43 protein-coding genes (1 of these 43 running past the window's edge) are annotated in these 57671 nt (G+C 40.6%); 14 read left to right on the top strand and 29 right to left on the bottom strand.

Annotated elements, in window-relative coordinates; all coding sequences use genetic code 11:
- Together L1264_RS11570 and L1264_RS11565 are read right to left on the bottom strand one after the other, a co-directional pair.
- On the bottom strand, positions 1-635 hold the 5' portion of the coding sequence (locus tag L1264_RS11570) for a BamA/TamA family outer membrane protein (RefSeq protein WP_235382681.1). Its footprint begins 532 nt before the window's first position; the window shows 635 of its 1167 coding nt (coding positions 1-635); it begins with the start codon at positions 633-635; the stop codon falls past the left edge of the window.
- Positions 636-670: 35 nt separating this feature from the next.
- Complete coding sequence (locus tag L1264_RS11565; RefSeq protein ID WP_199527818.1) at positions 671-1462, bottom strand: hypothetical protein; 792 nt, start codon at positions 1460-1462, stop codon at positions 671-673.
- A 357-nt stretch (positions 1463-1819) separates the two neighbouring features.
- On the opposite strand from L1264_RS11565, the gene L1264_RS11560 reads away from it, so the two are divergent.
- A complete protein-coding gene (locus L1264_RS11560; RefSeq protein WP_135926884.1) occupies positions 1820-3316 on the top strand; it encodes an arylsulfatase in 1497 nt (498 codons plus the stop codon).
- A 55-nt stretch (positions 3317-3371) separates the two neighbouring features.
- Here L1264_RS11560 and L1264_RS11555 read toward each other — a convergent pair whose 3' ends face one another.
- From L1264_RS11555 to L1264_RS11540, 4 genes are all read right to left on the bottom strand, one after another.
- Complete coding sequence (locus tag L1264_RS11555) at positions 3372-5612, bottom strand: tetratricopeptide repeat protein (protein WP_235404023.1); 2241 nt, start codon at positions 5610-5612, stop codon at positions 3372-3374.
- Positions 5613-5735: 123 nt separating this feature from the next.
- Complete coding sequence (locus L1264_RS11550) at positions 5736-6962, bottom strand: threonine/serine ThrE exporter family protein (RefSeq protein ID WP_138557799.1); 1227 nt, start codon at positions 6960-6962, stop codon at positions 5736-5738.
- A 149-nt stretch (positions 6963-7111) separates the two neighbouring features.
- The gene (locus tag L1264_RS11545; protein ID WP_199527817.1) at positions 7112-8332 is read right to left on the bottom strand and encodes a glycosyltransferase; all 1221 of its coding nucleotides are present in this window, start codon (positions 8330-8332) and stop codon (positions 7112-7114) included.
- Complete coding sequence (locus L1264_RS11540) at positions 8329-9336, bottom strand: LacI family DNA-binding transcriptional regulator (RefSeq protein ID WP_199527816.1); 1008 nt, start codon at positions 9334-9336, stop codon at positions 8329-8331. Before L1264_RS11540 ends, L1264_RS11545 begins: the two co-directional genes overlap by 4 nt.
- A gap of 161 nt (positions 9337-9497) precedes the next feature.
- On the opposite strand from L1264_RS11540, the gene L1264_RS11535 reads away from it, so the two are divergent.
- Together L1264_RS11535 and L1264_RS11530 are read left to right on the top strand one after the other, a co-directional pair.
- Positions 9498-11951, top strand: a complete 2454-nt coding sequence (locus tag L1264_RS11535; protein ID WP_199527815.1) for a S9 family peptidase — start codon at positions 9498-9500, stop codon at positions 11949-11951.
- Between the two features lie 211 nt (positions 11952-12162).
- Positions 12163-12780 carry a LysE family translocator gene (locus L1264_RS11530; protein WP_199527824.1) on the top strand — a complete coding sequence of 206 codons (618 nt, stop codon included), beginning with the start codon at positions 12163-12165 and terminating at the stop codon, positions 12778-12780.
- Positions 12781-12831: 51 nt separating this feature from the next.
- On the opposite strand, the gene L1264_RS11525 is transcribed toward L1264_RS11530, so the two are convergent.
- Entirely contained in the window at positions 12832-13740 is a 909-nt protein-coding gene (locus tag L1264_RS11525) for a LysR family transcriptional regulator (RefSeq protein ID WP_199527814.1), read from the bottom strand.
- Between the two features lie 118 nt (positions 13741-13858).
- On the opposite strand from L1264_RS11525, the gene L1264_RS11520 reads away from it, so the two are divergent.
- Together L1264_RS11520 and L1264_RS11515 are read left to right on the top strand one after the other, a co-directional pair.
- On the top strand, positions 13859-15835 hold the full coding sequence (locus tag L1264_RS11520; RefSeq protein ID WP_199527813.1) for a ligand-gated channel protein: 1977 nt from the start codon (positions 13859-13861) through the stop codon (positions 15833-15835).
- A gap of 222 nt (positions 15836-16057) precedes the next feature.
- Positions 16058-18238 carry an extracellular catalytic domain type 1 short-chain-length polyhydroxyalkanoate depolymerase gene (locus tag L1264_RS11515; RefSeq protein ID WP_199527812.1) on the top strand — a complete coding sequence of 727 codons (2181 nt, stop codon included), beginning with the start codon at positions 16058-16060 and terminating at the stop codon, positions 18236-18238.
- Positions 18239-18284: 46 nt separating this feature from the next.
- Here the strand turns inward: L1264_RS11515 and L1264_RS11510 are convergent, their stop codons facing one another.
- The 4 genes from L1264_RS11510 to L1264_RS11495 all read right to left on the bottom strand — a co-directional run bounded on the left by L1264_RS11510 (position 18285) and on the right by L1264_RS11495 (position 25287).
- Positions 18285-20363, bottom strand: coding sequence for a TonB-dependent siderophore receptor (locus L1264_RS11510; protein ID WP_199527811.1), 2079 nt, complete (start codon positions 20361-20363; stop codon positions 18285-18287).
- A 441-nt stretch (positions 20364-20804) separates the two neighbouring features.
- On the bottom strand, positions 20805-22451 hold the full coding sequence (locus tag L1264_RS11505) for a hypothetical protein (protein ID WP_199527810.1): 1647 nt from the start codon (positions 22449-22451) through the stop codon (positions 20805-20807).
- A 167-nt stretch (positions 22452-22618) separates the two neighbouring features.
- Positions 22619-23503: an EamA family transporter gene (locus L1264_RS11500; protein ID WP_138557788.1), complete on the bottom strand. Its 885-nt coding sequence runs from the start codon at positions 23501-23503 to the stop codon at positions 22619-22621.
- 212 nt (positions 23504-23715) lie between these two features.
- Positions 23716-25287, bottom strand: coding sequence for a methyl-accepting chemotaxis protein (locus tag L1264_RS11495; RefSeq protein ID WP_138557787.1), 1572 nt, complete (start codon positions 25285-25287; stop codon positions 23716-23718).
- A 289-nt stretch (positions 25288-25576) separates the two neighbouring features.
- Between L1264_RS11495 and L1264_RS11490 the strand changes: the two genes are divergently transcribed.
- Positions 25577-26932, top strand: coding sequence for a flagellin N-terminal helical domain-containing protein (locus L1264_RS11490; protein ID WP_199527809.1), 1356 nt, complete (start codon positions 25577-25579; stop codon positions 26930-26932).
- A 16-nt stretch (positions 26933-26948) separates the two neighbouring features.
- On the opposite strand, the gene L1264_RS11485 is transcribed toward L1264_RS11490, so the two are convergent.
- From L1264_RS11485 to L1264_RS11455, 7 genes are all read right to left on the bottom strand, one after another.
- Complete coding sequence (locus L1264_RS11485) at positions 26949-27938, bottom strand: Gfo/Idh/MocA family protein (RefSeq protein ID WP_199527808.1); 990 nt, start codon at positions 27936-27938, stop codon at positions 26949-26951.
- Positions 27939-27940: 2 nt separating this feature from the next.
- A complete protein-coding gene (locus L1264_RS11480) occupies positions 27941-28741 on the bottom strand; it encodes a class I SAM-dependent methyltransferase (protein ID WP_199527807.1) in 801 nt (266 codons plus the stop codon).
- A gap of 4 nt (positions 28742-28745) precedes the next feature.
- Positions 28746-29117 (bottom strand): hypothetical protein, encoded by a 372-nt coding sequence (locus L1264_RS11475; protein ID WP_135926903.1) that lies wholly within the window; start codon positions 29115-29117, stop codon positions 28746-28748.
- Positions 29118-29171: 54 nt separating this feature from the next.
- The gene (locus L1264_RS11470; protein WP_199527806.1) at positions 29172-29591 is read right to left on the bottom strand and encodes a DUF3429 domain-containing protein; all 420 of its coding nucleotides are present in this window, start codon (positions 29589-29591) and stop codon (positions 29172-29174) included.
- Between the two features lie 81 nt (positions 29592-29672).
- Positions 29673-31208, bottom strand: coding sequence for an AMP-binding protein (locus L1264_RS11465; protein ID WP_199527805.1), 1536 nt, complete (start codon positions 31206-31208; stop codon positions 29673-29675).
- Between the two features lie 9 nt (positions 31209-31217).
- Positions 31218-31898: a hypothetical protein gene (locus tag L1264_RS11460; protein ID WP_199527804.1), complete on the bottom strand. Its 681-nt coding sequence runs from the start codon at positions 31896-31898 to the stop codon at positions 31218-31220.
- A 103-nt stretch (positions 31899-32001) separates the two neighbouring features.
- The gene (locus L1264_RS11455) at positions 32002-33015 is read right to left on the bottom strand and encodes an AraC family transcriptional regulator (RefSeq protein WP_135926907.1); all 1014 of its coding nucleotides are present in this window, start codon (positions 33013-33015) and stop codon (positions 32002-32004) included.
- A gap of 148 nt (positions 33016-33163) precedes the next feature.
- On the opposite strand from L1264_RS11455, the gene L1264_RS11450 reads away from it, so the two are divergent.
- The 4 genes from L1264_RS11450 to ahpF all read left to right on the top strand — a co-directional run bounded on the left by L1264_RS11450 (position 33164) and on the right by ahpF (position 37231).
- Positions 33164-34165 (top strand): NAD-dependent epimerase/dehydratase family protein, encoded by a 1002-nt coding sequence (locus L1264_RS11450; protein ID WP_138557780.1) that lies wholly within the window; start codon positions 33164-33166, stop codon positions 34163-34165.
- A 47-nt stretch (positions 34166-34212) separates the two neighbouring features.
- Positions 34213-34716 carry a 2,4'-dihydroxyacetophenone dioxygenase family protein gene (locus L1264_RS11445; protein WP_138557779.1) on the top strand — a complete coding sequence of 168 codons (504 nt, stop codon included), beginning with the start codon at positions 34213-34215 and terminating at the stop codon, positions 34714-34716.
- Positions 34717-34925: 209 nt separating this feature from the next.
- Entirely contained in the window at positions 34926-35495 is a 570-nt protein-coding gene (gene ahpC / locus L1264_RS11440) for an alkyl hydroperoxide reductase subunit C (RefSeq protein WP_135926910.1), read from the top strand.
- 155 nt (positions 35496-35650) lie between these two features.
- Positions 35651-37231 (top strand): alkyl hydroperoxide reductase subunit F, encoded by a 1581-nt coding sequence (gene ahpF, locus L1264_RS11435; RefSeq protein WP_135926911.1) that lies wholly within the window; start codon positions 35651-35653, stop codon positions 37229-37231.
- An 88-nt stretch (positions 37232-37319) separates the two neighbouring features.
- On the opposite strand, the gene L1264_RS11430 is transcribed toward ahpF, so the two are convergent.
- From L1264_RS11430 to L1264_RS11385, 10 genes are all read right to left on the bottom strand, one after another.
- A complete protein-coding gene (locus L1264_RS11430) occupies positions 37320-37790 on the bottom strand; it encodes a DM13 domain-containing protein (protein ID WP_199527803.1) in 471 nt (156 codons plus the stop codon).
- A 2-nt stretch (positions 37791-37792) separates the two neighbouring features.
- Entirely contained in the window at positions 37793-38599 is an 807-nt protein-coding gene (locus L1264_RS11425) for a substrate-binding periplasmic protein (protein ID WP_235404022.1), read from the bottom strand.
- A gap of 18 nt (positions 38600-38617) precedes the next feature.
- On the bottom strand, positions 38618-40249 hold the full coding sequence (locus tag L1264_RS11420) for a methyl-accepting chemotaxis protein (RefSeq protein ID WP_235404020.1): 1632 nt from the start codon (positions 40247-40249) through the stop codon (positions 38618-38620).
- A gap of 114 nt (positions 40250-40363) precedes the next feature.
- Entirely contained in the window at positions 40364-41200 is an 837-nt protein-coding gene (locus L1264_RS11415) for a patatin-like phospholipase family protein (RefSeq protein ID WP_199527801.1), read from the bottom strand.
- A gap of 86 nt (positions 41201-41286) precedes the next feature.
- Positions 41287-41739: an NfeD family protein gene (locus tag L1264_RS11410; RefSeq protein ID WP_138557774.1), complete on the bottom strand. Its 453-nt coding sequence runs from the start codon at positions 41737-41739 to the stop codon at positions 41287-41289.
- 8 nt (positions 41740-41747) lie between these two features.
- The gene (locus tag L1264_RS11405) at positions 41748-42701 is read right to left on the bottom strand and encodes an SPFH domain-containing protein (RefSeq protein ID WP_135926916.1); all 954 of its coding nucleotides are present in this window, start codon (positions 42699-42701) and stop codon (positions 41748-41750) included.
- Positions 42702-43054: 353 nt separating this feature from the next.
- On the bottom strand, positions 43055-43972 hold the full coding sequence (locus L1264_RS11400) for a diguanylate cyclase domain-containing protein (RefSeq protein ID WP_199527800.1): 918 nt from the start codon (positions 43970-43972) through the stop codon (positions 43055-43057).
- A gap of 150 nt (positions 43973-44122) precedes the next feature.
- The gene (locus L1264_RS11395) at positions 44123-45016 is read right to left on the bottom strand and encodes a bile acid:sodium symporter family protein (protein ID WP_135926918.1); all 894 of its coding nucleotides are present in this window, start codon (positions 45014-45016) and stop codon (positions 44123-44125) included.
- Between the two features lie 9 nt (positions 45017-45025).
- Positions 45026-45775 carry a class II aldolase/adducin family protein gene (locus L1264_RS11390; protein ID WP_135926919.1) on the bottom strand — a complete coding sequence of 250 codons (750 nt, stop codon included), beginning with the start codon at positions 45773-45775 and terminating at the stop codon, positions 45026-45028.
- Positions 45776-45784: 9 nt separating this feature from the next.
- On the bottom strand, positions 45785-46105 hold the full coding sequence (locus L1264_RS11385; RefSeq protein WP_135926920.1) for an Mpo1-like protein: 321 nt from the start codon (positions 46103-46105) through the stop codon (positions 45785-45787).
- A 97-nt stretch (positions 46106-46202) separates the two neighbouring features.
- Between L1264_RS11385 and L1264_RS11380 the strand changes: the two genes are divergently transcribed.
- The 4 genes from L1264_RS11380 (at position 46203) to L1264_RS11365 (ending at position 53286) form a co-directional block, all read left to right on the top strand.
- Positions 46203-47168, top strand: coding sequence for an AraC family transcriptional regulator (locus L1264_RS11380; RefSeq protein ID WP_199527799.1), 966 nt, complete (start codon positions 46203-46205; stop codon positions 47166-47168).
- Positions 47169-47400: 232 nt separating this feature from the next.
- Positions 47401-49335 (top strand): methyl-accepting chemotaxis protein, encoded by a 1935-nt coding sequence (locus tag L1264_RS11375; protein ID WP_235404018.1) that lies wholly within the window; start codon positions 47401-47403, stop codon positions 49333-49335.
- Positions 49336-49540: 205 nt separating this feature from the next.
- Positions 49541-50434 carry a cation diffusion facilitator family transporter gene (locus tag L1264_RS11370; RefSeq protein WP_235404016.1) on the top strand — a complete coding sequence of 298 codons (894 nt, stop codon included), beginning with the start codon at positions 49541-49543 and terminating at the stop codon, positions 50432-50434.
- A 62-nt stretch (positions 50435-50496) separates the two neighbouring features.
- Positions 50497-53286, top strand: a complete 2790-nt coding sequence (locus tag L1264_RS11365; protein ID WP_235404014.1) for an ATP-binding protein — start codon at positions 50497-50499, stop codon at positions 53284-53286.
- Here the strand turns inward: L1264_RS11365 and L1264_RS11360 are convergent.
- Positions 53258-57671: EAL domain-containing protein (locus tag L1264_RS11360; RefSeq protein WP_235404012.1), on the bottom strand; the 4414-nt coding region annotated here is incomplete at its 5' end. The two genes, L1264_RS11365 and L1264_RS11360, sit on opposite strands and share 29 nt — an antisense overlap.

Here is a 57671-nt window from a genome sequence, read left to right as displayed (position 1 = left end):
ATACCTGACGTATTTACATCTAGAGACAGGTGTTCTTTGATAATGCCATTCTCGAGCAAGTAATCTTCAATTGGATTTTCTGCTAGACTAATGTCCACTTGGCGATAAATCTGCTTAAAACCATAAAAAAAGTTACTGTTGTCATAACGTAATTTAAGATTTTGAAATACTGCAGGGCCTTCAATATTTAGTGAAAGTGGTGTGAGTAGTTTTATTTCATCAAAGGTATAAAAATCGAGATTAATACTCGCCCAGCCAACAATCCCTTGGTAGCGAATTCTGTCTTCGTCCCAAAACGTTATGTGGCCAACAGCACCCCCTTTAGTGCCATTTTTAGTGCCCATTAGGCCAACTAAACTGATGCTTTGAGGTAGGGTAGAGCCCTCTTTCTTTTTTTTAGCTTTCTTTTCATTATCGTGAAAAAATAAACCAACCACACCAAGACCAGGCCCTACTGCTGGCTCTGTAATAAACGTGGGGATAGGTAAAAACGAAATAGGCTCATCAATTTTTTGTTGCTGATTACTTAATTGTTGCTCTGCTGGTTTAATTGCGTATTCATCATAGCTAGAGGCAAGGCAATAATCACTTAGTAAGCTTGCTGACAATACACTTATTACTACTACTTTTTTCACTTAATCCCTTACCTTAAATATCAATTGCTGTCTTGTTAAAGTTGATAGTTAAATTCTAGACGATGATCGCCATCCATAAAGTCAACGTTTCTATTCCAGTTAGCGAAATAGCGTAGATTCATACGCGGGTTAATCTGATAACTTGCAGCAAACTCATGAGTTAAAATATGGCTTTGGTTTAGGCCATAGTAATGGTCTTTATAATTATCACTTCCACCAATGGTGGTTAGCCAAAAAGGATTGTAATTAAGCCATATTTTGTCAGTTATAGTCACTTTTGCGTACATGCCAATTAAGCCATAGGCTCCCATTATGGAGTAACCACTGTCTCGACTACCGTCATCTTCAAGGGCATTTTCTCCAATCGATGCTCCGACTCCGGCAAGCGGGTAAAAGCTAAACTTGCCCACTGGTTTTAATGCTTTTATATAGCTATACGAAACATCCATACTTTCATCTGCAACCAAATTCGCATTTAGGTTGTAGGAAGCATCAAGTTGTTTAGCGCTCATCGAAGTTAAATCAACCGAAAAGTTACGAAAGCGAAAAGAATCAATGGAATCAGTGGTTTTGTTATCACTCTCCCAGCCTAGCGCATCACCGTAAATCCCTTTCACTTCGATAACATTCATGCCAGCAGTTGTTGTTATACCGGTGTCATAGGCTTGTCCTACTTTAAGGTTAATCCCCTTGTTAGTTGAGCCTGCGCCTATTTGGGTATATACCGCAAGTGGGTCCGACATATCTTGTACTTCTTTTTCATTAGCTGACAAATTTGATAGTTGAAACGCAAGTGAAAATAAGAACGAAATTCGTAGAAAAGGCATGTGTTTTCCTTACACAAGTAATAAAAAGTTGCTTACTAATTCTTAAGGTACTTATAGTCTATTTATTTATTGAATTCAATCATCAAGCCGCTAAATAATTTGGAGTAGTTTAAATGAATATAGCGGTTTAGAATCTACCCGCTGCAATATAATAAAGTGGGTTTGGGTTTAATTATGATAATGGCTAACCTAGTAAAAACAGTAGAGAGTATACTTTAATAAAAAAGTTTTGATTTTATGAATAATTGATTTAAATCGTTTTTTACTAGATTAGAAACTAGACGTATTTTGTTTTCATCTTATACTAAACTGAGCTCTTTAGGAGTAAATAGTACTATTAATAAAAAGGGATAATTTATGAAAAAACTAATAGCGGCGGCTATTTGCAGCTTGGTTTCAACAGTAAGCCTAGCGTCAGATAAGCCAAACGTATTGGCCATAATGGTTGATGACGTTGCGCCAATTTCACTCAGTGCCTACTCACATGGTATGACCTACCCAACCCCTAATATTGATCGCATTGCTAACGAAGGTGCGTTGTTTACAGATCACTATGCTCAGCCTAGTTGTACAGCGGGTCGTGCCGCATTTTTAATGGGGCAATTACCTATTCGAACTGGCTTAACAACGGTAGGCCAACCGGGAAATCCTCTTGGTATTAAAGAAGCCGATCCCACCTTAGCTGAATTTTTAAAAGATCGCGGTTATATGACGGCGCAATACGGTAAAAACCACTTAGGTGATTTAGATGAACACTTACCAACAAAGCATGGCTTTGATGAATTTTACGGTAATTTGTATCACTTAAATGTATCTGAAGAGCCAGAGCAAGCGGATTACCCAAAAGATCCTAAGTTTGTGAAAAAATTTGGCCCACGTGGTGTTATCGAATCTTACGCCAATGGCAAAATCATTGATACGGGTCCACTTACTCGCAAACGTATGGAAACCTTTGACGAAGAAGTGTTAGAGCGTTCACTTAACTTTATGGAGCGTGCAGTTAAAGCGAAAAAGCCATTCTTTATTTGGCACGCTACAAGCCGAATGCATGTATACACTCACTTAAAACCTGAAAGTCGTAATTTAGCGACGGGCATTAGCTCTGAAGAAGATATTTTTGGTAGTGGTTTGATGGAACACGATGGTCATGTTGGCAAGCTGCTGGATAAACTGGATGAGCTAAAAATTGCCGATAACACCATTGTTATTTACACCAGCGATAATGGCCCTGAACAATCAAGTTGGCCAGATGCTGGAACAACATCGTTCCGTGGTGAAAAAATGACAACATGGGAAGGGGGCGTGCGTGTGCCTTTCTTAGTTCGTTGGCCAAACAAAATACCAAAAGGCTTAAAGCTAAATGGTATTTCATCGCATGAAGATGTTTTCCCAACGATTGCCGCAGCACTTGGCGAGAACAACTTACGTGAAAAGCTTAAAAAGTCAGATAAAGTTTATATTGATGGTGAGAATAACTTAGCGTACTGGACTGGTAAGGCGGATAAATCGGCGCGGAACTTCTTCTTTTACTACTATGAATCACAGCTAACAGCTGTTCGTTTTGGCCCGTGGAAAATGCACTTTGCAACCAAACCAACAGGGTTATATTACGATGATATGGTAACGCACAGTATGCCTAAGCTATTTAACTTACGTAAAGATCCATTAGAGCACTACGACGGTATCACTGGCTTTCACCAAATTATGCGTAAGAGTTGGTTGCTACAGCCGATCATTGCTAAGTTAAATGAACATGTACAAACTTTTGTTGAGTTTCCACCGCGTCAGGAAGCGGCGTCACTTAACGTGAATGAAGCAATCGAAAAAGCAAAATCACTGAACTATGGACATTAATAGTTCTCCTTAAGTTCAATAGAAAAGGGCCTACTTGGCCCTTTTCTAATGCTTATTAATTAATACTCTTCATCATTTCGAGCTGTTTCACAAACTGCTGAACTTGCTGGTTACCGGGCACTAACCTCGCTAAGTTTCTGGCATAAAACAACGCTTGGCTGTAGTTTTCTTCTGCCACATACCACTGTGCCAGACTGTAGCTAATATCCGGGTTATTCGGAGTCAGATTAAAGGCGCGTTCAAGTGCAGATATAGCTGCTGGCATATTACCTAAATCTTGTAACAGTAATGCGTAGGTAAACTGATAGTTTGCATTTTCTTGTGCATACTGTGCAGCTTTTTGTAAATGATTAAGCGCGGTGTTCTTTTGTTTAGAGCGAATTAGGCTCATTGCCAGGGCATAATGAATATCGCCGCTTTCTGCGTTCACTGCTAAGCCTTGTTTTAAGATAGCTTGCGCAGCATTTTCATCGCCTTGGTTGCGATATAAATCAGCTAAATTGACATAAGCAGGAGCAAAAATAGGTTCAATACTGATGGCTTGTAAATAATGTGCTTTGGCTTGTTCTGGCTTTTGTAATGTGAGCGCCAGATTCCCTAAATTAGTATGCGAGTAGCCGCGCTCTGCTTGGTATTGTTGAATATCTTTGTACTCATCGAGCGCTGAATTTAAGCGCTTAGTGTCTTGCTCATTGAGGCCTGCTGGGAACGGCTGAGTTAACATGCCTGCAAGTGCTCTTGCTGCTTCGGCTCTGATGGGTAAATGTTCATCATCTAAAAGAGGATTTAATAGGCGCCAGCGTTGGTTGATATCAAAAGGCATTGCCGCTTCAATGGATGCTTGGCGTTTTAATGGCTCGTTGTCTTTTACTGAGCGAGCAATCGCAACGATAGCATTGTTATCGGGGCTTGCGGCTAAGCGGCTGAGCGCTGATGCGCGAATAATCTCAGGAAAGCCCTTATCTTGCACAATTTTAGTCAGCATGGTCGATGCATTAGGTAGGCGGTTATCGGCGGCATAAAACGCCTCAGAAAAATGCGCAGTACCAAGATATTTTGAATTTGGGTGCCAGTCTTTTATTTTGGCGACCGCCCATTGCGGCGTTTTATCTTCATGGCAGCTATTACAGGCATTGGGAGCATTGGTTTTTAACGTTAAATCAGGGCGAGGTACTCGAAAGCTGTGGTCGCGCCTTGCATCTACTTGCATATAGGTAGTGGTGGGCATATGACAATCGACACATTGGCTACCTGTACTTGCCACTTTATGGCCGTGATGCTTAGGTGTATCGAACACCTCTTGGCTATGACATTGCGTACAAGTTTGATTCCCAGGCAGTTTTAATTTACCCGAATGAGGGTTATGGCAGTTAGTACAGGTAACCCCTGCATTGAACATTTTACTTTGTAAAAACGAGCCCCATACATAGTCTTCATCCCATACTTGACCATCAACGTGATAAAGCTCAGGAGTGAGTAACGAGCCTTGAAAGTTTTGTAAAAAGCTATGTGGGTCTTTGCGGTCATCAAGCTGTGAACGGCGAGCATGACAGGTTGCACACACTTGCACTTGCTCGCTTTTTACCAGTGGCTGTACGCTTTGCATACTGCCATCAGCTTGTTGAGTAAACAGTGGGGTTTGCTTTTTAATGTTATGGATAAAGCCCTTATCGGCAATACTGCTATCGCCATCAGCCCATTTTAAATGAGCTTGGCTATCGCCATGACACGCTTTACAGCTCACATTAATGCTTGAATAACTTGAGTTAAAGCTATTCGTTTTAAGGTCAAATTGCTTTTTGAAATCAGTTGAGTGGCAATCAGCACACATATGATTCCAGTTTTGGCCTTTTTGCGCCCAATGAAATAGGTCGTGCTGTTTCTGCTCAGGATGCAATACAAACCAGCGCTGACCGCCTTGCGCTTTGCTGCGTGAGTCCCACGCAAACGGAAATAGCTGTATGTGGCCTTGGCCCATATCAAACATGTATTGCTGCAGTGGCTCATAGCCAAATGTGTATAAAACAGGGTAGTCAGTCAGCTTGCCATCAAGGTTTGGCATGCTTATAAAAAGTTGTTGGCCTTGTTGATAGAAGCGCGCTGGTTGGCCTTGGTAGTCTAGAGTTTGATCATTGAAATTACCAAGCACCGAAGCGGGAGTGGCTTTTTCCATAGCATGAAAATGATGGGATGTTTGCCAGTCTTCAACTTGGCTCTGATGACAGTTAACACACTGGGATTCTGCAAACACACTAAATGCGAACAAGCTGCATAGCAGCCAAGCCAATCTTATCACTAAATAAATCCTTTTTATTTTTACCACATGCACTTATGAGTTATATCAGTTTGTTACTGATAAGCAAAGTCGGCTTATTAAAACGAGGGTGTAAAAAAGCCCGATAAACTCGGGCTTAGTAGATTATAGACTTTTCTTTGGTGGAAGCGCGACGTTAGCAAAAATAAGCCCCGCCACTAATGACATAAATATCAAGAAGGTTTGTTGGCCAATATGCTCTGCATAGACGAAATCTTGACCTTCAATTAATGAGTTCAAACCAATATAGGTTTTACTCCCCGGTACTAATACGATTAAACCTTGCATAGCAACAATGGAGGCAGGTGCATTAGCAACACGGTTAAACAAGTTACTAAAAACCCCTACAGATAAAGCGCCAACAAATGTGCCAAGTGTGTAGTCTAGATACATGGCAGATCCAATGCTTGTGCCATAGGCGATAAAGCCAGACGCAATAGACCAACCCGCATGCTTTAGTTTGGTTCTAAAAATCACGATTAGGCTGCTACATAGCATGAATATAGCAAGCCATGCTGTCCATTTTGGTAAAGGCTCTGGTTGCACGTAGTCTGCTTGACCAAACATAGCGAAACCAATTCCAATACCAATAAAAGCACCAAAATACAGCTTAAACAGCAGCATGAATGAGTCCATCACCCGTGCTGTACCAGACACCAAGTGCCGTGCTGCAAGCTCAGCTAACCCTAAAGCTAATGCTAAGCCGGGTATAAACACAATGATGGCTGATAGCACCACCAATCGTATGTTTATTTCGGCGTCTAGGTAAACACTGACCGCACACGCGATAATTGCAGAAACAATGGCCACTAAAGGCTCAAGCATATGCGCGACGCGTTTTGAGCGTGTTGACCAAAGCACAAATAAGTACACCACTAAGGTGATCAGTGCTGACCAAAACACATCATTCCAACCGGTACCCATTAACATGGCAAATGCACCGCCAGAGGTTGCAAAAGCAACGCCGGTCATAAATTTATTATACGGGTTTGGCAGGTTGTAAATGATGTCGAGTTGTTTATCGACCTCTTGTAGCGTTAGCTCACCGTTAAGCATTTTGTTTACTAAATCATCGGTATCTGCCAGCGAGCCTAAGTCGTGATCGCCCGGATCAACACGCGCAACATGGGTGTACTCTTCTTCGTGACCATCTGTCCAAATAACAAAGGTCACTGATGTTGGCGACATAACAAAAGATGATTTTAAGCCGAGGTAAGTCGCAACTTCCATTAAGTGCGCTTCTAGTCGGTAAGCAGGTGTACCGTATTTATGAAGCATTTTGCCAAGCTTCACGATAAATTTTCGTTTTTCAGTAAACGTTGCGGTTTTCAAAGGCGTTTTGAACCAAAGGTTAAATTGTTCAGTTAAGGATAGACCAAAATTCAATAAGATATAGTCTAGTAGCAAGACTATATCGCTTAAATTCACCAGCGCGATTTTAGCGACAAAAGCCGCTATGTCTAGTGTTATTTACGGCAAAATTACTTATTTTTAGCTTCAATCCATTGCGCCATATATTGGGTAGATCGCATGGTGTGATGTTTGAGCATTTGGCCGGTAAAATTTTGCTGTCTATGCTGTGCTAATGACTCACTAATGGCGGTGATTTTAGCGATTAACTGCGACTGAAGTTTTGATTTATCATAATATTTTTGCAATAACAGCTGGCCATTTTGCTGTGCCTGAGTAAATAACGCTTCATCTTGATAAAGTGCCACTGCTGCATCAGCAAATTGCTGTGCATCTTCACATATTGCACCTGACCACGGCTCGTTTTGATGCATGCCTTCACTGCCAATCGGAGTTGTTACGCTTGGTGTTTGCATGATCATTGCTTCGAGTAACTTGCCTTTAATACCTGCACCAAAACGCAGTGGAGACAAACACACGCGTGCATCTTCCATGACTTTGTAGGCATCATCAGCCCAGCCTTTTATTAAGAAACCGGTTTTTGGATTGTTCAGCGCTGTCGCCTTTGGTGGCGGGTAAGAGCCATAAATGTGAAGTTCGGCATCGGGCAATTGTTTGCGGATCAGCGGCCAAATTTGTTGTAAGTACAAAACAGCATCCCAGTTTGGCGCATGACGAAAATTACCTATGGTCATAAAGTGTTTACGCTCTGCAAATGCTTTGGTGCTGGTAGGAATATGCTGCAAATCAACCAAAAATGGTAAGTGGTGAAGTAGGGCGCTATCAACTTTGAAAACGTCATTGAGTAGCTGCATCTCGTAGTGCGAGATAATTAAGCTGATGTCTGAGCGTAAAATAGCGGCGATTTCTCGCTTTGCAATATCACTGTGTAAATCGCTATGGCTGAATTCTCGGCCTGCTTTGTGAGCTTCGTGGCGTGCATTTCTGAGGCACTGTAAATCTTCGGTATCAAGAATTTTAAGTGCGTTAGGGCAGTATTTATCGACTCGCCAGCCAAACTGCTCTTCCATCATAAAGCGATCAAACATCACAATATCAGGATTATACCCTTGCACGTACTCATCAAAGCTTGAGCAGTTTAATGCAATTACCTGCGTGGTGATGCCATCTTCACTGAGATCTACCATATGTTCGGTTTTTTGCGCTGGGCTTGCAAATTCAACTTGCCAATTTTCTGCACGAAAGGCGCGCAGGAGTGACATCATGTGGGTGCCGGCTGCAGACGAATTAGGCTCAGGCCAAACATAGCCGATCACTAACACTTTTTTCATTGACTTGAGTCTCGTATTTTTAAGTTAACATCCACCAAGGTGCGAACTGGGGGTGTTGATTTATCTAATAGTTCTTTTAACACCTGACAGGTGCGTTTACCGATCTCGTCGGCATTAATAGCGATGGTCGAAAGAGAAGGCAGCATTAAGCGCGAATCTTCTAAGTCATCAAAGCCAATAACTTTGATATCTTTACCCGGCTCGAGGCCGTGTTGGCGCATTGCTTCAATCGCGCCGTAGGCAATAACATCATTAAAACAAACAATGGCTTTGGTATTCGGTGCTTGCTTTATAAGGGTATTAAAGGCTTCTCGACCACCTTGGCGATTGGTCGGCGCTTGAATTACAGGTTTTTCGTCAGCGATATTAAATTGATCAAGCGCAGACAAAAAACCACTTAACCGTTCATGGTAATCAGATATTTCTGACGTGCCGCCTAAAAAGGCTATTTCTTCAATGCCTTGCGATAAAATATGGCTGGTTGAAATGTGCGTGCCTTTTTTGTTGTCAGGCAAAATACACGGCGCTGCTGAAAACGGAATTTCACGCATGATATTAATAACCGGAAAGCCGCTATTTATTAAATCATCTTGCCACTGCTGCTGTGTGCCCGGAGCCGGACACATGATGAACGCCGAAACGTTGTATTCTTTTAAGGTTTTTACCACTTGGGTTTGTCTTTCGACACACTCTGCAATATTTACCAGCATCGGCAACATACCAAGCTCAAAAATGTGTTTTTCGAGGCCAACAGCAAGTTGAGCTGAGTAGGGGTTGGTTAAATCATTTATAACCAACGCGACTAGGTTTGATCGTTTACTGCGAAGCGCTGCTGCATCACGGTTATACACATAGCCTAGCTTATCAATGGCTGCCAGCACTTTTTCTTTACTCTTTTTACTGACCTTATCACTGTTGGTAAGGACCAAAGACACGGTTGATTTTGAAACCTGTGCTTGTTCAGCAACATCCCAGATAGTGACTTTGCCTGTCGATTTTTTCATTTTTATTAGCAAAAGTGGTGAATAGCGTGTGTCTATTTTAGCTTAAAGTAGGTGTTTAAGTCACTGATTGGCTGCCAAAAGAGCCGAAACTCTTTATGAAATGCTGCAAACATGTTCTACTTGTTTACATAATCGAAAATAAAAACGAAAAAGGAACGAACATGAAAGCATTAAAATTGCTTTTTGCGCTAGTCATTGGCGCAGCTGTTTGCATGCCAAGTTTTGCTAATCAAGGTTATCAAACTCCATCGCCAGCGCTAGCTGCTGTGGTTGACGCAAAGCTTGCGCCGAGTAGTTATTTATCAAATGATGGTCAGTGGCTGGCGTTATTTGATAGAAAACGCATTGATACACTACAAGACTTGGCTAAAGAAGAGTTAAAACTTGCGGGTATTAAGCTTAACCCTGCTAATTTTTCGCGCTCACGAGTGCGTAATAAGTTTACATCTTTAGTGCTTAAGCATGTTGAAACCGGCTCTGAAATTGTTGTATCGGGTTTGCCAAATGGCATTTTACGCTCACCAAGTTGGTCAAGTGACAGTCAGTACTTAGCGTTTGTGGTTGAGCAAGCATCGAGTGCTAATTTATGGGTTTATAATGTTAGTACTAAACAAGCCCGTCAGTTAAGTGACACCTCGCTTAATTCGGTTTTAACCAGCACACCTTATACTTGGCTACCAGATAGCAGCGCCATTGTTGCTAATGCAGCGGTTAATATTGGTAAAGCTCGCTTAACAAACGATAGCACGCAAGTGATGCCTGTTATTCAACAAAGTAGTGGTGAGAAAGCACCAGCGAGAACTTATCAAAACTTATTAACCAGCCCATTTGATGAAGCCCTATTTAAGTTTTACGCACAAAGCCAATTAACTTATATTCCGCTCAGTGGTCAGGGCCAACCGATTGGTCAACCTGGGTTAATTAAAGCGTTTTCGGTGTCGCCTGATTCAACCAACATTTTGGTTGGTATGATTGATGAGCCTTTTTCATATCAAGTACCTTTCAGTCGTTTTGCTGCTACATGGCAAATTTGGGGGATGCGTGGTTATACTTTAGCTGAGCTCGCAAAACAGCCTTTAGCTGATAACATTCCACAAGGCTATGACAGTGTTAGAACCGGTCGCCGTGATTTTCAATGGCGAGCAGATCAAGGGGCTGAGGTTATTTGGGCTGAGGCCCAAGACGGCGGCGATATGAAAAACGACGTGCCTTATCACGATCATCTTTATAGTTTAAAAGCCCCTTTTAAACGCGATGCTAAGTTATTTGCCAAAGTTGAACGCCGTTTTGACTCAATTGCTTGGGGCAATGGCAATGTAGCCTTATTATCTGAGTGGCGCTTTAGCGACCGACAAAAACGAGTTTTTGTTATTCAACCGCGTAATGCAGATAAAAACCGCGTGCTATTTTCTGAGCGTAGCTATAACGATGCCTACAAAGATCCCGGCTATCCAATTTATGAAAAGAATGACTTAGGTGCTGATGTATTAAAAGTGGTTGGCGGTCGTTACCTTTTCTTACGCGGTAACGGTGCATCTGAACAAGGCAATATTCCGTTTTTAGACCGCTATGATGTAAAAACGAATACCACAACACGCGTTTGGCAGTCAGAAGCGCCATACTATGAGCGTGTGCGTGCAATGCTTGATGACGAAGGCGAACGTTTAATTACCATTCGTGAATCTAAAACTGAGCAGCCTAACTTCTTTATTCGCGACTTAGACGATAAAACCCTCACTCAACTTACGACCTTTGAGCACCCTTACCCAGAATTTAAAGGAGTGACTAAAGAATTAATTCGATACAAACGTGACGATGGCGTTGAGCTAAGTGGTACGCTTTATTTGCCGCCGGGTTATGATTCAACACAAGGCCCGTTACCAGTTCTAATGTGGGCTTATCCACTTGAATATAAAGATAAAGCTGTTGCGTCACAAATGCGCGAATCGCCGTATGAATTTACCTATATCGGTTATTGGGGACCAATGCCTTATCTTGCAAAAGGTATTGCTGTATTTGACGACCCGAAAATGCCAATTGTGGGTGTTGACGGTAAAGAGCCAAACGACTTATTCCGTAAACAGCTGGTGGCAAGTGCTAAAGCTGCGGTAGATGTACTTGTAGAAAAAGGTGTGGCAGATAAAGACAAAATTGCCATTGCCGGTCACTCTTATGGTGCCTTTATGGTGGCGAATTTATTAGCGCACAGCGATTTATTTAAAACCGGTATTGCCCGCAGTGGTGCTTACAACCGCACCCTAACGCCATTTGGTTTCCAAGGTGAAGAGCGTGATTTTTGGCAAGCGCAAGATGTGTACGCGGCTATGTCACCGTTTTTCCACGCTGAGAAAATCAATGAGCCTATGCTGATGATCCACGGTCAAGAAGATCCAAACTCGGGTACTTTCCCAATGCAAAGTGAACGTATGTACGCTGCATTAAAAGGCTTAGGTAAAGAAGCTCGCTTAGTGATGTTACCTTATGAGGCGCATGGCTATCGCGCTCGTAAGAGCTTGCTGCATGTACTTTGGGAACAAGAGCAGTGGTTAGATAAATACTTATTAAGTGACGAAAAACCCGAAGAGCCAGTTGCCGCTGAAGGTGTCACTCAGTAATTAGTTTAATACTTAAATTAAAATCCCCGCTTTTAAGTGGGGATTTTTGTATTGGCTACTTGCTTATAATAAAGCCTCTTAAGATTTAGCGGAAACTATCTTTTGAATGTGTATTTATAACCCTGTTAGCAATCGCGTGTTTGTTTGCTTATTTAAGTGAATGTGATTTAATCGCTTTCTCTTTTTAAGTAATAATCATGTGATTGCATTTATGCTCGATTTAGCAGTACTCGCGGTTTTTATTCCGACCTTTTTCTTTGTTTCTATTACACCTGGTATGTGTATGACGCTCGCTATGACGTTGGGGATGAGTGTGGGCGTTAGACGTACGCTTTGGATGATGGTAGGCGAGGTGTTAGGCGTTGCCACGGTAGCCATTGCTGCGGTGATAGGGGTTGCCAGTATTATGCTTAATTACCCTGAGTTATTTGCCTTTTTAAAATACTTAGGTGGTGCGTACTTAATTTACCTAGGGGTTAATATGTGGCGCGCTAAAACCAGCTTTAAACCTAACGATGATACACTGCAACAAATTGGTCGTGGGCAATTATTTTCGCAGGGTTATATCACTGCCATTGCAAACCCAAAAGGGTGGGCATTTATGATTTCTCTATTGCCTCCGTTTATTAATGTTGATTTAGCGGTTGCCCCTCAGCTTGCGGTATTAGTGAGCATTATTATGCTGAGCGAATTTATCTGTATGTTGATTTACGCAACAGGCGGAAAGAGCTTAAGGCTGTTTTTAGATAAAGGCGATAATGTGAAGTGGTTAAACCGTATTGCTGGCGCGCTAATGATGTGTGTGGGCGTTTGGCTGGCGCTGGGTTAACGCTAATTTGGATAATACCCATCCGCATATGGGTATTATCCTTGATGAGAGTTAATCAACTAATTCAACTTGCTTTGATACATGGTTAAAGCACAGTCTTAATGTATCAATGGCGGTTTTTGTTTTTGCCGCTAAGCTGTCTCTCGCTGGAGTCACTGCATAAACAGTGTAATTTGGCATTGCCCATTCGGGTGCAATTTCAACCAGCTCTTTCGATTTTAATAAATGCCTTACTTCTGGCTCTGGTAATACGCCATAGCCAACACCATCACACACTAATTTAATTAAGCTTTGCATATTATTTACGGTGATCTTTGCTTTTGGTAATGGCTTGCTTGCCAGCGTTAATGGGTTAAACGCGTTGCTGTCGGCATTGCTGTGTGCAATACGGGCAAAGTTACCAAGGTCATCCCAACTGGCTTTATCGAGTTTGCTAATTGCATGGTCTTTATGGGCACATAACTTTAACGGCCAAGTTGCTAATTTACGAGCAACGAGGTTAGAGTCAGTTAATGGGCCAATCGCAATCGCTAGGTCAGCGCCGCATTTGATCATATCAATTGGCTCATCAGTTAAAATTAACTGAATACGTAAATCATCAAACTCGTTAATTAAGCGATCTAGTGGTTCGCTTAGCAATCCACCACCAAAACCTACAGGCGCAACTAATTTGAGCTCACCACTTGGCTTATTTTGTAGATTTTGTAACTGCGTACTGGCTTGATCTGCCAGTGCTAGCATTTTTAAACAGCTTTGATAATACAGGTGGCCAGCTTCGGTCAAAGTGAGTTCGCGAGGGCTGCGGTTAAATAGGCTCAATCCGATTTCTTGTTCTAATTGCTTAATGTGTTGACTGACAGCCGATGTGGTCATCGATAACTCTGCCGCTGCACTGCTCATATTGCCCGTTTCAACAGTGCGAGAAAATACACGCAATGTTTTGATCAGCTTGGAATTCATGGTTCAGGCCTTCTTAATTCAGTTTTAAGAAATCGTAAATTGTGAAAATCGGGACTTCTCATTAGTATGCAAACGCTAATTATTATCATTTATAAACAAAAAGTCACGGAGTATCATTATGACGAGGGTTGTTTCTTCTGTTTTACCACTCACCGCTGCTGTGTTAGCAGGTCTTTCCCATTTTGCATACGCTGATGACAAAAAACAAGACATGGAGGTCATCGTTGTATCGGCTTCCGGTTACGAGCAAATGCTAAAAGAGGCGCCAGCCAGTATCAGCGTTATTGATCGTGAACAACTTGAAAAGCGTTTTTATCGTGATCTAACCGATGCGATGACTGACGTACCCGGTGTGGTTGTTACAGGTGGTGGCGACAGAAAAGATATCAGCCTTCGCGGTATGGCAAGTCAATATACTTTGATTTTAATTGATGGTCAGCGTCAAACCTCACGTGAAACACGACCAAATAGTGATGGCCCAGGTGTAGAAGGGGCATGGACTCCGCCTATTTCAGCGATTGATCGAATTGAAGTTATTCGTGGCCCTATGTCGTCGTTATATGGCTCAGATGCCATTGGTGGGGTTATCAATATTATAACCCGTAAAACACCAGAAAAGTGGTACGGCGAACTACGTTTAGATAGCACCATTCAAGAATCAAGTGAATCGGGTGATATTAATCAAGGTAGTTTCTTTACTGCGGGTGGCTTAATTCCTGAGTTATTAGGTATGCAGTTATCGGGTCAGTTCTCAAAGCGTGATGAAGACGATTTCGAAGCCGGTTTTCGTGGCAAAGAGCAAAGCAATATCAAAGCGAAGTTTATCTTAACGCCTTCTGATAACCACGAAATCATGCTGGAAGTAGGCTCTGCAAAACAAAAACTTGACGAAACATTAGGCAAAACAGTTGCTCCTTTAGCTGAAGGTGAAAGCTGTGGCCGAAATGGCTGCCCAAAGTCATCAACCACAGAGTACGACCAAGAAACGTATTCACTAAGCCATAACGGTTTTTATGATTTTGGCTCATCACGCAGTTACTTAAAGTACGATAAATTCGATAATACCTCTCGTGAAATGTACGTCGAAAATACGGATGCGCAAACAAGTTGGACTTTACCGTTTACCAGTCATAATGCAGCATTTGGTGCGTCATATTTAAAAGAAGAGCTGGACGATTACACCAGTAACCGCATTAGTGACTTAACGCATGTTGAGAACGAGCAATGGTCAGTATTTGCAGAAGATGAATGGGCTGCAACCAAGCAGTTTAAACTCACTACCGGTCTTCGTTATGACCATGATGGTAATTTTTCAGGCCATTTCAGCCCGCGTTTATATGGTGTGTATACAGCAACTAAGTCGTTGACGGTGAAAGGTGGTATCTCTACAGGCTTTAGAGCGCCGAATATTCGTCAATCTACCGCGGCCTGGGGGCAAGTGAGCCGAGGTGGTAATATTTACGGTAACCCAGATTTAAGCCCTGAAAAATCAGTAAACTACGAAATGGGTATCTACTATGATGCCAGCCGTGATTTATCGCTTTCAAGCACCGTATTTTACAACGAGTTTGAAGATAAAATTACCCGTATTTCGTGCCCACTCACTCAGTGTACTGATGGACCAAACCAGTTTGGTTCGATGCCAACGACCTATGTCAATGTAGATGAGGCCGTCACACAAGGCTTTGAGTTATCAGTATCTTACGACATTACCAGTGAGCTTGATGTAAGTGCCAACTACACTTACACCGATTCTGAGCAAAAAACCGGTGAATACAAAGGCAGCCCACTTAATCAATTACCTAAGCATATTTTACAAACTTCAGTTAATTGGCGCCCGGTTGATAAATTAGGCACCTGGTTGCGTGTACATTACCGTGGTGAAGAAAGCCAGCCGACAACAGGCCCATCTCAAAGTAGCCTAATTGCGCCAGATTACACCTTGGCTGATATTGGCGGTAACTACGATTTAAGCCGCAGCATTAAGTTAGGATTTGGTGTTTATAATCTGTTTGATAAAGAAATCACCGAAGCTGAATACGGCTATGTTGAAGATGGTCGCCGTTATTGGCTATCTGTAGGGGTTGATTTTTAAGCTCATTCATTAGTAAAAGCAAAGCCAACGAGTTATGTTGGCTTTGTTAATATGATTGGCTTTAATTTTAAAAATAACAATAAATCGAGTGACGCTACTTTTGGGTTGTTTTTTTAATGGTTGTATAACACTATAGTTATAGTTCGCTTTTTTAATAGTTCTACTACATTGGGTTAGTCATCAACTGACAGACAACAATGATAACAACTATAAAGGCGATATATGCAAAAAGTAACACAATTATGTAAACGAAAATCAGCGTCGTTTACTCCGCTCGCAGTGCTCTGTGCTGCTATTTTCTCACAGCCAAGTTTTGCAGGGAGTTGGCAGCAAAATGTCAGCATCGGCGGTTTTAATAATGTTCATATTTACACTCCTGATACGCAATCAAGCATAGGCAATGGCCATTCTTTGATGCTGGTACTGCATGGCTGCGTACAACCCATTAATAACTACTTAACTGCGAATCTTGAAGATGCAGCCGAAGCCCATGGCATGGTAATAGCCGTTCCTGATGCTATGAATAAAGCAGGCTATAGCTGCTGGTCATATTGGCAAGGAGCAATCAATCGCAGCTCTGGCGATTATAAAAATCTGATTAATTTAGCCAATACATTAAGTGGTGATGCGGCGCGAAATATTGACCCTAAACAAGTGTACATTGCAGGTTTATCATCTGGGGCGGCAATGGCTGCGCAAACGGCTTGTGTAGCGCCTGATGTATTTGCCGGGGTTGCACCAAGCGCCGGGCCGACCATCGGCACAAGTTCAAGTGGGGCAATTTCGACTTGTGAAACAGTTTCTGAAAACACCTTTGTATCCCGCTGTGAAAGCTATGCTGGTAGTTATAAAGATCATTTTGCCACCCAAATAGCGGCAATAGGTCACGGCACTGCCGATACCACAGTCAATACCTGTTATAACCAGCAAAACGCAGATGGCTTTGCTGCGCTTTATGGGGTGAATCAACTTTCAGGCACGACGACAATAAGTGATGATGCAACGCGTACCGCTGAGCTGTCACTTTGGCAAGACAATCGGGTTGCTATGCTGTGGTTTAATAATTTGGATCACTCGTGGTCGGGCGGGCAAGGTGCGTCTGGCGATTATGTTGCGGCAAACAGCATTAATTTTGCAACCTATCTCGGTGAGTACTTTGCGGCTAATAATAAACGAGTTGATCGTAATGCAGGCCCTGAAATTAGTAATTTAACTGCCACAGACAATAATAACCAGCTCACCATTACTGGCAGTGCAATCGACCCAGAAGGCAGTGTAACGAATGTTGATATTAACGTGTATAGCCTAGCCGGTGGCGCGGCAAGCTTAATTGAGTCACTGAACGTGCAAGTCGATGCGAATAATACCTTTAGCGGGGTGACAAGTGCACTCAGTGATGGTCTTTATGAAGTGCGTGTAAGTGCCACAGATAACGAAGCGAAACAAGGTGATGAAGCTAATCTTACGGTACGTGTAGGGCCAGAACCTGCGGCTACAGCACCGGTACTGAGTGATACTGCGGCAAGTGTAAACGGGCAGTGCGCTACAGTAACGGGCACGGTGATTGATGATAATCAAAACTTAAGTAGCGTTGTGGTAAGTTTTAGCAATGGTGATGTGACGGCTACAGTAAATGGGCTTGAGTACTTTGCTGAGCAATGCAATTTGGCTGGTGGCAATAATACCGCAGTGATCACCGCGAGCGATGATACTTTGCTGACATCAACAGATAGCATTAGTTTTGTCATCGATGCTGGCGTGACAGGCGATTACAATCTTCATATCAACGAAGGCCATATTAGCTGGGGCGAAGGTTATTCTGCCTGTTATTTAGCGTTTGGAACCGCTGCATTTACTATGCGCGAGTATTCAGCGGGTACCAATCAATGTCAGTGGATTGCTGATGATGACTCAAGTTGTGCAGGGCCATTACAGGCATGCAGAACTACCACCGAACCGACTAATGACGCAGACAACGACGGTGTGCTCGACGGCGCAGATAATTGCCCGAATGTAGCGAATGCTGATCAAGCCGATAACGATAATGACGGGGTTGGTAATGTGTGTGACAGCACTCCAGATGGTGAAACGAGTGACTCCGACAGCGATGGTGTCAGTGATAGCCTAGATAACTGTCCGCTGGTGGCCAATAGTGATCAGATAGATAGTGATGCAGATGGTGTGGGTGATGCGTGTGACTCAACACCGAATGGTGATTACCAATGCAGCGAAACCACTTCAAGCAACTATGCACATGTGCAAGCAAACCGCGCAACCACCAATGGCTCTTACGCCTATGCGGTGGGCTCAGGTGATAACCTAGGTCTTTATAACACTTTTTATACCAGTACTTTAGCGCAAACTAGTGCTGGGTATTATGAATTAGGCAATTGCCCTAATTAATAGATGTGTGTCGCCCAGCCGGGCGACACTTTTTTCTAAGCAGGGTTTAGAACTTATAGGTCAGAGTTAGGCTACCGTTTGTTGGCGCGCCATAATAACCCACGGTTTGTAAGCTATTAATGTACTGCTCATCAGTAATATTATTAACGTTTGCCTGTACTGCAACTTGGTCATTAATATTCCAACGCGCGAAGGCGTTTAGCAGGGCGTAACTATCTTGCTTAACATTGTAATCAGTGCTTTCGATTTTAGATTGCCAACGACCATTTAAACCAACAACCACTGCATCTGTTAACGTATAATCTACTGTTACACCGACAACATCGCGAGGTGCCCATTTATTAGTGTCATCACCATTTTCATCAGTTACATCAATATGTGTATAAGATGCGACGATATTCATAGCGTCGGTGATTTTACCTGTGACTTCAAATTCATAGCCTTCTGACTCAATAGACACGCCTTCATAGTAATAAATACCATCTTCAGTGAGGCCCGCATATTGCGCAAAGTTATCTTGCTCTGCAGTAAAATAAGCAAATGTTGTCATTAAGGCATCATCAAACCAAGAAGCCTTAACACCGGTTTCAAAGTTAGTGCCTTTGGTAGGTGCTAAATATTGGCCGTTGTAATCAGCTTGCTCTTGAGGCTGATAAATATCTGAGTAACTAGCATATAAGTTTAAATCGTCGTTTAACTTATAGGTAAAACCGATATATGGGCTTGTTTCGCTTTCGTCATTATCGATTGATGCACCGGCATTCATACCTGAGCGTTCAAATTCAATAGCGTTAAAACCAACCACGGTAAATAATTCATCAGTAATATTTAACTGAGCCGAGCCAAAGTAACGGGTTAGCTTTTGTTCAATATCTGAATAAAGAACCGGTGTTAACCAATCAGGTTCTGGGATCGCATCTAAATCATATGGAAATGCAGGGGTTGGTCCATAAGCCGGTGTATTTGCAAAATCAAATGGGTGTTGATACATCACATCATCACTTTTTGCATGGCTTACTCCAAAGCTTGCTTGGTGCTCTTTACCAAACAATTCAAAGGCACCAAATGCTTTTACTTCAAATAAATCTGCATCCACTTCGCTATCATAACGACCCGGCCAACCACTTAGGCCAAGATTGGTGTCTTTATCAATGCTGCCGCTGGCATAAAATAGTTTGTCTTGCTCTTCAAAACCACGTAAGTTGTAGCTCGCTTGAAGCTGCCACGCGTTTGCAAAAATATAGTTGTATTCAACAAATGCTGAAGTGTTAATGGTGTCCCACATTGTCCACTCTTGTGTGGTTGTGTCGCTGACATCCCATTTAGCTTGCGTACCATCGGTGTAGTTATAAACAAGGCCGCCCCAAGTATTGCCATCGGTATCAGCGTCTTGATATGAGTAACCCATAGTAACCGTTGAGTTATCAGTAAGCTGACCATCTACCACCGCAGAGAAAAACTCGCGATTGTTCTCAAGGCCATCTAGGTATGATTCTTTATCTTCTGCGGCAGCCACAAAACGAGCAGCCCAACTACCTGATTCGGTTAATAATAATGAGTAGTCAGCTTGTAAACGTTTAAAATCCCATGAGCCAACAGAGACACCGATTTCGCCGCCGTTTTCGTTTTTAGGGCGTTTGCGTACATAGTTAAGGGTACCCGATGCATTACCTACACCAGTGAGTAAGCCATTGGCACCACGAATAACTTCAATTTTTTCGTAGCCGTATGCTTCCATTGCGCCGGTAACGATCCCCCAGTCATTTGGTAAGCCAACCCCATCGATTTGTGTATTCTTAATTTCAAAACCACGCGATGTATAGTTGGTACGGTTAGTTTCCCACTCTTCAACATTGATACCTGGGGCTAAGCGTAAAGCATCATTAATGTTAAAAGCGGAATAATTTTTTAGCTGCTCAGCAGAGATCACACTGATAGATTGCGGCGTTTCATCAATTTCTAGCGCTAAACCTGTCGCTCCTTCACTAATACGGTTTTGACGTATGCCAACAATTTCGATTTTTTCGAGCTTTGCCTCTACGTCAGCTGTTTGCTCTGCAAAACTGATTTGAGGGAACAGTGCACAAAGAATAGCGGTTGCAACAGGCAACTGAGTGAATTTCATTTTTATCTCCGCGTGTTATTTAGCTGGTTTTTAGGGTTTTTGTGTTTGATAAGGAAACAATTTGCGGGTAAGTTATCACAAATGATAATAACTATCATCACCATTTATCGCAAATGGTGATATGTTAATACAAATAAGTTTAAAAAATTAGTTTTTGAAATGCTCTTGAGGTGCTTATATTAATTCGGCTAATTAAGAGAAGTGTTTTTAGGTAATAAAACCTGAGTGATATTAGGCAAAAATTTGTTGCTTAGTTGTTCTCAGAAATTGAACCTCGATTGCTTTAGCTGGGACGCCTATAAAGCTATAAATAAGCTAATTTTAAAGCTAGTAGTGAAAGGTGTTATTTTTAAAAATAATTAAGCTTTAATGCCAATTAATGAAATTCAAATGAAGTAAACACAAAAAAGGCGCCAGTTGGCGCCTTAAATTCGGGGTATTTTACTTTCTTCGCAGAGAATACGTATCATGACCTATTAGCGTTACAGTTTGGGCAAGACTTACCTCTTCAATATCCATTACAACCACACGCTCTCTAGAGTGAAGGACTTCTGAATCAAGAGATTGCTCTTCTTGAAGCATATAGAAGTGATTACCAATCTGGCCACCACTATGATCGATATTAGCTTCGTGAAGACTGTATTCTTTGTAGCCTGCAACAGTCTCTAGCGTTCCAGATGTACCAGAACCAGGTAAAATAGCAAGGTACGAAACACGCTCAGCAAAGTGTCCTTCATTCAAGCTTTCTTGCTCGTAAAATGCTGCATCAAATCCAGTGCTCGTTAGGTTAGCAGCGCGCGTATAAACGGTATGGCTTCCATTGAAAGTCTGTACTTGTAAAAACAAATATGGCTGTTTTGCAAATGAGTCTTTGAACTCAACAGCTTTATATTCTCTCGTGCCACTTAACATAAAGCTGCCAACCTCAACAATAGTGCCATCATTCATAGTGTAACGGCCTTCATCCATTGCTAGAAAGTCAAACGACTCAACATCTTTATGCGCATCTTTGATGTATTGCCATTTTTGAAATGAGACAGCATAGCTATTGTCGCTTACATTGGTTAATCTTAGCGCTCCACCATTAGGATCATTATTAGTAGGCGCCGATGTGAAGATAGCCGGTGCTGTAAAATATTGGTCAGCAAAGTCGAATGACTTCCATTTGGCACCCAGTTGGTCCATCACTTTTTCTGAATAATAAGCGATACCTTCGTTCTCGATTAAACAAGGCGCTTGGGTGTAACATTCCGTCGTATTTTGCGTATTAGTCGTTAAATCATTGATACGTAAAGGCAAACTTGCAACAAAACATGATTTACCCGTGTATGGGCTTAATTTATAAAGTTTTGATTCGTTTTTGTCACCATGGTCATTGATAACTGAGCGACTGATGATAATGTCACCTTTTTGACTCAGTGTTGCACCACCAACATTTACTAAGTTGTGTTCAGCAAGCTTTGTGTATTGATAATTGCTTTGATCAACACTGTAAACCGATGTCGCAGTGATCAGGAAAAGTTCGCCATTTTTGATAACTAAATCAGCTCGGCTTAAGCCTTCAACATCACTAAAGTCTGCAAGCTCAGTTGTACTACCTGTATTTTTATCAATTTTTAGTAGCTTAGAATAACTAACTGCAATTAATGAGTCAGTTTGAGGATCATAGGTTAAACCAATAACAGAACTCGTTCTGCCAACAGAAACATGCTCACCTGTAGCATGGTCTAAATACGCTAAACGACTATATTTAAACTTTTCGCCTTGGATTGGCAACTGTGATGATTGCTCTTCACTAATATTAAGGTGAGAGGTATCAACTTTGTACTCTAGTGGAATAGGTGATGAAACATAATAAGTTCGGTTTGTTGTTTCATCATAAGCAATAGCCGATGAACTAAATTTAGCGATTGAATCGGCTTTAGCTGTTTTATTTTGTTCGTCTAGGCTAAACATAATGCCAAGTTCGCCTCGGCCTGAATTCATCGCAAACAACTCGCCCTGACAGCTATTTGCAGTTGCATTGCTTGCTGTCATAACACCAGCAACAACAAGGGTCGATAATAACAAGTTATTTTTCTTAGACATTCGTATATTCCACTAGTTAGTACATTAGGATACAAAGCAAAAAGGTGAGCCTTGTATTAATAATGAGCATTATAGTGAGAACAGTAACTTTACGAATGCCGAGAAAAGCTGTTTTTAAGTCTTGAAATTAATCCTTTACTATTAAAAACAGGCTCTTTTAGAGTCAATCAATCACATTTCTGACTTTTCTGATCCTGCTCCGATGAGTGAGACATTGAGCTGCCAACAGAAGCCGTGATAACCAATAAAATCGCTAACCACTGCCATACACTAAGCAACTCAGCTAAAATAATAAATCCAGCAAGTGCAGCAATAGCAGGTTCTAGGCTCATCATGATGCTAAAGCCTTGTGCTGGCATATTACGCAGCGCAACCATCTCTAAAGTGTATGGCAGCGCACTTGACATGATGGCGACTAAAATACCAAGCGGCAGAACTTCCCAGCTCAAGAGTGCTGCGCCTTGTGAAGCTGCGCCATAAGGCACAAGTACAATCGCGGCAACGCTCATCCCCATAGCAACCGTCATCCCGCCAGAGCCTTGGTTACCTGTTTTTTTGCCGAACAAAATATAAAACGCCCAACAGGCACCAGCCGCAAGGGCTAGAATCACACCGACGGGGTCGAGGCTGTCTTCGCCTTTCATATCAGGTAATAATAAAATAATGCCTGCAATAGCACAGGCTACCCAGAATAAATCGCGCTTTTTACGTGACGAAAGTAAAGCAACTGCAAGGGGACCGGTAAACTCAAGCGCAACACCTATTCCTAAAGGGATACGCTCAATTGCGTAATAAAATAGAATGTTCATACCACCTAAGCTCAGACCATAGATGATAATCGGCATGCGTTGACCCATTGGCGGAAGCGCGCGCCAAGGTTTAAACACAAGGCACAAAATGGCAGCTGAAAAACCCAAGCGTAGGGCAGTGGTTCCCTCAGGGCCTATTACAGGAAATAATTGCTTTGCAACAGAGGCTCCCGATTGAATGGTAACCATTGCAAGAAGTACGCAAATAACAGCAACAAAAAACGGTGGGATGGTGCGTTGCATCACTGTCCTTATGAATTATTAAGAGCTTAAGTTTGCGGCGATTTTACTGATGTTTTGTGGGATAAGAAATGTTTTTCGTTAAATGGACATGGATTATCGATAAAGCTGTTGTGTGCGTAACGGAACACGTCAAGTTGCGGAAAATGTAGTCTAAATTAGATTGGATTATGCTGCCTTTAAGTTAATTAAAGCCAGCATAATTTATCTTTTAATTAGCTCAATTTAAAACGATTTATCTGCTTGTTTAAATTATTTGCCAAGCTTGCCAGTTTACTCGATGAATCCGATATGCTTTGCGTTTGTTGCTGTGATTTTCGGCTGGTGTCTTGTACTTCGTTTAAGCGTTGGGCTATTTCTTCGGTCACTTGAGATTGCTGCTCAGATGCAGAAGCAATGGTCATATTAGCATCCGAAATAGCTTTTGCTTGCACGCTAATTTCATCTAGCATATGGCCCACTTTTTCTGAATTTACCACCGCCTCTTTTATTTGCGTATCACTTGCGCGGATCCTTTGCGTCACAGCATTGGTTGCCGTTTGTAACGAGTTAATTTTATCTTGGATCTCAAGAGTGGAGCTTTGCGTACGACTAGCCAAAGTTCTTACTTCGTCAGCAACAACTGCAAACCCTCGCCCTTGTTCACCGGCTCTTGCAGCTTCGATTGCGGCATTAAGTGCCAGTAAATTAGTTTGTTCAGCAATGTTACTTATAACACTTAAAATAGCGGTTACTTCATTCACTGAGACTTCTAGTTGGTTAAGGTCTGTTAGTGATTTGGTTAAGGTATCGGCCACTGACTCAACAGAGCTCACTCCTTGTTGTACAACTTGCAAACCCTCTTTGGTTTTTTGATTGGCAGAGGTCGCACTGTTTGCTGCTTCTGCACAGTTTTGTGAAACTTCTTTAACGGCTGTTGAGTTTTCATAGACAGAGCTTGAAATCACTTCAATTGCTTGGCTTTGCATATCATTCAACGTTTTGGCCTGTCGTGAAATTTCATCGAGGCTTTTTGCTGCTATTTGGGCCTGCTCTGAATGATCATGAATTTCTTTAAGAAGCTGGGAAAGCTTATCAACCATAACGTTAAAGGTGCTCGCAAGCTGACCTATTTCGTCATCAGCTTTATGGTCAATATAACAAGATAAATCACCTTCAGATATACGCTTAGCTTCATCAATTAAGGCATGGGTTGCTTTAATCACTTTTTTCTCTAATTGCCAGTAACACACTATCAAGGTAGCTATAATGGTCAGCACTAAAACGGTGCTAGTTAAACTTAAGGTGACCACACGGTCATGATTACTTTTTACTTCTGCGGCACTTTTTTTCTCAATTGAACTTAAAAATGCTTTCACGGGTTGCTGAATTTTCTCAACTTCTGCCATGTAAGCCGCGTTGGTTAAAAGCTCGATAGCTTGCACCCATCTTTTATGTTCGCTTACGGTTAAGTTATTTGTATCACGACCAAGCAAATCACTGACTAGGCTAAATGCTTTTTCTTCTGTTTCGACTAGTTTGAGTGATAAGTCGTTGGATTTTTGCAAGAGAGCTAAATCATCAGCAGCCACATTAAAAGCTCTTAAGCGCTGTACATAACTTTTCTTTTCGCCATTAAGCCAAGCAGCTTTTCCTTGAATTTGATCAACAAGATTTTGGTATTCCACTTTATAGCGAGGGTCTAAGGTTACAACATGTTGACGAGCAAGTTCTGTAAGGTGAATCGAATTTGAAGATGAAAACTTAGCAAGGTGGCTTAGCTCATAACGCTGTTGCGCCGACTCCATACTTTCTTCTTGTCCTGATTGTAGAAATAAAATTATGAGGAGTAGGCCGGTTGCAAGGGTAATGGTAGCCGCAAAAACCGCTCTTAATAAAAATCGTATAGACAAGGCTAATTCTCACAAATTAAATAATGCATGATTTAAACATAGTGCAATAACCTTCAACCGCAAAAAATATTGTTACAAATGATTATTTATTAAAAAGGTTAATTTAAGGAAAGTTAAAAGTCTTAATTATTAATAAAATGGTATGAGTTTTGCTGTGTCTAGCCTTTTTGCCAAGGAAGACAAAATGTTGACGATCAATTCGCCACGACTACGAACGCCAAATTTACTGCAAAATACGCAATCTATCACCTCAACCTATGAGAAGTTAGCTTCTGGAAAGCGTATAAACTCTGCTAAAGATGACGCTGCAGGCCTACAAATAAGCCATAGATTAACAACGCAAATAGCAGTAAAGCAGCAAACGCTTAGAAATTTACAAGATGGGATCAGCTATGGGCAAGTGGCAGATGCTGGCTTATCCGAGCTAACAGACTCGCTTCAACGCATGCGAACTTTAGCCCTTCAAGCCGCAAATGGCTCAAATACAGATATCGATAGGGAAGCGTTAAATGAAGAGTTTTCACAGTTACGAGATCATATAAACAGCGTTGTAGCCAATACAGAAATTTTTGGTAAAAAACCATTAATGTCTAAGCCTGAGCAAGAGACGAATTTAGATAATGTACCTGTATTGAATGAGGTGTTTTCTAATAATGTTCAGCAAGGAATGAGATCAGGGGATGTTTCTTTAGGCCTAATACCTGCAGGTTCAACGAACGTTAGAATTCAAATAAATGATAATGGTGCGAATGATGATTTAAATCTATTTACCCAAACTGGCGAGCATTTAGTGGGGCAAGATTTATCGTCTGTGCAATCTAGAATTGAAGCAAATCTATTTACTCCAGCAAATGGTTACCAAGGAACAGAAACATATAGCAATGGCAATTTATTTACGGGGGGAGGTTTTAATTTCCCAGCTGTAAATAGTCAAACAATTAACGGAATGAACTTTACCTACTCGGGGAATGGTAACCCAAGCTCAGGAAGTTCAAATGAAGAAATATTCATTGATAATGTAACCGAGCCGCTGCTTCTGACTGTGATTGGCTCGGGGATGTTTCGAATTACTGCCAGTTGGGATTCTTTGGGGAGTTTAAATTCATCATCTGCTGAATCAAGTGATGGTCCAATGATGGTAACATCAACAGACCAAGCGGTCGGCGAAGATGGTTATATTATATTTGAAGATATCGATGCCAGTGCTGGCTCTTTAACGATTGACGGCATTACTATAAGCAGCGAAGACTTGGCTCAAAATGCAATTGCCAGAATCGACACTGCATTGTCGCGTATCGGTGGGTTTAGAGCTGAAATCGGTGCAAAAATGAACGCCATTGAGTCAACTATGCGCAATCAATCTAATCAATCGTCGATGCTAAGCTCAGCAAATCAGCGAATTGAAGATACTGATTTTGCAAAAGTAATGGCAGAAAAAGTATCTCTAGATATTGTTCAGAAAGCGAGTGTTAGTGTTGCTATGCAAGCAAGAGATATTACTAAGAATGGAATTTTGAGTTTGTTAGGGCAACTAGAATAGTTGCCCTTAAACGCTATTAGCTTTTATCTGCAGGATACACAACACCAAGCTGACTTCGCGCTTCATCAAGCACTGCCATGACTTGCTTTGAAAGTGTATGGGTATTAACTGATGACTCAATTTGTCCTGCATTGGCCGCTTGAATAAAGTGGCTTACTTCATGGCGCATAAAGTGTTCATCAAATGGCTCAGAGAGTTCTTCGACCGTGCCATCGTTACCAATATATTGCATACGCTTTAATAAAGAGATAGCTTCGATACGGATACGGCCTTTTTCACCTTGAATTTCAGTAAAATTATCGCCTTGTGAGATTTTAGAGTAGCTTATTACTGCTTGTTTATCGGCATAATTTAATAATACATCGCCGGCGCCATCAACACCGGTTTCAAGTAACACACCACTGGCTTTTACACTCTGAGGCGCGCCCCATAAAGCGAGTAAAATATACAGCGGATAAATACCTAAATCGACTAATGCGCCGTTAGCAAACTCCGGTAAAAAGGTATTTGGGCGCTCACCATTTTTATACTTATCGTAACGTGATGAGTACTGACTATATTGACCAATATATTTGCGAGGTACGCCAATTTTAGTAAGAGCATTTTTTAAGCGCGCAAAGTTTGGTAAATGCGTGGTCATCATCGCTTCCATGTATAAGCGTTGATTTTCTTTAGCTGCTTCGATAATCAGCTCAAGCTCTACGCTGTTTGCTGCCGAAGGCTTTTCACCTAAAACGTGTTTACCCGCTTTTAAACACATAACAGCATAGTCTTTGTGTAAGCTATTTGGTGCCGCAATGTAGACGGCATCGACCAGAGGGTCTTGGCATACTTGTTCAATATTGGTAAACACTTTAGCGTCTGTCATGTCGTGCTTTGCAAGGAAAGACTCACCTGTTTGCTGCTCTCGAGAGCAAACGCCATACAAGGAGAATTGTTCAATTTGTTTGGCTGCGCTCAAAAGCGTGTCGCTTATAAAATTGGTACCTACAATCACAAAGTTCATGGTTACTCCTCGTTGTTTTGTGCAAGCCATGCTTGCCAATCCTGTTCAAATTTTTCCATCTGTTTGTGCTTTTTGCTTAACAAATGTTTGTCTTCGTCTTCTTGTGCCATATAAGGGCCAACGCGACATAATGCACAGTGCTTATCACCTAAATAAGCGGGTAAAGTCAGCTTAGCTGTAATGTTGTTGTCAGTTTTTTCGCTAAATACATAGGTAATGCCACTGGTGTCTTTTACATGTTTATCACGGTCAACATTGCGAATTTTATAGCCTGGGAATAAATTAATATCGAATGGCATTTGGCCTAAATAATGGCAGTTTAGCCCCTGATTTAAGCTGCCTTCAATATTCCATTCGCGATACGGTTTTACATCTTTAGAGGTGATGTAACAAAGCATCGGGCCGTTTTTATCTAATGCAAATTGGCTTGCGTAGTCTAGATAGCGATGCAACAAGGCACGGTTTAAAACATTCATACCACCTTGTTGGGTATTTGCTTTAAATGCTGCCTCACCTTTAAATGCGGGTATAAGTGGAAATTGAAAAATAACTACATCGAAACGTGCATCGACTAAGTGCAGCCACGAGTCTGGCTTTGTTACATCAAATTCAGTGAGTGTAGTTACATTTAGTTGTTGCAATGCACTTAGTGCATTGTCGGCATATTTTTGCTCAATAGTGTTTGCATCATCATAAGTCGAAGCAACAAGCTTGGTTGGTTTTATATGACGAGCTATGGCGTGCGAAAATGACAAATCACCATCGCCTACCGTCAAAATGCGCCAACTTGGGTCTAAAAACATGTCGTTATTTGCCTTGTTCTGGCGCTGTTTCAACTGCAGTTTTTGGGCAAAGCGCTAAACGAGTTTTTAGCCCTTCAATGGCAATTTGTTTAAAGATCAAGTTAAAGCTAATCAAAACGGCAATAACGATATGGATAGGACCGTGCGTAAACCCTGCGTCGGTGTCAAAGAGCATTAAACCGAAAAGCAAAAACATGGTGGCTAAAAATATCTCAATCAACTGATTAGAATATATCTTTAAAGTACCTTGGTTTTTGTGATCTTTTTTAATGTGGATAGCACAAAAAAAGGGGATCACTTTAATTTTAAAGTGAGCGCCTTTTTCAACGTAATTTTCGCCGAGTAGGTCTAGTTTGGCGCGCAATTGATCTATCATAGCAAGTCCTTAAGAAACTGAGCCGCGGATGTTACCGCAAACCGGGCTAAAGGGCTACTCAGGATAGATGCTGATGCCAATTACAAAGATGTGACAAACAAAAACGACTGAGGTTAAAACAAATCGCATTTTCTGGTAATCAACATGGTAATTTTGCCACTGCGGTGAAGTTTTCTCGAATAATAATACAAGCCAAAAACTTGCTGCTAACCAACCTAAAGCCCATGGTGTTGGTAAAAAGCTTAAAAAGCCAATAGGTAAAATAGGAATAATCGCTTTGATTGCATCTGCATGGCTTTGCTGGCCTGCATGCCATAAGTTACCAGCCATAAAGGCCAAAATAGCAATACTGTAAAAGGTGAAAAATTCTAAATTAACTGCGCTACTGCCTGCGATAAGTGGCCAACCAACGCAGCCTAAAAACGGTAATAAACCCAAGTAACCAAGTTGAATGTGATTAATAAACTTTTCCATAATGACCTTAAAGCCGCCTAACTGGTATAAAATTACTCGTAGTTATTTTATACCAGTTAGGCGGCTAAAACGATCGCTTTATTATTGGCGTAATTCACGACGTAAAATTTTGCCTACCGTTGATTTTGGTAATTGCTCCATAAAAACGATTGACTTAGGTACTTTATAAGCACTTAGGTTTTCGCGGCAATAATCAGTCACTTGTTGCTCATCAACCTGCTCTTTCAAGGTTATGTAGGCACAGACACGCTCGCCGGTTTTTTCATCTTTTGCACCAATAACGGCCGCTTCGCAGATAGCCGGGTGCTGGCAAAGTACGTTTTCAACTTCGTTAGGGTACACGTTAAAGCCAGAGACAATAATCATGTCTTTTAAACGGTCTACAATTTTATAATTACCACTTGGTAGCTTCAGACCCACATCACCGGTTTTGAAAAAACCTCGTTTCATGCATTTATCGGTTTCATCTTGGCGTTGCCAGTAACCCATCATCACCTGTGGGCCTTTAACAACTATCTCGCCAGACTCACCGTCAGCAACAGGTTCATCATTTTCATCCCAAATCTCAACTGTGGTGTTTGATAATGGGCGGCCAATACTGCCAATCTCTTCTTTTTTAAAGTCGTTTAACGTCGCAACTGGCGAGGTTTCTGATAAGCCATAGCCTTCTGTGATTGTGCAACCTGTGGTGCTCATCCATGCATCAGCAGCTGCGTGTGTTAGAGCTGCGCCCCCAGAGACTGTCATTTTTAGGTTTGAAAAATTCAGGGCTTTAAAACCAGGATGCATACACAAGCCAATAAATAAGGTGTTAATGCCTGAAAAGTAATTAATTTCAAATGGTTCAATTTGCTTTACTAAGACATCTAAATCACGAGGATTTGGGATAAGTACATTAAATTGCCCCATTGCGAATAGGCCAACCATATTCACCGTAAAGGCGTAAATATGATAAAGCGGAAGCGGACAAATACCCGTTTCTTGGCCAGGGGTTAAAATTTCGTCAAAGCGTTCATTCATTTGCTCGGCATTAGCTAAGATATTGCCATGACTAAGCATTGCAGCTTTAGCAACTCCTGTTGTTCCCCCCGTATATTGCAAAACGGCAATATCATCACGGCTTGCTTGGTGTGGTTTAAGTGGAGCGAGTTTTTCCCCTCGGTGAATGAGTTCAGGTAATGATAATTGGCCCGGTTGCAGTGAAGGTTCACCCACTGCTGAAGTAACAATCACTTTTTCTATGGAGGTTTGACTAATGATAGTGGCTAGTTTATCGGTGAGTGCGTCCAGTATTACGATGGCATTTACGCCTGCGTCATTGAACTGATGAAGCATTTCACGAGCAGTGTAAAGCGGATTGGTATTAACAACGATTAATCCGGCACGAAATGCAGCATAAGTAACAACAGGGTAGTCAACTATATTAGGCAATTGGATCGCGATTCGGTCGCCAACCTTAAGGTTACTTTGCTGTTGAAACCACTGAGCTAAGTAACGAGATTGCTGTTCGATTTGTGAATAAGTAAGTGTTTTACCCGCACTATTATAGGCTGGGAGTTCTGCATAGGTTTGACATGTTTGGTCTATCAATTGCGTGAGGTTATCATGTGTGTTCATGGTTGTTCCTTAGCGTGTTGTTCTTATTAGTTGTTGTTTGATGAGGCGATCCATTACAGAGTCCATAACCCAATTAGGTAAATAATGGCTCATGACATAAGTTAGTTTAGATTGTAAGCCAAGGATCACCATTCGTTTTTGTTTATCTAAGCTTTTTACTATTTGCTTAGCTGTGTCTGCAGCACTTTCTGAGGCGTTATGTGCTTTGTTGAAACACATCAAGCTGAGTTTAATTTTGTTTGGCTTAAACGTTTGGCGTAGTTCCTTTGCAAGTATCAATACACTTTGTTCTGGTGAAACTTGAGCTTTATTTGTAACAGGAACCATTAATGCAAGGTGGCTATTCATCGCCAGTTCTGGGCTTATAACTGTGGCAATGTTTCGTAGTGCAAGAGCGTGATCACAGTTGGTTATTTCATCCGAACGGTCACAAAAAATTGCCAATTCAGGTTTACCAATAGCGGCAATTGCATTATTTACTTGGATTTGTAACCCTTCAATATCGCAGATATGGGTGGCAAAAAATTCTATATATTGATTGCTGTGTGCAAGGCTACACAAGGTTTGCTTTGTTATATCGCTAAATTGCTTGTCGAATAACGCAACATCATCACCACGACGAATATATTGCTTTGCTAATTCGAACCCAATACCACTATTACTACCGGTAATAAACACTCTTCTTAACATTACACGACCACTGATTAGCGAAACTAGCTAGTCAATATATATAAATTGTTAACCAATTAATTAACTTTATACGACCTGTTTTTAGCTTTTTGCGCCATTATAATCAATGTGACTTACGATAGTCTTTTGGTGGCATGCCATACCAGCGTTTGAATGCTCGGGTAAATTCGCTGTAATTAGAAAAGCTTAAGATATCTGAAATGTTTGATAAGCTTAGGCTTGATTCAGTTAAATATTGGTGAGCTAAATTGCAACGAACCTCATCAACGAGTTCGCGAAATGTTGTGTCATACTGGGCTAAATGTCGCTGTAGACTTCGCGCACTCATTGACAACTTTTCAGCGATTAAATTAACACCAAATTGTTCATGAAGTAGATATTGTTTTATAAGCACTTCAACATGTTCACAAATATTTTCGCGTTTAGACTCGTTCGGGTGTCCAAGTTGTTGACTAAGAATAGAAAACAACTGCTTATCTGAGTTCTTAATGGCCAACTTTAGGTATTTTTTCTCAAACACTAATGCGGTATGAGCACAGTTAAATACTGGTATTTGACCAAGGGCTTGGCGGTATACACTGGTGTTTGCATCACAGCTGTGAGGCAGTTCTAAGCGGTGAAGTTTTATTTGGTCATCGGTTAATTGTTTTAAAAGATTAACCCCAACACTCAGAGCTAGGTCTGCTCCGTGATATACACCGACTTTTAAACTACTGCGCACTAAAAAAGACAGTTTTACAAAGTCTTGGCCACTTTCGAGCAACAGATCAGCACTATTTTGATGAATATGATAGTACTTGGTTAAGTTTTTTAACGCCATTTCAAGAGTCTCGCAGTTACCCATCAAATAACCAACCGAACCTAAGATGTTGAGACTTTGCCAGCGACCTAGCTCTAGGCCGAAATAGGGCAGATTTAATTCTTTCGCTGTGATTTCTAGTAACTCAATGAGCTGCTGATATTGCACAAAATTATTGGGCTCAATGAGTTGTTTTCTGTCTAAGCCTACGCGCTCTAATAGTGCATCTGGGTTTACTAATTTACTTTCAATCAGTTCGACATAGCCATGTAAAGCAGATGCTCTAATTAGGTCGGGTGTGTGTGTTTTGCGAGGCATAGTTTGCTCTTTTTTAGTGCGCTGGCGTAAAAAGTAAAAAATTTTGCGTAAAAAGTAAAGTAATAAAGGTCATTAAAGTTTAACAATGTATTAACCAAATGGCCTGCTAAATGCAATTGAGGCTTTAACGTGCTTAGAGGAACACACAATGAACTACTCAAAAGTTTTTATAAGTGGTGGTAATGGCTTTATTGGCCGCACGCTGGCGCGCTACTTTAAAGCGAATGGAGTCGATGTATGCGGCGTTGATTTAACGCCCTGTAAAGAATTCAATATTGTTGCAGGTAACTTGAATGAGCCTGCTGGCTGGCGTTCATTATTGAATGACTGTGATTTGGTTATTCATACTGCGGCAATTGTTTCAAATGCGTTTAGTTACAAGCAAACATGGCAGGCGAATGTAGGCTGGACAAAAAACTTACTTGATGCAGCGGTCGCAGCAAACACAGTAAGGCGTTTTATTCATATTTCGTCGACTGCCATTTATGGCAGTAATTGGCAAACAGATATTAAAGAAGATGCGCCTTTGTTACCTGATGGGCGAGCCTATAACGACTCAAAAATGATGAGTGAACATTTAGCGCTAAGCTATCACGCCAGTAAAAAACTCAATGTAACAATAATTCGTCCTGGCGATGTTTATGGCCCTGGTTCAAAGCCTTGGATAGCTTACCCATTGCAAGAAATCGCCAAAGGCACGTTTATGGTGCCACAGGGCATGTTCGGCCCTGTTTATATTGATGATTTAGTGAGAGGCATTTATCAAAGTGCCATGAGCGAGGGGGCAAATGGTGAGATTTTTAATCTATCAGGCCCAGAGCAAGTAACTAATCAAACTTATTTTAATTATTTAGCGCAAGCACAAGGGAAAAAGCACGTCACAGTTGTGAACTTGTCCTTAGTGCTAAAACTAACGGGCTTTATAGAGTGGTGTTATCACCTTTTTGGTAAAACCACCGATATCAATCCATCAACTATGCGCATGCTAAGCCGAAAAAGTGCGGCATATAGTAGTGAAAAAGCGCACCGTGTTTTTGGCTATCAACCTGAATTTACCTTACAGCAAGGTATGCAACATGCGTTGCAGTGGGCGTATGAGCAAGGGCTTTGTAAAGAAGAGCCACGCACTAATACCGTAGAAGCAAATTAAAGACAACTAGTTAACTTATTGAAAGCAATTGAAAAGAGGGCACACATATGGCATTACCAGATATTATTAACCATCAAGATTTCTTACTGACAATTCATACCAATGATGAAAAGCTAATTAAAAACGCCTTACCGGGCGTGCATATCTACCCACTGATGCTGGATTCTGAAAATGGAGTATGGGTTTTGCGTGTTTTATTTGAACCAGGTACGGTTTTACCAAAACATTTTCATACTGGTGTTGTACACTTATATACGTTAGCGGGAAGTTGGCACTACACTGAATATCCAGACGATTTACAAGTAGCGGGCAGTTATTTATTTGAGCCAGGCGGTTCGATTCATCAATTTCAAGTACCTGAAGACAACACTGAAGTGACAGATACCTTTATGGTGGTTATGGGATCTAACATCAACTTTGACCCTGATGGCAACTATATGAACATTATGGATGCAGGTTGGATTGAGCAAGTGATGTTAGCAGCTGCAAAAGAGCAAGGAATTGAGCCTAACTACATTAAACCTAAGAGCTTATACGGCTTTAGTAAATAATTTTATTCCCTGAAGCAAAGCCCTTAATTACAGTAAGCTATTGAGGGCTTTATATTTATTACGGGTTATTTGTAGTTTAATCTAAAAAACAAATCAATTTAATCTAAACAATCAATTTTATTTTAATCGCTCACACCTCTATTGTATTAATCAAGCAGACGCAAGGCTGCGTTAATTAAACTTTTTTAAATACATCAATGAGGAATACTATGAGCACTTCATTAATTAACACAAAACTACAACCATTCAATGCAACAGCTTACCACAATGGTGACTTTGTAGAACTAACAGAAAAAGACGTGCTAGGTAAGTGGTCAATCTTCTTCTTCTACCCAGCAGATTTTACTTTTGTATGTCCGACAGAGCTTGGTGATGTTGCAGACTACTACGAGCAACTACAAGAAATGGGTGTTGAAGTTTACTCAGTATCAACCGACACGCACTTCACTCACAAAGCATGGCACGATACGTCTGAGACAATTGGTAAAATCAAATTCCCAATGATTGGTGACCCTACAGGTCGTATTACACGTAACTTCGGTGTGATGATTGAAGATGAAGGTCTTGCACTTCGCGGTACATTCGTAATGAACCCTGAAGGCGAAATCAAAGTAATCGAAACTCACGACCTAGGTATCGGCCGTAGCGCGAAAGAGTTAGTTCGTAAAGTACAAGCTGCACAGTACATTGCTAACCACGACGGTGAAGTATGTCCTGCATCATGGCAGCCAGGTGAAGAGACACTTGCTCCTTCATTAGACCTAGTTGGCAAAATCTAATTTGCCACGGCATTAAACGATAGCAAAGCTTTGCTTTGCTATCCCAATGCAACCTTAATTGCCCATCACAACTCACATTAAGCACATTAGCGGGTGGTGGGCAGTTATACCCAAAATTTTTCTAGATTATTTATTCTGAACTCAAGGGCTAAGCCATGTTAGATACGAATATCAAAAACCAATTAACAAGCCACTTTGCTTCTATTACCAGCCCTGTTGAGCTGCTTATCGCCTTGGATGACAGCAATAAATCAACAGAACTTAAAAACTTAGCAAACGATTTAGCATCGTTAAGCGACAAATTCTCGGTGCGAGATAACCCTAACCAAGACGTACGACGTCCGTCTATGGTGGTATCTTCACCTATTAACAACACGCAAATTACATTTGCGGGTGTGCCTATGGGCCACGAATTCACCAGCTTGATCCTTGCACTTCTTCACACAGGTGGTCATCCAAGTAAGGCATCACAGAGTGAAATTGAACAAATTAAATCATTACCTGGGCCGCTTAACTTTGAAGTGTATATTTCATTAAGTTGTCAAACCTGCCCGCAAGTAGTGCAAGCACTTAACTTAATGGCAGCACACAATAAAAACATTACGGCCACTATGATTGATGGTGCTTTGTTCCAAGACGAAGTGAATGAGCGCAATATCCTAGCGGTGCCAGCGGTGTATTTAAATGGCGAGCTGTTTAGTCAAGGTGCAGTTAATCTGACTGATATCTTGAATAAAGTAGATACCAAAGCGGCTGCACGCCAAGCCGAAGCACTAAACGACAAAGAGTTATTTGACGTACTTGTTGTTGGTGGTGGTCCGGCAGGGGCTTCTGCGGCAATTTATTCAGCACGTAAAGGCTTAAACACGGGCGTGGTTGCAGAGCGTTTTGGTGGTCAGGTTTCAGATACTTTAGCAATTGAAAACTTTATTTCAGTGAAAGCGACCGAAGGTCCTAAATTAGTTGCTCAACTTGAAGAGCATGTAAAAGAATACGACGTTGATGTTATGCAAAACCAACGTGCGGCATCACTTACTAAGCAAGGTAATTATCAAATCACGCTAGAAAATGGCGCGGTTTTAAATGCTAAGTCAGTGGTATTAGCAACCGGTGCCCGCTGGCGCGAAATGAATGTACCGGGTGAGAAAGAGTATCGCGGTCATGGCGTTGCTTACTGTCCTCACTGTGATGGTCCGTTATTTAAAGGCAAAGCGGTAGCGGTTATCGGTGGTGGTAATTCAGGTATTGAAGCTGCAATCGACCTTGCTAACATTGTTGAGCATGTTACCGTGCTCGAATTTGCTGATACTTTACGTGCTGACGAAGTCCTTATTCGTAAAGCAAATAGCTTAAACAACATTACGATTATCAAAAATGCGCAAACGACAGAAGTTGTTGGTGATGGTAAACGAGTAACAGGCTTAAGCTATATTGACCGTATCTCTGGCGATGAAAAATCACTTGAGCTTGCAGGTATCTTTGTGCAAATCGGCTTGGTGCCAAACACTGAATGGTTAAAAGATTCTGGGTTATCACTAACTCGCTTTGGTGAAATCGAAATTGATAGCAAAGGTGCAACATCATTACCGGGTGTTTACGCGGCAGGTGATGCAACAACAACGCCGTTCAAGCAAATCATTATTGCAATGGGCAGTGGTGCAACGGCCAGTTTAGGCGCATTTGATTACTTAATTCGCCACAGCGAAGAGGTACAAAGCACTGAAGATGCAGCTTAATTAGCGACTCTTGATTAGGCAGCTCACACCCATAGCTGCCGCTTTAAAGCCGCCCTCTCCAAAGGCGGCTTTGTTTTTATTAATCCAGCTATTGATACTGTGCTGCAGTAATAAATTCCTCAAAACTTTCACACCAAATAACCACTGTATTGTAATCGCTGACATCAATACCTTGTGGCACAACTAATTTAAAGCCATTGAATGAACGTACTCCTGCAACACGTTGCATGGTTCCTTTTTGTGCTAAAAAATCAGCTTCGTTATCAACAAAATTGCGCGATAAGTAAAGTTGATAGTCAGGTCCAGGTGATAAAGTACCTTGCATAGAAATAGCATCATTTGTTAGATAGAGCATCCCATCACCATAATGAAGGCGATCTGAGCCTTTAAGGTCTGGCTTAAACGCGGCACTAAACTGAGCTCTATCTTGATGCTGCTTCAAAATAGCAACATCGGGCGCTGGTTGCTCCGTTAAAATAGGCAAACTGTAAACCCCAGCCATAAAACCCATGGCAAAAATAGCCAATGCCATGATGATAATTAGCACTGCTTTTAGCATGCTTACTCCTTGTTCTTTAGCGTTATGGTGTGGCGTTGATTTAAAGAGTATTGTTTTTCAACATCACCAAAATATTGCAAATAGAGCCGCTCAAGTTCACCTGATTGTTTTAGCTTTTGCATACCTTGTTCTAGCAAATCCCTAATGTGTTGATTCTCTTTGCTTAAGTAAAAGTAATAGTCGCTGGGATATTGCAGCATAATGTTTGGTGCAACGATAAAGTTGAACTGTTTGAGTCTATTGAGTTCAGTGCCAATAGCCAGTACTGAGCGTGGAAAGTAATCGGCAAAACCTGTCTCTAGAGCTTTGATCATGCCAGGATAATCAAGCTCGCCATTAACAGTTAAGTCATTGTCTCTTAGCACCGTATAATCAGACCAACTTTGCTGCTGTAATGCAATTAATGGTTTTAATTGATCAAGGCTTTTTATTGCACTGAACTTTGCTTGGTCATCACCCCGAATAATAAGCAAACGCTTACCGTGCAAACCCTTGTATAAAGGAATTGTGGTGTTAACTAATGAAGTGGGTTGCTTATAAGGGAAAGACAGCCAAGCTAAGGTAATTGTTTTATTATGACTAAGTTGTTCAATAATACGTTTATCATTCATTGGCTGGGTGTTGTACATTAATACAGCGTCTACGCCCATTGCGGCGAAGCTTTTAATGAGAATATCGTGGATGTATTGATTTTTTACCGCGTCGGTATAGCTCGGTTTTGCAAGTTGAATAACAATTTGCTCTTGACCAAAGCTCTGTTTAATGAATAGCGCGAATACCATCAATAAAATAAATATTGTTCTATTCATTTATTTGAGTCTCTGCATTTATACTTTGAAAACATGCACCTGCTGTTGTAAACGCGAAGCCAAAGAAGCCAATTCTTGGCTGGCTTGTGCATTTTGTTGTGAACTTTCGCTAACCAGTGAAATGCTGCTACTAAATTCATTAATATTACAACTTAGCTCGTTTGCAACAGTCGTTTGCTCATCTGTTGCGGTGGATACTTGGTTGTTCATATCGGCAATAAGTGCCATTTCTTGAGTAATTTCAGTGAGTAATTGTGATGAGCGCTCAGCGTATTCAACACTTTGTTTGGCACTGTCATCTGCATTACCCATGGCGGTGACTGCTTGCTGTGCCATTGCTTGTAGTTTAGTAATCATTTCATTGATATTAGCGGTCGCTTTTTGGGTGTTATGTGCAAGCTGTCTGACTTCATCAGCCACAACTGCAAAACCACGACCTGATTCTCCCGCACGAGCTGCTTCAATCGCCGCGTTAAGAGCTAATAAATTAGTTTGTTCTGCGACTCCTTGGATCATCATCACGACTTGGTTTATATCAGTTGTTTGTGTATTTAACTCATTGATAATTTGTGTATTTGCATTAACTATTTGCGATAAGCGATTTATTGCATCAATGTTTTCTTGTACTGATTGCTGGCCAAGTTTAGCTGTTTTATCTGTATGGGTGGCTTTTTCTGAGGTTGAAAGCGCATTTGCGGCCACTTGCTCAATCGCGCTACTCATTTGAGTAATTGCGGTAGCAATCATTGCTGATTGATGCTCTTGCTCTGTGGCAGTGCTTGCTACTTGATCACTAATTGAGTTCATTTGCTCTGCTGCTGAAGATAAGGTCAATGTTGCATTAGTTACATCATTTACTAGGTCGTGTATTCGCTTCATCATCGCGTTGAAATGAGTGGCTGCTTGAGCTATTTCATCGTTGCCATAAGTTTCTGCTCTGAGCCGTAGGTCAGCACTTTTAGAGATAGAACCAATGGTTTTACTTAATGATAACAGAGGGTTATGAATAGAACGGTAAATGACAAATGCAATAAATAATAAGATGATTATTAAAATACTGATGGATGCGCTCATGGCTATAGTGACTTGTTTAAAATCTTTTTCAGATGCAAGTTTAAACTTATTAGCTTCATTGATTTGAAGGTTTATCAACCCTTGATAGCTTTCGCTGAGTGGGTCGAACACATCGTAAAGGCTTTTTACAAACACCTCGTTAGGCACTACTTTAAGTTGGTCACTTTTAACTTGGGTTAAAAACGCGCTGAGTTCGCTTTCTACCACAGCAAGGTTTTTTTCCACGATATTAACTAAGCGTTGCTCTTCATTGGTGAGCTTGGTGCCTAAATAGCTTTTCCATTTGTTGTCGGCAACACCCTTTGCGTTTTCAACCGCAGCAAGAAAATCATTTTTTGAAATTTGCTCAGCACGGTATTTATGAAACAAATCGACAATGCTAACGGCATAATTGTCCGATACTGTTTTTATTTGCTCAAGCGGGATGACTCTATCGTCGTAAAGACTGTCGATGCCTTTTACCATGCTCGACATTATAGACATTGTAAAAATAGAGGTGATCACAAAAACTGTAACCGGTAACAAAGCCAAGATGGCTAATCGCGTACGAACGGTGTAGTTATTTAACATGAGCATTAGAATGTTTGTAAGGACTTAGTATTAAAACTAATAGAGAATATTATTTAAGCAAGTTTTTGCAATAATTTGGGGTGTGTATTGCAAAAATTCGTTTCTATACGCGATTAGCTATTAAGCTAAATTGCTTAAAAACTGTTTTCCTGCCGCAATACCCATTTCATATCCTGCTGATAACTTAGCGTAAGACTTTGTTGTTCGACCTACAGCAAAATCAGGAGGAGGAGCGATGATGTTAACTTTACAGTCACTCGGTGGATTCATAACAAAGTCAATGCTTTGATTATAGTTTTCTGCTCGTAAGATGGATGCCTCAGCAAGCGCGGGTGTTTCTTTGTAAAGTCGTTTAACAAGCCAAGGTGCTTTCGATGGTTTTTTTCGATAGCCAATCGGCTGAGACAAAATAACTGTAATTTCCTTATTACCCATTTCGTAAGCTTTACGAATAGGAATAGAATCGGCTACACCACCATCTGTTAATTGCATACTGTTGATCTGTGGGTATTGGCGGTATGCAATTGGTAGTGCACATGAGGCTTTCAATTGCTCTTCTATAAGTTCAGCAGTTGCTTTTAAATACTCAGCATTACCTGTTTTAATATTGGTTGCAACGATATAAAACTCACTCGCTTGTTTTTCGAAGGTGTCTAAATCAAGGCGAATATCTCGAATGGTTTCTTGCCATAGCCAGTCTAAATCAAACAGGTGACCGCCTTTTAAAAAGCGAACATAATTAATGAACTCAGGTCGACACGAGTAATCTGTGATCACCGCATGGTTACGTTTATATTGAGCACATAAATAAGCTGCGATGTTGGTGGCTCCTGCTGAAACACCATAGCATTGCTTGAAAGGTTGGTAGCTTTCTTTAATAAACGTATCAAGCACACCTGTGGCAAAAATACCGCGCATAGCGCCGCCTTCTACAACGAGTGCCTTGTTATTATCCATTACTGCTACCTTGCTTATAACCGTGATTGCTACTAACCATAACAAACACGGTTACAAAATTAAATAGAGTTTTGACTCTAAGCGAGTTAAATAGCTTCAACCCAAAGTACACCGACTTGTTTGTCGGTGACTTTTACAGTGCTCCCAGCCGCAATGGGGGAGTGGCTTTTTAGTTGCCACTGAATGCCCGAATATTGGTGTGTGGTTAAACCTTGGTCATCAACATCTGCATTTACAACAAAGGTCAGTTCAGCAAAGTCACTGTGAACAGGCTGAGTCTCTGTTTTATCTTGCATGCGTTTTAGGGGGCGCCACAGCACGACTGCAAAACCAAGAGTAAACACAATATTACTCCAAAGTGCCGTGGTGTAAGTACTTGCAAGTAGCTCTATATTCATAAGTAAGCCACTAGCAAATAAAGATAAGCCTAAAAACAATAATACGTAGGTGCTCATACCCAGTACGGCAACCTCAACGATTAGCGCGATAACACCTAAAATCATTAATGCTTCGGCTAAATGGGTATCTAAAAACGCCATCGCTTCACCTAATTTTGTTGTTTCTTATTTAAAGAATTAATAATAGACATACCTTGAGCAACCAGCGAGCTTGCATCAGTGCCACTCTCAGGTAATAAAACTACTGATGATTCACGAGCTATCGCTTCTTTAGCGGCAATGGCTTTAGTCGCAAGGTCGAGTTGAATTGCTTTTTGACCTTGTTCAGTGTCAGCGGCTTCACCGACTTTACGAAGTGCATCGGCTTGTGCTTCTGCAACGGCGATAATTGCTTTTGCTTCACCTTCAGCGCGTAAGATTTGCTCTGCTTTTTCAGCCTCTGCAGCAAGGACTTGTGCTTGCTTTTTACCCTCTGCCACATTGATAGCTGACTGACGGTCGCCTTCAGACTCTAAAATTTGTGCACGCTTTACTCGCTCTGCTTTCATTTGTGCTTCCATGGCCTCCATTACAGAATTAGGCGGCACAATGTCTTTAATCTCGTAACGTAAAACTTGAATACCCCAAGGCTCAGAAGCCTGATTAATAGCACTAACTATGTTGGTGTTTAACATGTCACGTTCTTCAAAGGTTTTATCTAGCTCCATTTTACCAAGCTCTGAACGCATGGTTGTTTGCGATAGCTGAGTAACGGCAAATACATAATCATCAACACCATAGGTTGCTTTATAAGGATCAAGTACTCGGAAATACAGTACGCCATCGACGATAAGTGAGATATTATCTTTAGTGATAGCTGACTGAGAAGGCACATCTTGTGCTTGCTCTTTTAAACTTCGGTCTGCTGCAATACGGTCGATAAATGGCACAATAAAGTTTAAGCCCGCTTCTTTGGTTGAATGATATTTACCAAATCGCTCTATAAGCCAAGCGCGGTTTTGTGGCACGAATTTAACGCTGCTTTTTAGTAGCACTAATACAAAAATAAGAATAAAGGTTTCGACATTCAAAAGTAAGTCGAGAATTTGTGATACTGGATCCATGTACTTTCCTTAGATACGGTTAATGTTTTTACCAAATATTGAGATTATCACTACAGGATAAGTGCTGCCATCATTTTGCAATATAAAAAATACAGTTAATAGATCCCATTTTTTAAAAAGAAGTATGTAAAGCTTTGGTAAATGAACGTTTTTTCATTACAGCAAAATGCCGGTGTTGGCCTGGAGTCACAAACGGGTAAAAGCAAAACATGGCACTATGAAAAACTCTGTCATCTGGGCCTATAACTAGATAAAAATTAGCGAGTAACACCACCTTATTGCATTAATGAGGTGGTGTTTATGATTTATGCTATTCATTACACATCTCTAGCTAAGCTCTTTTTGCTAATAGGCTAGCAATCAATCCGTTTGTTAAAAGAGTGTTTTATGAGATACATGCTTTGATCAGCTTGAGCAACGACTTCTTCAGCACTTTTGGTATTACCATAAAACATGGTAACCCCAACACTAGCCGAACCGTAATACGTAACATGAGGGTGTCTAAATTCGACCTCTATTGCTGATTGGATCTTATGGGCAACTCTACGCGCATTATCTTTTGCATGTTGCTCTTCACGTCCAAGTCCTTCTAAAAGAATAACAAATTCATCTCCTCCTAGACGCGCTATACAGTCGTTATCACGCATAGTGGTTTTCATTCGCTTTGAAATTTCTATTAAGTAGTCGTCGCCAACATTATGGCCATACATATCATTTAGCTTTTTAAACTTATTGAGGTCGATAAAGATAACAGCGCCGTAAGTTTGCTTGCTTTTACTCAATTGTAGCGCGAGAGCAAGGCGAAGGAAGAAATAACGTCGGTTTAATAAATCGGTTAATGGGTCTGTGGAGGCATCGTATAGGAGTTGTTGTTCAAGTTCTTTTCGTTCGGTTATATCGGTTGAAATTCCCAGTATGCCAATGACTTTATTAGGATCCGAATCGGAAAAGATGGGGGATTTTACCTCCCAGAAAATACTTTTCTCTCCTTTTGATAAAGTAAGTTCAATTTCTTCACGAGTGCGCTCTCCACTAAGAACACGCGCATCGATGTTTAATAGTTTTTCTGCAGTACTTTGCGGAAATAGATCCATATCGGTTTTAAAAAGCAGCTCTGATTCATTACATGCTAATAGGTTTAACGTTAATTTGTTTGCATAAACATATCGTGAGTAATCATCTTTGATGTACACATACGCAGGTAAGTTGTCGAGCGCTAGCTTTAACTCGGCGGTATGAATTGGTAATTGAGTATCGTTATATTTGGCCACACTATGTCCCTATAAAAACAGCCATACAGAGATATTGACCCAAAAAAAGCCGATGTACAAGAACGATTACAAATGTAAAAAGCGCCAAGTAAGTCCTTGGCATGCTTTAGTTTTAAGGTTGTTTTTTTTGGTCAGAAATAGGTGTGATTGTTATGGCTTGTCTTTAATAAGTTGTAGCGCTTGTCTGTTATTTTGTAACTTGAATAGAGCACAAAAAGCATACCCCGTTACGAACATAAATAAGCTGTAAGTTGCCCCTGGAATAGCAATCGTAGGGTTATTCATTAAAGTGCTGGCAATTAAAATCGCCAGTGTGCCATTTTGCAAGCCAACCTCTACGGCAATACTCATTTGTTGTTTGTTTGATAACCCCGACATTTTAGCAATTAAGAGTCCAAGTAATAAGGTACTCACGTTTAGTGTGAATGTTGCGATACCGCTACTGGCGAAGAAGCCAATCATTTGCTCTGAATTTTTGTGAATTATTGCAATGACAATAACGATTAAAAAAATACTAGAAAAACTGCGAGTAAGAGGCTCAAGTTTTTTACTTATGTGTGAGCGATAATGATTAAACAGCATTCCCAAACTCACTGGTAGTAGGGTGATGACTAACATTTGCACAATTGTTTTTACGATAGGTAACTGGAATTCGTGTCCTGGAACGCTAAACATTTCCATTGCAAAATGCATAATTATTGGCAGCGTAAATGGCGATATAAAGGTTGCTATTGTTGTTAAACTAATTGAAAGGGCAACATCACCCTTAAATAAGTATGTGTATAAATTAGAGGTCACTCCTCCTGGACAACAGGCTACTAAAATCAAGCCTATCGCCAGCTCTGCTGGTAAGTTAAAACTTACAGCTAGTAGAAACGCCACACAAGGCAGTAATAACAGTTGGCAGCTTAGACCGATACTGAGCGCTTTGGGGCTGATAAACAAAGCCCCAAAGTCTTTCTTTTTAAGCCCTAAGCCCATGCCAAACATGATGATAAATAGTGCTAAAGGCAGCACTACTTTAGTCATGATATCTACTTGCATAGGAAATCCTTATTGATCATATCCGGGGCTCTTATTGTCCAATAAACGCAGTAACGCAGGCCATGCGATTGCACCACCTAGCCCTTTAGTTGCTATTTCTGTTTGTCCTTTAATCCCATCAATGATAGCGCTTGGCACTTGCACGAGTTGCTCGGTGTTTTGTGACGTACGGGTTTGCACAGCACACGCTGCTTCAAATACGTACATAAATAAAAATGCATCAGCAACAGTTTTACCTACTGTTAATAGGCCATGATTGCGCAGCATTAAAAAGTTGTTACTACCTAAATCATTAACTAATCGGTCTTGCTCAGCGGGATTTAGCGCAATGCCTTCATAGTCGTGATAGCTTAACCCTGAATGCACCACGACAGCCTGTTGTGAAATTGGTAGTAAACCATCTTTATTAGCTGACACAGCTGTGCCATTCAGTGAATGAGTATGAATAACGCAATGGGCATCATTGCGCGCCATATGAATGCAACTGTGAATATTAAATCCCGCAGGATTGACCGGGTATTCACTGTCGTGCAGCTTATTACATTGTTGGTCTACCTTGATAAGACTAGATGCAGTGATTTCGTGAAACATCATGCCGTAAGGATTGATCAAAAATTCGTTTTCAGTGTCTGGTACACGCATAGAAATATGGGTAAAAATCAAATCATCCCAGCCATACAATGCAACCAATCGATATGCGGCAGCAAGCTCAACACGGGCTTGCCATTCTTGCTCTGATACTGTGTTTTTTATGGTCATGATAGCTTCCTAAAATGGCACTTTACGAATAATAATGTCTTTAAACATCACCCAATCGCCTATGAAGCTATAAAATGGGTGCGTAAAGGTCGCTGGGCGATTTTTCTCAAAAAAGAAATGCCCCACCCAAGCAAAGCCATAACCCACAAGTGGGCATAGAATTAGCCAGCTATATTGCTGTTGATAAATAGCGGCAAACAAAATTGCCAAAACTAACCAACTGCCAAAGAAATGTAAGCGACGACAGACTTTATTTTTGTGTTCTTGTAAGTAGTAGGGGTAAAACTCTTTAAAGCTCGCGAACTCGCGTTTACTTGCTACAGTGCCCATATTGTTGTCTCCTTTGTTAATTACAGGTAAACAATAGGCTTTTATTTATTATTTTACTTGATAATATGGGTCATTAAATTGTTTTTGTAGGACATGTATGCGCACCCTATCAAGCTGGTGGCTTAGGGCTATGGCTGAGTCATTTAAGTGGCAAGGTTTGCCGATTAATGAGTTATTTGCACAAGCTAATATTCCCTTAGCCGATTTGAGCAGTCAAACAGCACGGTATCCACAGGCTAATGTCAGTACACTATGGAAACAAGCACAAGCTTTATTGCCCGATACGCACTTGGGGTTGTATGTAGGCAGTAATATGAATGTGCGTGCTATTCCTGTCGTTGGTATGGCCATTATTCAAGCAACGCATTTGCTGAGTGCATTTCGACTGATTTTACGATATCAAAAACTGATGGGAGATACCCATAATGTGTCGTTAATTGATCATGGTAACGAGTATGAGTTGCGATTTAACTTTAACGATGGTGAACGCGATATGTCCTTACTTAGCTATGAAGCGCCAATGGCATTTTGTTTAAAAATAGCGCGAACAGTAAAGGGAAAGGACTGGTGTCCAAGTCGAGTTTATTTACAACGTAAAGAGCCTAATGCCGAACTTAATGAACATTTTAACTGCCCAATTGAATATGGCGCTAAAACCCATAGCTTATTTTTTAGTGAATTAGTAGAAAGCCAGTCAGTTGTGTCAGGTCAAATTAAAATCACAACACAAACCAATGTCACAGATATTTTGCGCATTTTACTGGAAGAGCATTTAACCCAAGGACAAGTTAGTTGCAGTGTAATGGCGCACGCACTAAATGTGAGCGAGAAAACGCTGCAAAGGCGCCTTGCAAAAGAAGGCACGACTTTTAGTCAAGAATTAACCAAACTTCGACAACAAAAAAGTACTTCGCTTATAAGCGAAACAGACTTATCACTAACAGAAATTGCTTTTTTGTGTGGCTATTCAGAGGTTAGTGCATTTCATCATGCATTTAATCGCTGGTACGGCATGTCACCTAAAGCATATAAACAAAAAATAACAATAATCACCGAACCTTAGAGTCAAAGTATTTACGACAATCAGCGTTAATTTAGTGAGTCTTTTAGAGTGGGAGAGAAGCAGCGTGGAATCTGTTAATGGTGTGCTTGAGTTTGATAGTCATTTAACTTAAAACAATAATAAAAGCTTAAATTGCAATTGCTTAACATTGACTTGTTATCTAAAATTGCAAATAAGACGCAAGGATGGCCTCTAACCTAAAAATCCACTATTAAAGTATGAGGTTTGCCACATGCGAAATCTATCGCTGCGGACTATTTTTATTAGTTTTGTATTAATTGCACTATTTGTTGTCACTGTGGTTAGTGCTTTAATCAACACCAGCCAATTTTCAGGGCTTTATTATCAACAAACTGAACAACAGCTTCTGCCAGATGCTGTGGGTAAAGTTGCTGCTGAAATTGATGCTCAAATGCGTTACCCCATCTCTGTTTCACAGTCGTTAGCTGAAAACCAAATTCTGCATACGTGGATGAACGAAGGTGAGAAAAGCTCGCCAATTCATCAACGCGTAATGGCTTACTTTGCTGATTTACAAAAAAAGAGTGGGGCATCATCGGTGTTTTGGGTGAGTAAAAACTCGATGAGTTATTACACACAAGATGGCTTTTTTAAATCAATCTCACAAAGTGAGCCAAGAGACAGTTGGTTTTTTGATTTCATTCGCTCAGATAAACGCCAAGCGCTCGCATTAGATGTCAGTGAACAAGGTGGACACCTGACTCTATATGTAAATACTTTGGTTGAAATAGCAGGGCAACGTCTTGGTGTTGCTGGGCTTGGATATGATATTTCAGATATTTCTAGCATCGTCACGTCGCGCAAAATTGGCGAGCAAGGTTACTTATTTTTAATTGACGATAGTAAGCGCATTATTGCCCATGCAAATGATGCCTACATTGGCAAACCAGTTTCAGATGTAAGCTCATTGAGCACATTGCAGCAGCTAATGAAAAACCAACATGATGGTTTTATATTATCGCAAGTAGAACTGAGTGGTGAGGATGTTTACGCTGGGGTTATGCCAATTGAGGGGACAGGTTTGACCTTAGTTGCGATACAGCCAAAGCAAGAGATTTCCAGTGCGATTAATAAGGTTGTTTGGATATCTATTGTTGTTAGCGTTGTGCTTGCTGTTATCTTTTTGGTACTGACTCTGTATTTTGCGAATTGGTTAAGTAAGAAAATACGCGGTGTGGGAGACGAACTGCTCGGTATGGCCGGCCACGGTGGTGACTTAACAAAGCGTTTGGACGATAGCGTTGATAACGAATTGGGTCATCTTGCTAAGGGATTTAACGCAATTATAGGCAAAGTCGCTGAGCTCGTTGATGAAATCAGTGTTACAGAGCAAGCCATGCGTGAAGGCATTGATGAGCTAGCAAGTTTTGCAAACAAGACATTTACCGCAACTGATGACCAACGAGCACAGACCGATCAAGTTGCGACAGCTATCACAGAAATGGGACAAACGATCAATGAAGTGTCTGATATCGCCCATCGTACTGCTAACGACACCGAAGAGGCCGTAAAAGAAACCGTTGCAACGAATCAAAGCATGGCTGCGACCGCTCAAACTATGAATGAACTTAACGACATTCTGCTCACGGTTGATAAGAGTATCGGCGAGTTTGCCAACCAGGCTGCAGAAATTAACTCAGTTGTTGAAGTGATCAATGCTATTTCGGAACAAACTAATCTGTTGGCGCTCAATGCTGCCATAGAAGCCGCCAGAGCAGGTGAACAAGGGCGTGGTTTTGCTGTTGTTGCAGATGAAGTGCGTTCACTTGCACAACGTACGCAAAAGTCGACATCAGAAATAAGAGAGCAGGTATCACGTTTACAAAGTTCTTCATTGCAATCACAAGAAGCGATAGCTGAAGGTACTCAAAGTAGTCAAAAGGTGACTGAGCTGACACATATTGCAGTATCTGCGTTGCAATCTATTCAGCAAAAGTTTGAAGTTATTAGTCAAGGTAATCATCAAGTTGCTGCTGCGACTGAGGAGCAGGGCACAGTCGTTGAGCATATCAATCAGTCGGCACATGATATTTCAGACAGTGCAACACAAATTCATGATAACGCAGAGCAACAACAACGTGGTACGCAAAGCTTATTATCGCGTGCACAGCACCTTAAAGATTTAGTGAGCCAATTTAAGGTGTGATTTGTCATTGTCATAAGCGTTAACCATTTCGTTGTTAACGCTTTACTCTCTTCTGTAGGTTGAACTCTTTTTAACTTATGAATCGCGCAAATAACTTTCAAAAAGGGCTAAGTACCTAAGTTTTTAGTGCGTTTAAGTGCTTCTCGTATTACAATTGCTACTTTATATCATTTCTTTATACAGCGAATAGGTTTTTCACTTCTTCATGACAGATATTACTACGCACCAAGCATCTAGACGCCGCTTGTTAATTGCCTTAGCAATAACATGCTCGTTTATGGTTATTCAAATCATCGGTGCCTACTTTTCAAATTCGCTTGCTGTACTTGCCGATGCTGGGCATTTATTTGTTCATAACAGCTCTTTATTTATTGCTTTGATCGCTTCAAGCATGGCGATTCATTTTGCAAAAAATTATAACGATGGTTACCAGCGTGCTGAACTGACAGGGGGCCTAATCAATGGCATTTTGTATCTGAGCATTAGTGTGATCATCTTATTTGAAGGGGGAGAGCGGTTTTTACACCATTCTGATGGACATGATTTACAGATTAATAGCTATTTAATGTCTGTGATTTCAGCGATTGGCTTCTTATTTCATGGTGCTGCTGCGTGGGTTCTGTACAAAGGGCGTAAAGCCAGTATTAATGTGTATGCGGTATTTCTGCACTCATTTTTTGACTTAATCTCTACAGTTTCTACTTTCTTTGCAGGTATTTTAATTCATTTAACTGGCTGGCCTGAAATCGATATCATCTCAAGTATGTTGATCGCTTCCTTTGTTTTGTTTACGGGAGTAAAAGTAATTACCCGCTGTATCAAAGGACTTATGGAAAACAAGAGTAAACTTCCAGATGTATCAGAGATAGAGCAAAGTATTGCCTCAGTTGAGCATGTACAAAATGTTCATAATGTTACAGTGGTACGCCATGACAAAGACATCGTGGTTGGTGCGCACGTGGTCTTAAAGCGCCATTGTACTATTGAAAAGCATGATGAGGCGTGTCGCTTAAAAATTGAGACGCTACTACGTGTGCGCTTTAATATCGAAAAAAGTGTTTTGCAGGTAGAAAGTCATGAATGTCACCATGTTAATTAAATTGGTAAAATGTTAATTTTTCTTTTAAGTTAAAGGTAGAACATATTAGTGGAATAGCGCCTTTGCTTAAAAATAAACCAGTATATTTTAACTTTATGACTGCGGTGCTTTTGGGATGCATCGCAGGTGTTGTTAATTTACTGCCTATTTGGTTTCTAGATAGCTCTGAATTTTTACTCGGTCAGCTTTTCGTTATCTTAAGCTTATTGCTTTTAGGCTGGCGATTTGCAGTTATCACCTTTATTTTGAGCACTGGTTTTATCTTTTATCGATGGGGTCATGCATGGCCGTCCATTGTTTTTGCATTCGAATTAATTTATCTGCAGATAGTTTGTTTATCTAAAGCAAAGCCGGTTTTTCTCAGAGGGATGATGTTTTGGCTTGCTTTAGGGTTACCTGCATTGTGGGCCTTTGGGCACTTCTTCTTAGCTCTTCCTATTCTAACTATCGCAATTGCATTGGCTAAATATTGCTTAAATGCCGCGATTTATCTTTCGGTTATCGACTTATTAAGTTTCTTTTTCAGCCGTTACTCTTGGCATAAACATTACTCGTCTCTTTATAAAATTTTAAATTACGTCGTTACCCTGCTCGTTGTGTTAGTTGTTATTTTGACCTCAATAGTATTAACCAACAATCACTATGCACGGATTGAGTATGAGATAAATGCCCAATTAAAAGAAAAAGCTAAGGAGATCACACGTAATATTGATGCTCATCTTGATCATCACAAGAAGGGGGTTGTTCTAACTGCAAAAAGTATTGCCAGTGGTGTTCCTAAGCAAATTGCCCTCGAAAACATGGCGCATTTATATCCTGGTTTTAGGACACAAATCATCGTTGATGCGCTTGCTGATGTTACACATTTTTATCCTAAGTCATTAGCTGTCAGCCTACAGCAATCTAATATTCGCGCCAATGTTGCAGATAGAGACTACTTTATTAACGCCCCTAACAATCACAACGGCTACATATCAACAATCTTTAAAGGCAGAGGATTTGGCTCTTTACCTATAGTGGCTGTATCTGCGCCAATCTACACCGATGGGATGTTTTCTGGTGTTGTAGAAGGTTCACTGATGTTTGATTATTTTGCTGGCTTGCGACCAAGTTTGTTTACGCACGAAGGTGAGCTATTAATACTTGATGCATCAAACAAGGTTGTTTATAGCACTTTAGATGATTTTACTGAGCTACAGCAACTGACAACTGATGAACTAACAACCTTTTCCGATGATACACGCTTTAAAATGTTTAATATTGAAAATGAGCAACAATTTTATGCTCGTGAGGCGCGTTCAAGTGAGCATAATTGGTTGGTTGTAACCATGCTTAATCGTCGTTATGCAAATGACGTTGCGGTCAGTGCATGGGGGCAATCTATTGTGATGATTATTTTTATTATCTTACTGACCAGTATTTTCATCACTCAACTTAGCCGCTGGCTTACAACGCCAATATTAAAGTTGGCAGAGCAAATAGATAAGTTTGATCCAGAAAATGCAATTACCAAAGCTCACTTACCCGAAACATGGTTAGAAGTAAGTCGATTGCAGGCTCAGTTTTCGAGTTTGGCAAATAAGCTTGCCTTGAGCTTTAGTCGCTTACATCACGCTAATCACGAAAATGAACAGCTTAATAATAAATTACAAGACTTTAACGCCAAACTCGAGCAGCAAGTAAATGATAAAACGAATGAGCTTGTTGAAGCGGTAAGGCTTGCCAATCAGGCTAATAGAACTAAGTCACAGTTTTTAGCAAATATGAGTCATGAAATACGTACCCCACTCAACGGCATTTTAGGGATGACGCAACTGTTGTTAGATAACCAAACCTTACCTGAGACTGAGCGTGAAGAGTTGGCGATGATACATCAAAGTGCCAATAATTTACTGCTGATTTTAAATGATATTTTAGACTTTTCAAAAATTGAAGCGGGGGCGCTTAAATTAGAGTATCGGGCCGTTGAAATCAAAGCTTTGCTTAGTCAACTCGCCAAGGTGTTTAGCAATACAAGTGTTAAGCCGACAGTAAAGTTCAGCTTGTCTATTGCAGACGACATTCCAAATTATATTAGTTTAGATCCATTAAGGTTTAGCCAAGTCGTTAATAATATTTTGAGTAATGCGGGTAAGTTTACAGAAACTGGTGAAATTACATTAAACTGTACTATTGAAGAGCCGTATTTAGTTATTCGAGTGCGTGATACCGGTATTGGTATTTCAGCTGAGCAGCAAGCTAAACTATTTAATGAATTTACCCAAGCAGATATTTCAACTACCCGTAAATACGGTGGAACGGGTTTAGGCTTAACAATCAGCCAGCGTATTGTGGAGTTGATGAACGGTACGTTATCACTGGAAAGTCAACAAGGCCAAGGTAGTGAATTTACAATTAAAGTGCCTATTGTGCAAAGTGACGCAAAAGTAATGCAAAGCCAAAATGTACAAAAACCTGATTTAAAAGGGATCCAAGTTTTAATTGTTGAAGATAATCCTATAAATCAAATTGTCCTTAAAAAAATGATGTTAGATACCTCCTGTTCATTGCATCAAGCTAATGATGGTATTGAAGCGCTTGCGCACTTAGAAAAGTCTGATGTAGATATCATTCTAATGGATTGTCAGATGCCAAATATGGATGGTTACCAATGTACTCAAAAAATAAAACAAAACCCTGAACGTTATGGTGATGCAGTCATTATTGCTATCACTGCAAATGCGTTTGAAGAAGATCAAAAGCGTTGCTTGGTCGCGGGAATGGATGACTTTATATCTAAACCAATAAACAAAGATGAGCTTTATCAGTGTTTAAATAAGTGGCTTACAACTCGTTTAAACGATCTACAATAGTTTGAATGGTACTTTCTTTGATTAGATCTTCAGCTTCCATTGGCTTTGCAAAATAATAGCCTTGTAAATCATCACAACCCATATTGCGTAAAAAGTTAATCTGCTCAAGTGTTTCAACACCTTCGGCGATACAATACAAGCCTAGATTAACGGATAAGGCGTGAATGGTCTTAATGATTGATTCATTACTGTTATCAGAACCAATGTTACGTACGAAACTTTGGTCAATTTTTATCACATCTATCGGGAATTGGTTTAAATAGGTGAGTGACGAGTAACCAGTTCCGAAGTCATCAAGTAACAACTTAAAGCCTGCATTTTTGAGTTTTTGCAGTTGTTTTGATGCTTTGTCTTTGTCTTCGAGTAGCGTGTTTTCGGTGATTTCAAGACGCAGCTGAATAGGTTTAACTAGATGATTGTTGAGGATCATTAGCAAACGTTCAGTTAAGTTTGACTTTAGAATATGGGTGGGTGACAAGTTCAAAGACAAGTAAAATTTTGGGTTGGCACGCAGTATAGGTTTTAACTCTGTCAGTGCTCGGTCAAGTGCTTGCTCGGTCATTAAATCAATCAAACCAATTTCTTCGGCAATAGGAATGAACTCTGCAGGAGACACATAACCTTGTACGGTCTTCCAGCGCATTAGAAGTTCTGCACCATTAATGGTTTTCGTGTTTGCATTGACAATAGGTTGATAATTGTTGAATAAAACATCGTCTTTGAATGCGTCTTTTAACGCATTTTCTAGCAATAACTTTTTAGTTAACTGGTTATTCATTTGCTCAGTAAAGTATTTAAAGTTATTTCTGCCAGATTGTTTGGCATGCATCATAGCAATATCTGAATTTCGAATGAGATCATCTGCTGTTTTTGCATCGAATGGGTAAAGTGCTACGCCGATACTTGCTGATATATTGATAGAAAAATCATCAATGATTACTTTATTGGCAAGCTCTTTGGTGAGCTTTTTAACTAGCTCACTCAATGCTTGAGGAGATTGTAAATCTTTAACAAGCACTAAAAATTCGTCACCACTTTGACGGCCAACGAGCGCACTTTGTGGCAGTATCTGTTTAACTCGTTGTGTTACATTACATAACAGTTGGTCGCCGACAGCATGACCAAATGAGTCATTTACAGGTTTAAATTTATCTAAATCAATGAATAACAGGGCGGCTAACTTATTGTGCTTTTTAGCGCGATTAATGCTGCTATTGATTTTTGCATACATTAAGGTACGGTTTGGTAGCCCAGTCAAAGAGTCGTAATTTGCTAAATATCTTAACTCATCCTCAGCGCGTTTTTGTTCCGTTAAGTCAGAAATCACGATGACGTAATAGTTAATCGTTTGACTGTCTTTAGCAACTGCTGTGACACTAATATGCACTGGATGCGAAGCATTTTTTAAGGTGCGAATAAAGGCTTCTGTTTTCCAGTTTTGCTTGGGTTTGAGTGTTTTTAAAATACTTACATATTCAAAGTATTTAGTTCGACCTATCGCGTTGATAAAGTCTCTCGTTGTTAAGTCAGCAATATTTGCTGGTGTTGCAAATGCTTCGCTAAAACTGGCGTTTGCAGAAAAAGGCATGAGTGTATTATCTAAAATAAGCAGCCAATCATTAATTTGACTAAAGGCTTCCCCAAGTACACTTGCTTGCTGGGCATTAGCTCTTTGTTCGGTGATATTAGTGTAAAAGCCCGCAACCTTTAAGGGGCCGCCTGTCTCATTCGTTTCTACTACCCGGCCAACATCTTCATACCAAAGCCAATCGCCATTATTATGTTTTAAACGATAGGTAATATTCCACTGTTGTTTGTTGGCTTCTTTTAAAAACAACTGCCATTTATTGATAACATAATTGCGATCGTGTGGGTGAATTAAGGCAATAAAGTCTTTAATCGCTATGCGGTCTTTGAACTCATTATAGCCAAGTTCAGCCGAAAAACGGTTGGTGTAGAGTATGTCATTGGCTAGATTGATCTCCCATACGCCACTTTTGTTACTGCTTAAGGCAAGCTCTGTTTGTTGTTGTGATTTTAAAACCTCAACATGAGCACGACTGATCGCTTGTTGGCGAGCTCGATATTGCCAAAAGATGATCAGTAATATTGTGAAAATAATTACGCCATATGAGGTCTTTGCTATGGGGGATGTCCAAGGGGCGTGAGCGACATTAAAGCGCAGTTGCCTTGTTGCTGAAATAGCCTCACTGATTTCTGATGAAGACGAAATCGATAAAACGTAATCACCGGGAGGTAATTTTGTAAAGAAAACTTCATTGGTCTTTAATTTATCGTATTGCAACGATGTTGGGCCATCCAGCGTAACCTTATACAGTGTCTTATCTTTATTAATGGTATCAAAATTAGAAAAACTCACACCTAAGCCCATATCTTCTGAGGTGATCTGCAATGGTGAGTTTACATACTTGTAAGGATGATAATTGAGCTCTCGCGATAGTAATGATACATCCGTTATTTCGGTCGTGATGTTACCTATTTCTACAGCAGATGATAAGAAGTCTTCGGGAGCTGCGATAAGTACACCACGGGTAGAGCCAAAAGCAATCTCACCGTTATCGAAAGTCGTATCTGCGTCGAAATTAAACTCATTAACAGCCAGACCATCTCTTATAAAATAGCTATCGAGCGCAAGTGAACTCAAATCTAAACGATATAGACCATTTTGTGTACTCATCCATAAAAAGCCGAAACGATCAATTTGAAGACCGAATACTGATTTAGCTTTTAAACCTGATTGACGATTAATGCGGTGTTTTATTTCGTATGTATCTGCATCAATACCTATTAACCCTTCATCAGAAGAGGCGAGCCAAAGTATATTGTTATAATCAATCACCCAATCATGGATAGTCGCAAAAGCTAATGGGTTAAAGTTTGTAGCCTCGTAGACAAGCGTGAGCTTTTGCGTGCTTTCATTATACCTAAACAGCTTACTAGACATACTGATTAGGTACTCGTCAGGGTGAGTTGATAGAGGTTTTAAAAAAGTGTAAGTGTTCGCGGCCTCTAGCTGTTCTTTTAATCCTTTTATAGGGCTAAGCTCACCTGACTTACCATTGTATTTGTAAAAATTTTCTTCATCTACAAATGCAAACTGGTCTGGTCCCATGGTATGAAAACCCCAATTAGGCGTTTTGGTAAGCGCCTCGATTGTTTCTGGGTCACCGTTTAGTTGCACAAGCTTGCCTGTTTGTTTATCAAATAGGCCAAGCCCTATGTACTTCATTAACCATAAAAAGCGGTTATTGCCATTAAGTTCGGCTTTAGCTATTCCATAAATCCCATGTTCACCATGGAAAGCTTTTTCATCATTGCTTACTAAATAGGGCGTTAGCTCTTTGTTGTTTTGGTTATACTTTATAAGGCCATTATCAGTGCCTATCCACACCACATCATCTTCTTGTAATACGGTCCATACATTATTGTTATAGCTATATTGAGGTGTTTTTAACTCAATATGCTTAAACCGCCTTGCTAGTGTTGACCATGTAAACACCCCTTGCGAGCGCGAAGCAAGCCAAAGCAAGCCAGTTTTATCAACCATCACATCAGGTATGGTGTTATCAGTCATCAAAAACTTACTTTGGTCGAAGCTTAGGATAAAGTCGATAGCTAAAGATTCACGGTTGAACTCATACAATCCTTTTTCGGTGACAATATATTCACCAAATGAACTTGCAGAATAGTCCCAAATATTTAACTGAGGAATTAAGAGGTTGACCTTTTCAAATGCAAGTAAACGATTAGCGTTAAAGGGAATGTCATACATTCCTTCAACTGTACCAACGAGTAAGCCTAGTTGAGGGTCAACATGAAGAAGTTTGACGTTTCTATTATCTTCGGTGATATTTTTTTTCTCGGTGAGCGGGATATGAGAAACATGGTCATCCGCTAAATTTTTAGAAAAGAGCCCCGTCGATGTCCCTATGTATAAAAAGCTATCGTAAATTGTTAGCGCACGAACAATATGTTCTTCTTTATTGATTGAAAACTCATGTAAAAACTTTTTCGACTGCTTATTGTAAGAGTAAACGTGCTGAGAGATTGCAAAATAATAAAAATTATCATCTTCTGTGATAGCTAAAATCGGTGAAAAGTAGGGATCTTCTGGATTGAGTTTGCCTGAATATATTTTTTCGACTTTTAGAGTCTTTGGATCAATAAAAAACGCCCCAGAAAACTCCGTACTCACAAATATTTTACCGTTTTGTGTTTTGGCTAGAAATGTAATTTGGCGTTGATCGAGAATATACTCACCAGCAAAAGAGCTTACTTTATAGCCATCATAACGGTTTAAACCTTGATAAGTACCAATCCATATAAAGCCCAGATCATCTTGAACAATTTTAGTTACGCTACCT

The sequence above is a fragment of the Pseudoalteromonas sp. APAL1 genome (assembly GCF_021532475.1).
GTDB lineage: Bacteria > Pseudomonadota > Gammaproteobacteria > Enterobacterales > Alteromonadaceae > Pseudoalteromonas > Pseudoalteromonas lipolytica_C.
Note: the sequence above shows the minus strand (reverse complement) of the source record. Positions and strands in the feature narration are given on the sequence as shown.

Bases quoted from the DNA above. Each gene is read 5' to 3' on its own strand.
- L1264_RS11385 (WP_135926920.1), bottom strand. From the start codon at position 46,105: ATGGGCACTGTAGCAAGTAAACGCGAGTTCGCGAGCTTTAAAGAGTTT.
- L1264_RS11405 (WP_135926916.1), bottom strand. From the start codon at position 42,701: ATGGATCCAGTATCACAAATTCTCGACTTACTTTTGAATGTCGAAACC.
- L1264_RS11420 (WP_235404020.1), bottom strand. From the start codon at position 40,249: ATGCTCATGTTAAATAACTACACCGTTCGTACGCGATTAGCCATCTTG.
- L1264_RS11565 (WP_199527818.1), bottom strand. From the start codon at position 1,462: ATGCCTTTTCTACGAATTTCGTTCTTATTTTCACTTGCGTTTCAACTA.
- L1264_RS11545 (WP_199527817.1), bottom strand. From the start codon at position 8,332: ATGAAAAAAGTGTTAGTGATCGGCTATGTTTGGCCTGAGCCTAATTCG.
- L1264_RS11370 (WP_235404016.1), top strand. From the start codon at position 49,541: ATGACAGATATTACTACGCACCAAGCATCTAGACGCCGCTTGTTAATT.
- L1264_RS11380 (WP_199527799.1), top strand. From the start codon at position 46,203: ATGCGCACCCTATCAAGCTGGTGGCTTAGGGCTATGGCTGAGTCATTT.
- L1264_RS11540 (WP_199527816.1), bottom strand. From the start codon at position 9,336: ATGAAAAAATCGACAGGCAAAGTCACTATCTGGGATGTTGCTGAACAA.
- L1264_RS11515 (WP_199527812.1), top strand. From the start codon at position 16,058: ATGCAAAAAGTAACACAATTATGTAAACGAAAATCAGCGTCGTTTACT.
- L1264_RS11535 (WP_199527815.1), top strand. From the start codon at position 9,498: ATGAAAGCATTAAAATTGCTTTTTGCGCTAGTCATTGGCGCAGCTGTT.
- L1264_RS11560 (WP_135926884.1), top strand. From the start codon at position 1,820: ATGAAAAAACTAATAGCGGCGGCTATTTGCAGCTTGGTTTCAACAGTA.
- L1264_RS11410 (WP_138557774.1), bottom strand. From the start codon at position 41,739: ATGGCGTTTTTAGATACCCATTTAGCCGAAGCATTAATGATTTTAGGT.
- L1264_RS11455 (WP_135926907.1), bottom strand. From the start codon at position 33,015: ATGCCTCGCAAAACACACACACCCGACCTAATTAGAGCATCTGCTTTA.
- ahpF (WP_135926911.1), top strand. From the start codon at position 35,651: ATGTTAGATACGAATATCAAAAACCAATTAACAAGCCACTTTGCTTCT.
- L1264_RS11375 (WP_235404018.1), top strand. From the start codon at position 47,401: ATGCGAAATCTATCGCTGCGGACTATTTTTATTAGTTTTGTATTAATT.
- L1264_RS11470 (WP_199527806.1), bottom strand. From the start codon at position 29,591: ATGGAAAAGTTTATTAATCACATTCAACTTGGTTACTTGGGTTTATTA.
- L1264_RS11475 (WP_135926903.1), bottom strand. From the start codon at position 29,117: ATGATAGATCAATTGCGCGCCAAACTAGACCTACTCGGCGAAAATTAC.
- L1264_RS11485 (WP_199527808.1), bottom strand. From the start codon at position 27,938: ATGAACTTTGTGATTGTAGGTACCAATTTTATAAGCGACACGCTTTTG.
- L1264_RS11430 (WP_199527803.1), bottom strand. From the start codon at position 37,790: ATGCTAAAAGCAGTGCTAATTATCATCATGGCATTGGCTATTTTTGCC.
- L1264_RS11525 (WP_199527814.1), bottom strand. From the start codon at position 13,740: ATGAATTCCAAGCTGATCAAAACATTGCGTGTATTTTCTCGCACTGTT.
- L1264_RS11390 (WP_135926919.1), bottom strand. From the start codon at position 45,775: ATGACCATAAAAAACACAGTATCAGAGCAAGAATGGCAAGCCCGTGTT.
- L1264_RS11490 (WP_199527809.1), top strand. From the start codon at position 25,577: ATGTTGACGATCAATTCGCCACGACTACGAACGCCAAATTTACTGCAA.
- L1264_RS11480 (WP_199527807.1), bottom strand. From the start codon at position 28,741: ATGTTTTTAGACCCAAGTTGGCGCATTTTGACGGTAGGCGATGGTGAT.
- L1264_RS11445 (WP_138557779.1), top strand. From the start codon at position 34,213: ATGGCATTACCAGATATTATTAACCATCAAGATTTCTTACTGACAATT.
- L1264_RS11395 (WP_135926918.1), bottom strand. From the start codon at position 45,016: ATGCAAGTAGATATCATGACTAAAGTAGTGCTGCCTTTAGCACTATTT.
- L1264_RS11450 (WP_138557780.1), top strand. From the start codon at position 33,164: ATGAACTACTCAAAAGTTTTTATAAGTGGTGGTAATGGCTTTATTGGC.
- L1264_RS11500 (WP_138557788.1), bottom strand. From the start codon at position 23,503: ATGCAACGCACCATCCCACCGTTTTTTGTTGCTGTTATTTGCGTACTT.
- L1264_RS11510 (WP_199527811.1), bottom strand. From the start codon at position 20,363: ATGAAATTCACTCAGTTGCCTGTTGCAACCGCTATTCTTTGTGCACTG.
- L1264_RS11505 (WP_199527810.1), bottom strand. From the start codon at position 22,451: ATGTCTAAGAAAAATAACTTGTTATTATCGACCCTTGTTGTTGCTGGT.
- ahpC (WP_135926910.1), top strand. From the start codon at position 34,926: ATGAGCACTTCATTAATTAACACAAAACTACAACCATTCAATGCAACA.
- L1264_RS11425 (WP_235404022.1), bottom strand. From the start codon at position 38,599: ATGAATAGAACAATATTTATTTTATTGATGGTATTCGCGCTATTCATT.
- L1264_RS11520 (WP_199527813.1), top strand. From the start codon at position 13,859: ATGACGAGGGTTGTTTCTTCTGTTTTACCACTCACCGCTGCTGTGTTA.
- L1264_RS11530 (WP_199527824.1), top strand. From the start codon at position 12,163: ATGCTCGATTTAGCAGTACTCGCGGTTTTTATTCCGACCTTTTTCTTT.
- L1264_RS11415 (WP_199527801.1), bottom strand. From the start codon at position 41,200: ATGGATAATAACAAGGCACTCGTTGTAGAAGGCGGCGCTATGCGCGGT.
- L1264_RS11465 (WP_199527805.1), bottom strand. From the start codon at position 31,208: ATGAACACACATGATAACCTCACGCAATTGATAGACCAAACATGTCAA.
- L1264_RS11460 (WP_199527804.1), bottom strand. From the start codon at position 31,898: ATGTTAAGAAGAGTGTTTATTACCGGTAGTAATAGTGGTATTGGGTTC.
- L1264_RS11495 (WP_138557787.1), bottom strand. From the start codon at position 25,287: ATGGAGTCGGCGCAACAGCGTTATGAGCTAAGCCACCTTGCTAAGTTT.